The following is a 56,682-nucleotide window of genomic DNA, read 5'->3' as shown; positions in this document are numbered from 1 at the left end:
CTGTGGCCGTCGATTTCAGCGCTGCTTGTAGACGTCCCGGAGACGCGTGGTGGCGGCGGTGTGGCCGATGTAGTTGCGCACATCCGCGTGGATCACCACTTCGTCCACCATCTGTGAGACCGGCATGATCGCCCCGGCCTGTTGGTCGTAGAGGGTCTGGATCTGCCCATAGATTTCGCGCTGGCGCTCGGGGTCACGTTCGCGCTCGGCTTGCTCGATCAGTTGATTGAGCTGCGGGTCGAAGAACGAGGTGCGCCAGCCCTGGAAGTTGCTCAACTTGGCTTCGGTGCGGTTGTCCGGGTTGTACACCAGGGCCCGCAGGCTCGAATGGGGATGCCGTTCCGCCCCGCCACCGCCACGCCCGACGAGGATGTCGAACTGGCGGTCGCGCATAGCGCCATAGATCTGGTTGCCGGTGCCGGTGATGATCGTCGCCTGGATCCCCGCCTGGGCCAGCGTCGCTTGCAGGCTGGTGGCGATGTTGATGAACGGCGGATCGGTCAGCGAACGGATGGTCACCTTGAAGCCTTCGGCATGCCCGGCCGCCGCCAACAGGCGCTTGGCTTCGGCCACGTCCAGGCGATAGCCCGGGTCGTCCAGGCGTGCCGGCAGCCCCAACTGCAAGGGCCGCTGATTGATCACACCGTAGTGCGGCATAACCACATCGTTGATGCCCTGGTAATCGATCAGCAGGCGGATGGCCTGGCGTACGCGGATGTCTTGGAACAACGGCTGCTGCATGCTCATCGCCACGTAGTACAGCGTGCCGCGGGCGATGCTCTGGATGCGCACTTCATCGACCTTGCCCAACGCCTTGATGTCGGTGGCGGCCATACCGCGGGCGACGTCCAGGTCACCGCGCTCGACCATCAGGCGCAGGGCCTGGGACTCGGTCATGTTGCGCATGATCACCCGGCGCAACTTCGCCGCGCCGCGCCAATAGTCGTCATTGCGACTCATCAGGATCACGTCGTTGGCCCGCCAGATGTCGAGCTTGAACGCGCCGGAGCCGGCCGTGTGCGTCGCCAGCCACGCCGCCCCCTGATCGTCGCCGACCTGATGTTGCAAGGCGACCGAGCGATCGATGATGAAGGCACTGGGAGAGGTGGCCAGGGTGTTGAGCACCAGCATCGGGTCAGTGACGCGTGGCAACTCCATGACAAAGGTGTGCGGCCCTTCGGCGCGCATCAGTTGGACGACGTTGTCGGCGGTGAAACCGTAGGCTTTCCAGGTGGAAGCCAGGGCGCGGTTGAGGGTGACAACGCGCTGCAACGACCAGGCGACGTCTTGGGCGGTGAGCGGCGCGCCGGAGTGAAAACGCACGTCGTCGCGCAATTGGAAGGTCAGGCGCATGCGGTCGGGGCTGACGTCCCAGGTTTTCGCCAGGGCCGGAATCAGCGTGTCCGGCTGCGCCGCGTCCTGCTCCAGGAGCATGTCGTAGACGTTGGCGTTGACCTCGGCGACCTCCAGCCCCGTCGCCGCGGCAGGGTCCAGGGACAGCAGGTTGATCATGCTCATGCCCACCACCAATTGGTCGGGGGGCGTTTCGCCTTGGGCCAGGCTGACGGGCACCTGCACTGCGCACAGGGCCACGATGACACACAGCAGCCGGATCAGGCGCTTGGGCCAGAGATTCATGGTTCAGTCCTTTCTTATATTTATAAAGACTTGTCGCCCGGGCAGCCATCGACCTCAGGCGTGGAACAGGATCAATGTCGGGACAGGGTGTTGGCCTCGATGTACGCGAAGTTGATGTCCTCGCCCAACCCCGGCCGATCGGACAGGTGTACAAAACCGTCGGCGTCCATGGGGTCGACGATGCTGTTGAGGTGCGCCGGGACGTCTTCATAGTCGAGGAACGGGTGCAGCAGACCGCGCTCGTACCAGCGGCAATTGCTGATCGCCCCAACCACCGCCAGGTTCGCCGCGCCATTGCCGTGCACTTCGCAATCCATGCCGAACGACTCGGCCAGGTGCGCCACCTTCAGGCACGGCCCGATACCCCCGACCCCGGCCACGCCGGCGCGCAGGATGTCACAGGACTTCTGGGTGACCCAACTGGCGCGGCTATGGAACTTGCCGGCGATGCTCTCCGGGCCCAGCACCGGGATGTCTAGGTTGGCGGCCAGCCAGGCATAGGACTCCGCCGAGTCTTCCATCATCGGCTCTTCGAACCAGGCGAAATTCAGCTTTTGCAGGGCCTTGCCAATGGTCAGCGCATCCATGCGGCTGTACCAGTGATAGCCGTCGAGCATCAGCGCGATGTCCGGCCCCACCGCCTCACGCACGGCGGCGCAGGCCTGGATGTCCATTTGAGGATTCGGCGCGAAGGAAATCGGCGGCATCCAGGTGTGCAACTTGATGGCCTTGTAGCCGCGCTGGACCAGTTTTTCGGCGAACTGGGCGTACTCATCCGGCGTGGACAGGCCGCCCGGCAGATCGTCGCCGCACATTGTGGAACCGTAGGCCGGGACCTTATCGCGATAACCACCAATCAGCTTGTGCACTGGCAACTGGAGCTTGCGCCCGGCCAGGTCCCACAAGGCTTGCTCCACCAGCGCCAACGCCCGGTCGGTGAACTGTCCGGCACTGCCGCGCTGCCAGTGCGCCAGGTCTTGCCAGATGCTTTCACGGTCCATCGGATCGCGGCCCACCAGCACTCTGCGCACGAAGGATTCGATGATGTGCGGACGAATCAACTCAGGCGGGCCAAAGGCATAACCCTCGCTGCCATCGTCGCAGCCGATTCGCAGCAAGGCCATCTTGATCATGACCTCATCGCCCGGATGAGCGTGACCGGCGCTGTCCTGAGCACGGCGCGAAGGGGTGGAAAAGACTTCGACGTGAACGCCTGTGATTCTCATAGAAGGGAGCACCCTGTTGTTATTGTTTATTTGTATGTCGTCATACAACGTAGCGGATTATTCTGACGTTTCACACAGGCTGTCAACCCACAAAACCAATAAAAATTAACGAAACTAGGACGAGATAGAGAAATGAGATTATTTTTCTTGAGAGAAATTTAAAATGTCGTCATACCACACCGCAAAAACAATACGACTCGCCCCCGGGAGGGCCACGATGACGGGAGGACTGGAAACCGAGGCGGGAGAATTAAAAACTGTGGGAGCGAGCTTGCTCGCGATGGCGGTGTGTCAGCCACATCAATGTTGACTGATCCACCGCTATCGCGAGCAAGCTCGCTCCCACAGGAGGGCTGTGACAGGGGCAGGATCAGTGAACACCCGCTCCCACCCAGCAGAAGCCCGATAGCTTGCCCCGCCGGAACACGTCATCCAGCAGCGGATGGTTTTTCTCCTAGACTTGACGTTGTCTGCTGTACGCCGGGTTCCGAACAGGCCCGTACGATGAATGTAAAGGTAAAGGGAATTTCGCAATGCTCAAACCTGTATGGAAAGCGCTCGCCTGCACCCTGGCTTTCGGCGCGTGGGGCACGGTCATGGCGGCTGAGCCGATCGTTATCAAGTTCTCCCACGTGGTGGGCGACCAAACGCCCAAGGGCCAGGGCGCGTTGATGTTCAAGAAGCTGGCGGAAGAGCGACTGCCGGGCAAAGTGAAGGTCGAGGTCTACCCCAACTCCACGCTGTACGGCGATGACAAGGAGATGGAGGCCCTGCTCCTGGGGGAGGTGCAGATCATTGCGCGGTCACTGGCCAAGTTCGATCAGTACACCAAGACTGTGCAGCTGTTCGACTTACCCTTTCTATTCGACGACATCGCCGCAGTAGACCGTTTCCAGCAAAGCCCTGAAGGCCAGAAACTGCTCAAGTCCATGGAAAGCAAGAACGTCACCGGCCTGGCCTATTGGCACAACGGCATGAAGCAGCTATCGGCCAACAAGCCATTGCGTACCCCTGAGGATGCCCGTGGCCTGACGTTCCGGATACAGACCTCTGCGGTGCTGGAGGAGCAGTTCAAGGCGGTGGATGCCAAGGCCAAACCGATGATTTTCTCGGTGGTGTACCAGGGGCTGCGCACCGGTCTGGTCCACGGCACGGAAAACACCTATTCGAACTTCTACAACCAGAAGCTCAATGAGGTGCAGAAATACGTCACCGAATCCAATCACGGCATACTCGACTACATGCTGATCACCACGTCGGATTTCTGGAACGGCCTGCCGCCGGATATCCGCAGCGAACTGGACAAGATCGTGATCGAATCCACCGCCCATGCCAACCTGGAAGCGGAACGATTCAACCAACAGGACAAACAGCACGTCCTGGACGCCAAGACCACCGAGATCATCACCCTCACACAGCAAGAGCGCAGTGTTTGGCGCGAACGAATGAAACCGGTATGGGCGAAGTTCGAGACAGAGATCGGTCCGGACCTGATCAAGGCCGCCGAGGCTTCCAACAGCGCCCAGTGACATCGCCAGGCTTGACACTTTCCTGTGGCGAGGGAGCTTGCTCCCTCGCCACAACAGTGCCCGCCCCCCCTATCCCCAGCTGCACAGCACATTGCGTTATGATCCCCGCCTCTCCCTGAACAGAGCTTTTTCCGCTGATGCTGTCGTCCACCCCCGATATCACCCTTGCCCTGCCCCCTGTCCTGGTCGGCCCGCTGTTGCGGCGCCTGGAGCCTGCGCGCCTGGTGATGTGGTTGGTGGGCACGCGAGCGTTGGCGTTGACGCTGCGCATTGACGGTGTCGGCGACCTGGCACTCGATGCATCACGTTGCACCGTGGTGCCGGTCGGGCAACGGGCGTTTGTGCACTTGATCGATGTGACGCTCGACGCTCCCCTGCCCCAGGACGTGGCGATTGACTACGACCTGCTGGTGGACGGCGCGCCCATCGCCGAGTGGGCGCCGCATCTGTTGTATGACGGCGCACAGTGTCCGAACTTCATGCTGCATTCGCGTATCGAGCAATTGGTCCACGGTTCTTGCCGCAAACCCCACTACCCGACCAACGACGGCCTGCTCTGTGTCGACCGTCTGCTCGCGCAAGACCCGGCGCAACGCCCGGCACTGTTGATGATGAGTGGCGACCAGGTCTATGCCGACGACGTCGCCGGGCCCATGCTGCGGGCGATTCATGGGCTGATCGAACACTTGGGGCTGTTCGAGGAATGCCTGGAGGGCGCTGTCGTGGAAGACAGCGCCAAGCTCTACCAACACCCGGCCAGTTATTACCATCGCGCCGATTTGCTACCGGCATTGGAGAGCAACGAAACCCTGCGCGAGCGCTTTTTCGGCGGGGCGCGCAAGCCGATCTTCACCAGCAGCAGCGCCGACAATCACCTGGTGACCTTCGCCGAGGTGATGGCGATGTACCTGCTGGTGTGGTCGCCGGTGCCCTGGACACTGCTCGCTGTGCAGCCCCCCGAACTGACCGTCGAGCGGCGCCAGCGCTACGACCTGGAACAGCGACGCATCGACGCGTTCAAGACCGGGCTGGACGGCGTGGCGCGGGTATTTGCGCATTTGTCGTGCCTGATGATTTTCGACGACCACGACATCACCGATGACTGGAACCTGTCCGCGCAGTGGGAGGAAACGGCCTACGGCCATCCGTTCTCCAAGCGCATCATCGGCAATGCCTTGATCGCCTACATGCTCTGCCAGGGCTGGGGCAACAACCCGGATGCCTTTGCGGACGTGCTCCCGCAGACCCTGGCCTTGAGCGACACCGCCCGCGACCGCTACCTCGACAGCGAACCCCAGGACCAATTGATCGACACCCTGCTGGGTTTCCAGCAGTGGCATTACGTGCTGCCGAGCACCCCGGCCCTGGTGGTGCTCGACACCCGTACCCGCCGCTGGCGCAGCGAGAACAACCTCAAGCAACCTTCCGGCCTGCTGGATTGGGAAGCTCTGAGCGAGTTGCAGCAAGAGTTGTTGGATCACCCCTCGGCCATCATCGTCTCACCGGCACCGATTTTCGGCGTGAAGCTGATCGAGACCGTGCAGCGGGTGTTCAGTTGGTGCGGTTATCCGTTGCTGGTGGACGCGGAAAACTGGATGGCCCATCGCGGCGCGGCCCAGGTGATCCTGAACATTTTCCGACACTCGCGTACACCGGGTAATTACGTGGTGCTGTCAGGGGATGTGCATTATTCCTTCGTCTACGAGGTGCTGATCCCACACCGCAAGGGCGGCCCGCGTATCTGGCAGATCACCAGCAGCGGCATCAAGAATGAATTCCCGCCCGTGCTGCTGGAATGGTTCGACCGCCTGAACCGTTGGCTCTACTCCCCGCGCTCGCCCCTGAACTGGTTCACCAAGCGCCGCAGCATGCGCATCGTCCCCCACACCCCGGAACACGCCGAAGCGGGCGAACGGTTGTGGAACAGCGCCGGTATCGGCCAGGTGTTCTTCAACGAACAGGGACAACCCACGAAGATCTACCAGCACAACGCCAACGGCCAGCCACCGACACGCATGCGGCCTCCCAAATCCCCACCAGCCTGAGAACATTGTGGGAGCGAGCTTGCTCGCGATGACGGCAGCACAGCCAACACCTAGGCAAGCTGACAATCCGCTATCGCGAGCAAGCTCGCTCCCACAGGGGACTGGGGATGAATGCAAAATCTACAGTCCCACCAAAACAACTGTGGGAGCGAGCTTGCTCGCGATGACGGCGGCACAGCCAGCTCCAGGCAAGCTGACACGGCGCTATCGCGAGCAAGCTCGCTCCCACAGGGAAGTGGCAGTCAGAACGCCAACTGCAGGGTCTGTTGGCCTTCGAGGCTGAGCAGCAATTGTTTGGCCGCCAGGCCGCCAGCGAAGCCGGTGAGGCTGCCGGAGCTGCCGATGACGCGGTGGCACGGCGCGATGATCGAGATGGGGTTGCGACCATTGGCGGCGCCGACCGCCCGGACCGCTGTCGGTTGGCCGATCTGGACGGCGATGTCGCGGTAACTGCGGGTTTCACCGAAGGGAATGGTCAACAGGGCCTGCCACACTCGGACCTGGAAATCAGTGCCGGCAAAGTCCAGCTCCAGTTCGAAACGGCGGCGCTGACCGGCGAAGTACTCCAGCAACTGACGTTCGGTTTCCTTGAGAACCGGATGCTGAGTGTCTTCTTCCAAAGGTCCCAGGCGCACCCGGTTGAGGCGCTCGTTTTCCCACAGGATGGCCGCCAGTCTTGTCTCCCGGGCGACGAGGATCAGTTGTCCGACGGGGGATGGGATGGTTTTGTACAGAGGCAGCATCGAGGGATTCCTTATCAAGGTTCTGTAGGAGCTGGCGAAGCCTGCGATCTTTTGATCTCATTCTCGCTCAACCCAACAACCCCAACGCCTTCGCCCGCGCCACCGCCTGGGTGCGGCGCTCGACCCCGAGTTTGCTGTTGATGTGGCTGGCGTGGGTCTTGACGGTGTGCAGCGAGATGAACAATTGCTCGCTGATCTCCTGGTTCGAACAGCCCTGGGCAATCAGTTGCAACACCGCCCGCTCGCGACTGCTGAGGGTTTCGACAGGTGCCGCCGGGTCGACAGGCTGGGCCACCGTCGAGGGTAGGCGTTCGAGCAGATGTTCACGCAAGGTGCTGGGCGGTGCGTGCAGCAGTTGTTCGCGAAACCATTCACAGTGCTTGCCAAACAACCACTCGAAGGGCTGCAACACCCCGCCGCTGGCGGCTTCGAAAGCTTGGGCCAGGGTACGGCGGGCTTCGGGCTCACGGCCGACGCTCAGCAGCAAGGCGACCTTCTGGTTGAGCGCCATCACGCTGAGCATTTGCCGGCCGGTTTGCTGGCCGTGTTCAAGCAGGGCATCGAGTCGCCCTTCGGCAAGCATCGGTTGACCCCGGATGGATTCCAGCACCGCCTGCTGCAATTCGACATGCAGCGGCAGTTGCGGATGGAATTCCGGCGGCGCGGCGGCCCGCTCGCCGGTGTAGGTCTGGCCCAAGCGGGCCAGCCAGGCTTCGGCCAGGTCGGTGCGGCCCTGGGCCAGCCAGAGTTCGCATTTGACCAGGGTAATCATCGCCAGGTAATAGATCGGCGGAACGTCCCAGATGTGCATCAGCCGCTCGGCTTCAGCCAGTTCAGCAAAGGCCCGGGCGAACTCGCCGCCATAACCTTCGATACGCGCGATCACGCAATGGCCGATCAGCACGCTGATGTCGCGGCAGGCGCGGGCTTCGGTGAGGCCTGCCTGCAACCGCGCCAGGCCGACCTGGGGTTGCATGCGCAAGGTCAGCAGGAAACCCTCGTACATGATCAGTCGCGCCCGCACCGCATAAAGCCGCTGGGGCGATAATTTATGCAAACGCTGCAAACCCTGGTGCACTTCGTCCAGCGCCCGCAGGATTTCGCCCCGCGCCTGCAAGACCCGGGCACGATCGTAATGGGCCAGGGCCTCGAACAATGGGTTGCCGACCCGCTGTGCCAGCTCCAGGGAATCGCGGTTCAGGTTCCGGGCACGCCACAGGTCGCCGTCGGCAATCGCCAGGTTCGACAAGGTGGACAGGCACATCAGCCTTTGGCCGTAGCGTTTTTGCGGCAGGCTCTCCAGGGCTTCGCTGCAATAACGCACGGTGGCCTCGCGATCACCGCGGCCACGGGCGACGATGCCGCTCAGGGCCAGCCATTGGGCAAGCATGGACTTTTGCGCGGTGGCCGAGGGGGCCGGCAGGAAACGACTCAAGTTCGCGGCCAACTCTTCGGCGGCGTCCAATTGACAGGCCAGGCCCAAGGCCCAGCTGTAGAGCACGATCAGCCGCGGCGTGCTGATGAGCAGGCTGTCGGGCAAATCCATTTTCCAGCGCAGCAACATGCCGACGTTCTGCTCGGCCAGCAGCTGCTCCTCCGAAAGGTTCTGCACCAGGTTCGCCGCTACGTCCAGGTGCCCGGCCCGCAGGGCCTGTTCCACGGCTTCGTCGATCAGGCCCTGGGCGTTGAACCAGCGACAGGCCCGCAGGTGCAGGGTCGCGGCCGGGACCATGGCCGGCGCGCTGGGGCGACTGCGCAGCAGGTCGGAAAACAAGTGGTGATAACGATACCAATGGCCATGCTCGTCCAGTGGCACCAGGAATACCTGGTGAGCCGCCAGGTAACGCAGGATTTCGTCACTGTCGTGGGCTTCGCGCACGGCATCGCACAGCGCGCTGCAAAAGCGTTCCTGAGGGGCCGTGTCGTAGAGGAACGCCTGCACCTCGGCGGGCAGGCAATCGATGACCTCTTCGAGCAGGTAATCGCGGATCAGCCCTTCCCCTCCGTGCAAGGCCTGGGGCAGCAGGCCTTCGCTACCGGCTTCGGAGGCGGCCAGCAGCCAGAACCGCAGCCCGGCCACCCAGCCTTCACTGCGCTGGATGAGGTTTTCCAGCGCCTCGCCGCGCAACGAGCTGCTGTGGTGCTGGAGCAGGGTCAAGGCTTCGTCATGGGTCAGGCGCAGGTCTTGCTCGTTGAGTTCGAGTAGTTGCCGCGACAGGCGCAGGCGCGCCAGGTGCCAGTCCGGGCGCTGGCGGCTGGTGACGAGTACCAGCAAACCGTCGGGCAGGTGATTGAGGAAAAATTGCAGGCAGCGATCCAGTACCGGGCTTTGGGCCAGGTGGTAATCGTCGAGGACCAGCAACAAGGGATTACGGAGCGATAAGTGGGCGGACAATTCGTCCAGCAAGCCATCGAGCCATTCTTCGAAGGCGAAGGGTTGATGGCGCTGGCGCATTTTCAGCAGCCCCAGTGCCCGGCCACCCAGTTGCGGGAAAAATGCCTGGAGCCCTTCGAGCAAGCGTTCCAGGAAACGCCCCGGATCGTTGTCCCGGGCACTGAGCCCCAGCCAGAGACTTTGCCAATGGGCCGGCAGGCTCTGGCAGAACTCCACCGCCAGGGAGCTTTTACCGAACCCCGCCGGGGCACTGACCAACAGCAACCGCCCTCCGAGCCCGGCGCTCAAACGCTCGCACAACCGCGGCCGCGCGACATGGCCGTCGGGCAAGGGCGGGCGGTAGAAACGCCCGTCCTGTACCGCGATGGCTGCGCGGGCAGAATCCGGAAGTGAAGACAAATCAGTCATGGCCGGCTCTTGTAGGAATGCGGGTGGCGGCGTTGCAGATGTCCGCAGACTAGCGGTAAACGAGGAGGTATTGAAGGGAGTGCTACAAATGGCTACAAAAAGACTACAAGCCGACCGACTCTAAAAATTCAGGCGGCCACCGCTCTTGTGGCGAGGGAGCTTGCTCCCGCTGGGTTGCGAAGCAACCCGCAAGGCAGCGACTGCGTTGTACCTGACACAATGAGTAGGCTGGTTTGGGGCTGCTGTGCAGCCCAGCGGGAGCAAGCTCCCTCGCCACAGGGTTTTGTGTTGACTGATCGAACAAAAAAACGCCCCGAACCAGTCGGGGCGTTGTTTCGAGGATGCGGCCTCGGGTGGAGCGGTTTAGCGGATGCCGTCCTGACGCAGTGCGTTCGGGGTGAAGTCGGCGGTGGTGGCGGTGAAGCCGAAGTCGTAGGCCGATTTTTCTTCGTTCTTCATGCCCAGCGCCAGGTAGCGGCCGGATTGCAGGTCGTAGAGGGTTTCCAGGGCGTACCACGGCACTTGCTTGTCGTAGTAGTTCTCGGCATGAGCCTCGGCCACGCGCCACAGTTGGCCACGACCGTCGTAGTGGTCGATCACCGCGGCTTGCCAGGTGTCTTCGTCGATGTAGAAGTCACGCTTGGCGTAGATGTGACGCTGGCCTTCCTTCAGGGTCGCAGTCACATGCCAGACGCGACGCAGCTCGTAGCGGGTCAGGTCCTGGTTGATGTGGCCGGCCTTGATGATGTCGGCATATTTGAGTTGCGGCGAATCGATCTTGTAGCTGTTGGCGGCGATGTACATCTCTTTCTTGCCTTCCAGCTTCCAGTCGTAGCGGTCCGGTGCGCCGTTGTACATGTCCAGGTTGTCGGAGGTACGCAGGCCGTCGGCCGCCGTACCCGGGCCGTCATAGGACACTTGCGGGGCACGGCGCACACGGCGCTGGCCAGCGTTGTAGACCCATGCCGAACGCGGCTCCTTCACTTGGTCGAGGGTCTCGTGCACCAGCAGAACGCCACCGGCCAGGCGCGCCGGCGCGGTCACTTGTTGCTTGAAGTAGAACAGGATGTTGCCAGGGTTGGCCGGATCGAAATCCTTCATCTTGTCGCGGAACACGAACTGGTCGCGGAAATACACCAGGCTGTACGAACCGTTGGGCTGCGGGGTGGCCTGGGTGACCAGGCGCGTCACGCTACCGCCACGATAGCGGGTGATGTGGTTCCAGATGACTTCCACGCCGCTCTGGGGAATCGGGAACGGCACGGCCGTCTCGAAGTTCTCCAGGCCGTTGCCACCGGAGACCAGCTTGGTGTTGACCGCGTTTTTCTTGATGGAGGCGAACACCTCGTCCGGCACGGTGGCGCCGCGATGAGTCGGGTAGACCGGCATCTTGAAGGTTTCCGGGTAGCGCTTGAACATCGCGTACTGGCCCGGGGCGAGTTTGTCCTTGTACTGCTCGACGTTCTGCGCAGTGATGGTGAACAACGGCTTTTCAGTCGGGAATGGATCGGCCAGGAAGCCCTTGCTGTCCACGGCACCGGCGTTCTTGGCCATGGGTTTCCAGGCCGAGATCGAGCCATCGGCATTGCCGGCCATCTCGGCGCCCATCGGCGTCAGGCTCTTGCCGAGCTTGTCGGCCTCGGCCGCGGGTACTGCCGCCATGACGCTGGCGGCCAGCAGGGATAACCCCAGAACACCGACCTGCAACAGATTCTTTGTTATTTTCATAGTGTGTCGTCCTGAAATACGGTGCTTAGAAGGTCACGCCGACGCTGAGCGCCAGGAAGTCACGATCGTCCACAGTGCTGAAATCGCCACCAAAGAAGTTGGTGTAGGCCAGGCTGGCGTTGTAGGTGTTCTGGTACTCGGCATCCAGCCCGAGGCTGACGGCTTTGCGGCCTTCCTCGAAGTTGCCGCCAGGGCCCGGCGAGTAACCCTTGACGTCATGGGACCAGGCCACGTTGGGCTTGAGGTTCACGCCGGCGAACACGTCCGGGTATTCCCAGATGGCGCGAGCGCGGTAGCCCCAGGACGTGGAGGTGGTGAAGCCGTCGTTGTTGCAGTTGCTGTTGACGTCGTTGATGGTCTGGCCGCCCCCCGCCGCAGTAGACGTATTGAGCGAGTTGCAGAAGCCGTTGGGCAGCTCACCCGGCCCAAACACCGGATCACGGCCATAACGAGCGTCGGATTTGCTTTCCAGGCCACCGACGTGGGTTACCCCGACTTCACCTACCAGGGTCAGGCGGCTGGCGCCCATGACTTGATCGAGGAAGTGCGTGAAGGTGGTCTGGAACTGAGTGATCTCTTTACGGCGATAACCATGCAGGTCTTGACCCGGCGTGCCCTGGAGCACCGATGCATCACCAAATCCGGGAAGCGGCGTCACACCGGCGAAAAGAATGTCAGTGGTGCTCAGCTGCACCGGTGCATTCGGCCGATAGCTGATCTCACCGCTCCACGCCGTGCCGGTAGGCAGTGTCGTGGAGAAACTCAGGCCATAGAGACGGATATCTTCCGGGTATTCGACGAAGTAGTTGGAGTTACCCGCCACGATCAGAGGACGCAGTGCCGCGATGGGCCCCGCGGTGTAGAACTGCTGCGCAGCACCTTGGGCACTGAAAATCGGTGCACGGCTGTGGTAGTTCATGAAGTAGGCACCGAACTCGGTGTCCAGCGGTTCGAACATGTATTTCAACGATGCGCCCCACTGGCCGCTGTCGCGGGCATCGCGGTCCGGGCCACGACGTACCAGCACGCCTTCTTCGTTGATGTCGACACCCTGGCCTTCCAATATTGGAAGAATGACGCCCGGCAACGGAATGGTCGAACGCTTGTTCAGCACCCGCAGGTTATCGGTGCAACCGTCGGCAATCACGTCCGGCTGGGAGAAGAACGTACCGCAGTTATCCACCACGGTCTGGTCCCATTCAATCTGATAGAACGCCTCGGCCGACAGGTTGTCGGTCAGGCTCTGGGACACGTAGAACATGTTGACCGGGATCAGGCCTTCCTTGATCTCGGCGCCAGGACGACGGAACGCGGACACGTCGACCGGGTTGATGGAGTTGATGCCGCCCTGGATGAACGTGCTTTCACCCCAGCTGACCACTTGCTTGCCCAGGCGCACGGAGCCTGGCTGATCGGCAATGGCATAGTTGTGGTAGACGAACGCATCGAGGATCTGCCCGCCGGAGGACTTGGCGCCTTCCTTGCGGTTGCTGTCGCTGATGTCCTTGTACAGGCGGTTTTCGTCCTTGAGTTCGAAGTCGTACCAGTACTTGCCGCGCACGAACACGCCGGTATCGCCGTACTTCAGTTCCAGGTCATGGATGCCCTTGAAGATCTTCGAGAAGGTTTCCCCTCGCTTGAAGTTCAAGTGACCGTCGTCGGAGGTCTGCGACAAGCCCTTGCCGCCATTGTTGACACCGATCAGGTCTCGGTTGGCCTTGGCCGTGGACCAGCTCGCGCCGACCGACAGGGACGAGTCGAACTGGCCTTCGATTTCACCGATGTTGAAACTGACGCCGAATGCTGGCCCGGCGAGCGAAGAGGCGAGACTGACCGCCAGAGGCAGTTTTGCCCGGCGCCAGAACGTGGTTGCTGAGGTCATCGACGCTACTCCATGTGCATTATTGTTATGGCAATGGACATTTCAAAAACACCTCGGCGGCAGGGAGCGGCAGCGTCCCGACATCCGTCGAAGTCGCATCGCCCTTTCGTGCGTGCGCCCCGTTCTTGAGAATCCGTGAGCGGACTATAGCCAGCAGGTAGTACGGCTTGATCCCTCTAAAGTGTGATTTGCAGCCCGCGACCACTCTGGAACAGTCCTTTCGCCAGGCCGACAGATGCCGGCACGGCAAGGATGGCTGAAATTTGCGGTTTGACAAGGCAAGCGCTTGCTTGGTGGGGCTGCCGTGCCCTTTCGGGCACGGCAAAAAGGCCTAAAGCGTGGACAGGAAGGTGCTGTTGTTGCTCTGCCATTCGGTGATGTCGATGCGGATACGCTTCTTGTCGAGCTTGCCGACGCTGGTCTTGGGAATTTCCGTAACAAGGGCGATCTGGCTCGGGATTGCCCACTTGCTCAAGTGCCCCAGCTCGACGAACGGCTTGAGGTGTTCCTTGAGTTCGCGAGCCCCGATCTCATGCCCTTCTCGAATCACCAGCAAGGCAAACGGCCGTTCGCCCCACTGCGGATCGGGAATGCCGACCACTGCTACTTCGCGTACCGCCGCATGACGGCTGATGAGGTCTTCCAGGTCCAGGGAGGAGATCCACTCGCCACCGGTCTTGATCACGTCCTTGATGCGATCGCGGATGTCGATGAAGCCCATGTTGTCCAGCGTGGCGACGTCGCCGGTGTGCAGCCAGCCGCCGGCCCAGAGCTCGGCGCCCTTCTGTGGCTCGTTGAAATAGCCCTCGGTGAGCCACGGCGCGCGCAGCACCAGTTCGCCCTGGGTCTCGCCGTCGGCCGGCAGGAACCGCCCCTCGGCGTCGACAATCGCCGCCTCCACCAGCGGCCCCGGTACGCCGGCCTTGATCCGATAGGTGGTGCGCTCGTCCTCGCTGCCGGCCATCAATTCGTCGTTGAGGTGGGCACAGGACACCAGCGGGCCGGTTTCCGACATGCCGTAGGCGGCGGTGAGCTGGATGCCCCGCGCCTTGGCCGCTTCGTACAGGCTGCGATTCAGGGCGCTGCCGCCGATGACGATCTTCCAGCCGCCGAAGTCGGTGTCCTGGGCGCCCTTGGCATTGAGGACCATTTGCAGGATGGTTGGCACGCAATGGGAAAAGGTGACCTTTTCCTTGCGCCACAGCTGGACCAGGAACTCGGGGTCGTAGCGACCCGGGTAGACCTGCTTGAGCCCGAGCATGGTCGCCACGTAGGGCAGACCCCAGGCGTGGACATGAAACATCGGCGTGATCGGCATGTACACGTCGTTGGTGCCCAGCAGCCGCACGCTGTCGATGGCCCCCATGATGGTCGCCACGCCCATGGTGTGCAGCACCAGTTGCCGATGGGTGAAGTACACGCCCTTGGGGTTGCCCGTGGTGCCAGTGGTGTAGAACGTGGTGGCGACGGAGTTTTCGTCGAAATCCTGGAAGTCGTAGGTGGGCGCCGCGGTGGCCAGCAATTGCTCGTACTCACCCACCAGGTTCGGCAGGTCGGCGGTTTTTTCCGGCAGGTCGGTCAGCAGCAGGGTCTTGTCCACGGTGGTCAGGTGCCCGGCTATCGCCTGGTACAAGCCGACGAACTCGCTGTTGACCAGCACGAAGCGGTCCTCGGCGTGGTTCATGGTGTAGACGATCTGCTCCGGTGACAGGCGCACGTTGATGGTGTGGATCACCGCGCCGATCATCGGGATCGCGAACATGCATTCCAGGTAGCGATGGCTGTCCCAGTCCATCACCGCCACGGTATCGCCGGCCTTGACCCCCGCCGCGGTCAACACGTTGGCCAGGCGCGCGACCCGTTCGATCAGCGTCGGATAGCTGTAGCGCAACTGGTCACGGTAGATGATCTCGCGGGTTTTCTCGTAACGCGTGCCGGACATCAGCAGCCGCTTGATCAGCAGCGGGTATTGATAGGCGCCTTCGGCGGGAGGAATAACGCGAGTCTGCAACATAAGAGTCCCTTTTCTGACTGCACGGTCTTGGCTGGAAGCAAGCACTCTAGAGCGCTTATACACGGATCAAATCAGCCAAAGGAATGATTTGATCCGCGCGCAAATACTAGCCTTGAGCCATCTCGCACCCAGGTTTCGCAAGCATTGTGCAACCAAACCTTGTCAGATCGGGATCCAACAGCGAGCATAGGTGTCACGCCTGTTACAAAAGCCTGCGGGGAAATGCCCTGGCAGGTCTCCAGCATGCCACCACTTTTTGACAGAAAATAATGAACACCGAACTGACCTCTTCCCAGGCCACCGCGCCTCAAGGTGCGCCGCTTGTGTCGATCGTGGCCCCTTGCTACAACGCCGGGAAGTACTTGGAAGAAGCGATCCACAGCCTCTTTGCCCAGGATTACCGGAACGTTGAGGTCATCGTGGTCGACGACGGCTCCACCGACGACAGCCTGGCCATGCTCCGGCAGTTGCAGCAGACCTACGATTTCCAGCTCTACTCCCAGGAGAACCAGGGCGTGAGCGCGGCACTCAACCACGGGCTGAAGTATGCCAAGGGCACGTATGTCGCCACCCCGGACCTTGACGATGTGATGTTGCCCCATTCGATCGGGGTCCGCGCCCGATACCTGGACGAACACCCGCAGGTGGGCTGTGTCGGCGCGCTGATCATCTACATGGACAGCGATGGCCGGACCATCAAGGAACAGCAACGCGACCACATTCAGGTGCATACCTTCGATGACCTGCTGCGCAACGCCGCGGTCATCGGCGCGCCCACGGCCCTGTATCGCATGAGCGCCCTGCGGGACGCCGGTTTTTATGATCCGCAGCTAAGGGTCCAGGATTTCCAGATCACCCTGCGGATCGCCCGCCAGGGCTATGAAATCCATGAGTTACCGATCTGCGTCACTCGCTATCGCCGCCACCCCAATAACCTGTCGAGGAAATACCGCTTGATGCTCAAGACGGACCTGCAGGCCATCGAGCCCTATCGGGATCACCCCGCCTACGAGTCGGCCCGTACGGTGCTGGTGCACAAAGCGCTGAAGTACGCCGTGGTCGAAGACCGGAAAGAAGCCTGGCAGCTGTTGCGCAGCATCCCCTGGCGCCACTGGAACAAAACCAGTTTCAAGCGTTTCAAGCGGCTGGCCTTGCGATTGCCGATGACAAGGTCCTAACCATGAAGTTCTTGCAGAAACTCAAGGAACGCAAAGTACGAAAGCACCTCAAGGGCCTGGAAAAACTCGAACGAGCGCCGGAAAAAATCCGTCTGCGTTATCCGAAATACCAGGTCGGGGTGGGCACGTATGGCATTCCCGAGGTGATGGAGTTCGGCGACGACACGGTCCTCAAGGTCGGTTCCTATACGTCGATCGCCGAAGGGGTGAAGATCCTGCTGGGCGGTGGACATCGCACCGACTGGGTCAGCACGTTTCCATTCCCACTGATGATCGATGAAGCCCGGCACATTCCCGGCAGCAACCCGACCAAGGGCGACGTGGTGATTGGCAGCGACTGCTGGATCTGCGCTGAAGCGATGATCCTGTCGGGCGTGACCATCGGCCATGGCGCCGTGGTCGCCGCCGGCGCGGTGGTGACACGCGATGTCGAGCCTTACGCCATGGTGGGCGGCAACCCGTGCCGGTTCATTCGCTGGCGCTTCGAGGAGCCGGTGCGTCAGGCCCTGCTGGAGTCGGCCTGGTGGGAATGGCCGATGGAAGAGGTCAAGGCGGTGTCACCCCTGCTGTGCAGTGACAACATCGACGCTTTTCTGGACTACGCCCGCCAACGGCATTGATCGCCCCACCTGCGCATGGAAGCGATCAGAGGAAAGATCAAAGCGGTCAGTGTGCCTCGGTAAACGCCAGCTTCACCCCAATGGCGACGAGCACCGCGCCCATGGTCCGGTCGAACCAATGGCCCATGCGCGCGAAACCGGCGCGCACCCGTTGCTGGCTGAACAACAGCGCCACCAGGCAGAACCAGACCGCCGTCGCCACTGCCAGGTACACGCCGTAACCGGCCTGGATCGCCAACGGCGTATGCGGATTGATCACCACGGTGAACAGCGACAGGAAAAACAATGTCGCCTTGGGGTTCAGGCCGTTGGTGACAAAACCCGAAATGAACGCGCCGCGGGCGGTCCGCTCGCCGACTTCCTTGTGCAGGTTTTCCTCGGCCGGCTTGGCCGGTTGCGCCCGCAGTGCCTTGAAGCCGATGTACAGCAAGTACGCGGCAGCGGCCCACTTCAGCGCGTTGAACAGCACGATCGATTGCGACACGATCAGGCCGATGCCCAGCAACGAATAGCCCACGTGCAGAAAAATCGCCGTGCCGACGCCCAGTGCCGTCCAGGTCCCGGCGCGCCGGCCATGGGTCACGCTTTCGCGCACCACCACGGCAAAATCCGGCCCGGGGCTGGCAACGGCCAGCAGGTGGATCAGGGCGACGGTGAGGAATTCGGTGAGGTACATACGGGCTCCTTGGCTAACTCAATCTCGAAACGAACATCAATTTTTTGGAGAGTGGACATGTGGCGAGGGGATTTATCCCCGCTGGGCCGCGAAGCAGCCCTGATACTTGAACACTCGGTGTGTCAGGCAAAAATCATTTCCAGGGCTTTTGGGACTGCTTCGCAGTCCAGCGGGGATAAATCCCCTCGCCACAGGGTTCCTCATGATCCCAGTATCGCGCCAGACCAAAGCAACAAACCATCTGATAGGCTCGCCACATTACGCCTTCGGTTCTTGACATAAAAGGTACAGCTGATGACGAACACCGCCCGCGCCGTTTTCCTCGACCACCCTTCCCTGGACCTCGGCGACCTGGACCTGAGCCCGTTGCGCAGTTGCTTCGGCGAACTGCAACTGTTCGCCCGGACCACGCCGGACCAGGTGATCGAGCGGCTCAAGGGCGCCACTGTGGCAATCACCAACAAAATCGTGATCGATGCCCAGGCCATGGCGGCCAGCCCTGAACTGAAGCTGATCCTGATCAGTGCCACGGGTACCAACAATGTCGACCTGGCGGCCGCCCGTCACCACGGCATTACGGTGTGCAATTGCCAGGGCTACGGCACGCCCTCGGTGGCCCAGCATACCCTCATGCTGTTGCTGAACCTGGCGACGCGCCTGGCCGATTATCAAAAAGCGGTGGGGGAAGGTCGCTGGCAGCAGGCTTCGCAGTTCTGCCTGCTGGACTATCCGATTGTCGAGCTGCAAGGCAAGACCTTGGGTTTGCTCGGCCATGGCGAGTTGGGCAGCGCCGTCGGGCGGCTGGCCGAAGCTTTTGGCATGCGCGTGCTGCTGGCGCAGATCCCGGGGCGCCCGGCCCGCCCCGACCGCTTGCCGCTGGAGCAATTGTTACCGCAAGTCGATGCCCTGACCCTGCACTGCCCGCTCAACGAGCACACTCGGAACTTCATCGGCGCCCGTGAACTGGCGCTGCTCAAGCCCGGCGCATTCGTGGTCAATACCGCCCGTGGCGGTCTGATCGACGAACAGGCCCTGGCCGAGGCACTGCGCAGCGGTCATTTGGGAGGCGCCGCCACCGACGTGCTCAGCGTGGAGCCGCCGACCCAAGGCAATCCGCTGCTGGCCGGCGATATCCCACGGTTGATCGTCACCCCACACAACGCCTGGGGCAGCCGCGAGGCGCGGCAACGGATCGTCGGCCAAATGAGCGAAAACGCCCAAGGCTTTTTCGGCGGTACAGCGCGGCGTGTCGTCAGTTGATAAACTGCCGCACTTTTTTTTACCCGCTTTATCAAGGAGCAGACCATGGATCCGCGCAGTGAAGTACTGCTTCGTCAGGCCGAGTTATTCCAGGGTTCGGTGTTGTTGGCCGGCCTGCCCGCCGACGATTTGCTCGGCCGTTTGCCAGAGGCCCATGGCTGGTGCTGGCATGCCGGCGATCAGGCGGCGCTGGACGCTCGTTTTCCCGAGCGCAGCCACTTTGGCGTGACCGTGCCCGAGCGTGCGTTCGACACCGCCGTGGTGTTCCTGCCCAAGGCCAAGGACCTGACCGACTACCTCCTCAACGCCGTGGCGGCGCGCCTGGCCGGACGCGAGGTGTACCTGGTGGGGGAAAAACGCAGCGGCATCGAAGGCGCATCCAAGCAGCTCAACCCGTTCGGCAAGCCGCGCAAGCTCGACAGCGCCCGGCATTGCCAGCTCTGGCAGGTCACTGTCGCCAACGCGCCCGCGGCCAAGCCTCTGGAAAGCCTTGCCCAGACCTACGAACTGCCCCTGGCCGAAGGCCCGCTGAAGGTCATCAGCCTGCCGGGGGTATTCAGCCACGGTCGCCTGGACCGCGGCAGCGCGTTGCTGTTGGAACACCTGGATAAACTGCCCAGCGGGCACTTGCTCGACTTCGGCTGCGGTGCCGGGGTGCTGGGGGCCGCGGTCAAGCGGCGCTATCCGCACAACACCGTTACCCTGTTGGACGTGGACGCATTCGCTGCCGCCAGCAGTCGCCTGACCCTGGCCGCCAATGGCCTGGAAGCGGAGGTACTGACCGGTGATGGCATCGACGCTGCACCGATGGGTTTGAGCGCGATCTTGAGCAACCCGCCGTTCCATGTCGGCGTGCACACCGATTATCACGCCACGGAAAACCTGCTGCGAAAAGCAGCCAAACATCTGAAAAACGGAGGCGAACTCCGGTTGGTCGCCAATAGCTTCCTCAAGTACCAGCCGCTGATCGAGGAGCATTTGGGCGTCTGCGCGATCAAGGCCGAAGGCCAGGGCTTTCGCATCTACCGGGCCAAGCGTGGTTGAAATTTTTTAGGAAACAGCACTTGCTCAATCGGATTTGCCTAGGCAGAATCCGCTCCGTCCTAGGGGAGTAGTCTCCCGCGAGCGCCATGCTCGCCCGGCATACGTCAACATACTTGGTCAGCAGACCATGGCGTATGCGGCCCAAGCGTCCACGCAGATGGTCGCTGGGTTTGACAAGACCTATGACACGCACACCTTACCCGGGGCGGGAAGGCTGTACGTGTCATAGCCGTGTCGACCCGCCCCCTTTAGGAAATCCCTGATGCTGGACTCACTCCTCGTACCTACGGCGATCGTTGCGCTGGCCGAAATCGGCGACAAGACGCAATTGCTCGCACTCATCCTGGCGGCTCGCTTTCGCAAACCCTGGCCGATCATCGCCGGCATCGTTGCCGCGACCCTGGCCAACCATGCGGCAGCCGGCGCGGTCGGCGCCTGGGTCAGCGGTTTTTTCTCCAACGCGGTCCTGCACTGGATATTGGCGGCCAGCTTCACCGCCACGGCACTGTGGACCCTGGTCCCGGACAAACTGGACGATGAAGAAGCCAACACGGCTCGCCGGTTCGGACCGTTCCTGACCACACTGATTGCGTTCTTCCTCGCGGAAATCGGCGACAAGACCCAGATCGCCACGGTGATGCTCGCCGCGCAATACCCGGAGTTGTGGCTGGTGATCATCGGCACCACCGTGGGCATGTTGATTGCCAACGTGCCGGTGGTCCTGGCGGGCAATTTCGCCGCCGAGAAGCTGCCCCTGACCCTGATTCGCCGCCTGGCCGCCTCGGCGTTCTTCGTCCTGGCGATCGTGGCGGTGTACAAGGCGATGCAGAGTAGCGGGTGGGTTTGATACTGCGCCATCGTTCATCGCGAGCAAGCTCGCTCCCACAGAGGCTACAGATCATTGTGGGAGCGAGCTTGCTCGCGATGAGGCCGACAGCCTCACCGCATGACGATGCTTATTTCTTGGCTTGCTGATACAGCGGCATCACCTTAGGAATCGCCGCTTGCAACGAAGCGATACGACTGCTCGACGACGGGTGGGTGCTCATGAATTCCGGCGGTGCGCCCTCCGAAGCCTTGGCCATCTTGTTCCACAGGGTGATCGCCGCATTCGGGTCGTAGCCGGCACGGGCGGCCAGTTCCAAGCCGATCAGGTCGGCTTCGTTCTCGTTGCCACGGCTGTTGGGCAAGGTCATGCCGTAGTTGGCGACGGTGTCGGCCAACGCCAGGCTGTCCTGGCCGAGGCCGAACAAGGCACCAGCGCCCTGCTTGGCCATCTCGATGCCATAGGCCTTGGACATCGCTTCGCGCCCGTGCTCGCGCAGGGCGTGGGCGATTTCATGGCCCATGATCGCGGCGATTTCTGCGTCGGTCAGCTTCAATTGGTCGATCAGGCCGGTGTAGAACATGATCTTGCCGCCAGGGCCGCAATTGGCGTTGAGTTCATCGCTCTTGATCAGGTTCACTTCCCAGTTCCACTGGGCCGAATCCGGGCGGAACACCGGCGCCTGGGCAATCAAGCGGTCGGCAATGACCTGGATGCGCTTGGCATCGTTGCTGGTCTTGTCCAGCGCACCCTGGGCTTTGGCCTCGCCCATCGTCTTTTGATAGGACTGGGCGTACATCTGGTTGACCTGGTCGGTCGACAGCATGCTGAACATGTACTGCTTGCGCTCCACACCCACGGCTCCGCCGCTGGTGGTGTTGACCGACTGACAACCGGCGAGCAGCAGCGCCGCGCTCAGAGCACTCACCATCAATGTCTTGTTCATGTAAAAGAAGCTCCCTGGAAACGTGGGCGTATCCTAGGCCTTGATTTGTATCGGCGCCAGATACACAACGAGGGATTAGCGTTTTTTCGGACAGATTCCACCGAGTCCATTTGCGACACTCACGCAGCTATTAGAGTCACCCGACGAACAGCGTCTCATGCCGCGCCACAGAAATGCCGATAAAGATCCCAGACGTCATTTCCGCGTCCGGAGACTTTATGAAATTCAAATCGATCCAGTTTTCCGTGGCCGCCCTGGCCGGCGCCATCGTGCTCAGTGTGGTTGGCGCCCTGGTGCTGTACGCGCTGTTTGCCGGTGCCCGCACCCAGGAGATGGTGCAACAGCGCACCAAGGCGCAGTTCGAGCAACTCATCGAACAACGCCTCAGTGCCCTGGCGCGCACCCAGGCCAGCCTGATCCAGCGGGAACTGGAAGCACCGCTGCTGCTCGCCCGCGGCCTGGCCACCACGAACGCCTTAATGGGCATCAACGGCGCGGACGGCAACCCGCAACTGAAGGTGCCCCGCGAGCAGATGATCAGCCTGCTGCGGGAAACCGTGGTACGCAACCCGAAGATCCTCGGCGCCTACATCGCCTGGGAGCCGAACGCCATCGACCACGACGACGCCAACTATGTGAACAGCCCGGTGGTGGGCATGGAAACCAACGGGCGTTTCCTGCCGTGGTGGTTTCGCAACCAGGACGGTTCCCTGGGCCTGGAAAAACTCGCCGACGTGACCGACCAGAAACTGCTCTCCACCGGCATTCGCGCCAGTGAGTACTACCTGTGCTCCCAGGACAGCAAGAAAGCCTGCGTGATCGACCCGGCGCCCTATCGCGTCGGCAGCACGATGACCATGCTCGCCTCGTTCATCGAACCGATCATGATCGACGGCAAGTTCCAGGGCATCGTCGGCGCCGACCTGTCGGTGAACTTCATTCAGGACATGCTCGTAGCCGCGGACGGCAAGCTGTACGACGGTGCCGGGGAAATGGCCTTGCTCTCGAGCAACAACCGGCTGGTGGCTTTCACCAAGGACCCGAGCAAACTCGGGGAAAAAGCCAGCGACCTGCTGGATGCCAGCGAATTGGACAACCTGGCCAAGCTGGGCGTCGGCGAGGTGCGCTACGACATCGACGAAGAACACGGGCATATCGAGGTGTACATGCCGTTCGGCATCGGCGAGACCAACGCCCGCTGGACGCTGATGCTGCAGTTGCCACTCAATGCGGTCATGGCCGACCTGCAAGCCTTGCAGCAAGACCTCGACCATCAGCGCCAGGCCGATATCTTCGGCATGGCGATGGTGGGCCTGGTGATCGCCGGCATCGGCCTGTTGGTGATCTGGCTGGTGGGCCATGGCATTGCCCGGCCGCTCAAGCAAATGGTGGCGATGCTCGATGACATCGCCCAGGGCGAAGGCGACCTGACCCGTCGCCTGGTGAGCGACCGCGCCGATGAGCTGGGGGCGATCGCCAGGGGCTTCAACACCTTCCTGAGCAAGTTGCAGGGCATGATCACCCAAGTGGTGACCTCGGTGCAGAGCGTCAGCGATTCATCGGAGCACACGGCCGATATTGCGATCCGCACCAATCAGGGCGTGCACAAGCAAATGTCCGAGATCGATCAGGTCGCCACTGCGGTGCACGAAATGACCGCCACCGCCCAGGACGTGGCCCGCAACGCGACCCAAGCGGCCCAGGCCGCCAGTCATGCGGACCAGGCCGCCAGCCAGGGCATGCAGATCGTCCGGGATACCTCCACCTCCATTGGTGCCCTGGCCGTGGAAATCGGCAAGGCGGTGGGTGTGGTGCAGACCCTGGCCAAGGACAGCGAGAACATCAACGCGATCCTCACCGCCATCCGCGGGATCGCCGAGCAGACCAACCTGCTGGCCCTCAACGCGGCCATCGAAGCTGCCCGGGCCGGTGAGCAGGGCCGTGGTTTCGCGGTGGTCGCCGATGAAGTGCGCAACCTGGCGCAGAAAACGCAGCAGGCGACGGAAGAAATCCAGGCGATGATTCAGCAGCTGCAACAAGGCACCCGGGACGTGGTGCGGGTGATGGAAGACAGCCAGCACCGTACCGATGAAAGCGTGCAGCATGCGGCGAAAGCGGCCCAGGCCCTGGAAACGATCACCCAGGCGGTATCGGTGATCAACGACATGAACACCCAGATCGCCAGCGCCGCCGAGGAACAAAGCGCTGTGGCCGATGACATCAACCGCAACGTGATCAACATCGGGCAAGTGGCGAACGAAGTGGCCAGCGGCGCCGACGAATCCAGCGCGGCCAGCGCCGGGCTGACCAAACTGGCGGAGCAGCAGCGGCGGTTGATCAATCAGTTCAGGGTCTGATCAAGACCCCCATCGCGAGCAAGCTCGCTCCCACAGGGGAATGCGATCAAATGTGGGAGCGAGCTTGCTCGCGATGGCGTCGGTTCAGCCAACATTGAAGTGACTGACACGTCGCCTTCGCGGGCAGGCTCGCCCCCACAGGGTAAATGCAGGGTTTCAGAGTTCGCCGAGGGCTTCGATCAGGGCCTGGTTCTGCTCCGGTGTGCCGATGCTGATCCGCAGGAACTGGGCGATCCGCTCCTGCTTGAAGTGCCGCACGATCACCCCTTTCTCCCGCAGCTTCGCCGCCAACCCTGCCGCATCGTGCCGGGGGTGACGGGCGAAGATGAAGTTGGCCGCCGAGGGCAGCACTTCAAAACCCTTGGCTTCCAATTGGGCCACGACCCATTCACGGTGCTCGATGACTAACCGGCAAGTCCGGTCGAAATACTCGCGATCATCGAACGCCGCCGCGCCGCCGACGTTCGCCAGGCGATCCAGTGGGTAGGAGTTGAAGCTGTTCTTGATCCGCTCCAGCGCTTCGATCAAATCCGGATGGCCCACCGCCAGGCCCACCCGCAGCCCCGCCAGCGAGCGGGACTTGGACAATGTCTGGGTCACCAGCAGGTTCGGATAACGATCCACCAGGCTGATGGCCGTCTCGCCGCCGAAGTCGATGTAGGCCTCGTCGACCACCACCACCGAGTCCGGGCTGGCCTTGAGGATCCGCTCGACCGCGTCCAGCGCCAGCAGGCAGCCAGTCGGCGCGTTCGGGTTGGGGAAAATGATCCCGCCGTTCGGCTTGGCATAGTCCGCCGGGTCGATGCGGAATTGTTCATCCAGCGGCACTGCCTCGAACTGGATGCCATACAACCCGCAATACACCGGATAGAAGCTGTAGCTGATGTCTGGGAACAACAACGGCTGGTCGTGCTGCAACAGGCCGTGAAAGATGTGTGCCAGCACTTCATCCGAGCCGTTACCCAGGAACACCTGGTTGCTCTGCACGCCGTAGTAGCGGGCCACGGCGCCTTTGAGCAGGTCACTGTTGGGGTCCGGATACAGACGCAGGTTGTCGTTCAGTTCGGTCTGCATCGCCGCCAAGGCCTTGGGCGATGGGCCGTAGGGGTTCTCGTTGGTGTTGAGCTTGACCAGGCGGGTCAACTTCGGCTGTTCGCCCGGCACGTAGGGCACCAGGTTCTTGACGAACGGGCTCCAGAATTTACTCATTTCAGTTCCCCTGCCCTTCTACGGAGTTCTCATCAAGAATGCGGTACTCGGCGCTGCGGGCGTGGGCGCTCAGCGATTCGCCACGGGCCAGCACCGAGGCGGTCTTGCCCAGCTCGGAAGCACCCTGCTCGGAGCAGAAGATGATCGAGGAACGCTTCTGGAAGTCATACACCCCCAGCGGCGACGAAAAACGGGCGGTGCCGGAAGTCGGCAACACGTGGTTGGGCCCCGCGCAATAATCGCCCAGCGCCTCGCTGGTGTGGCGGCCCATGAAGATCGCGCCAGCGTGGCGGATCTGTGGCAGCCAGGCTTGCGGATCGGCAACCGACAACTCCAGGTGTTCCGGCGCGATGCGGTTGGCGACTTCGATGGCCTGTGCCATGTCATCGACCTTGATCAGCGCCCCACGGCCGTTGATCGAGGTGTTGATGATCTCGGCGCGGTCCATGGTCGGCAGCAGCTTGTCGATGCTGGCGGCAACCTTGTCGAGGAACTCGGCGTCCGGGCTGACCAGGATCGCCTGGGCGTCTTCGTCGTGCTCGGCCTGGGAAAACAGGTCCATGGCGATCCAGTCCGGATCGGTCTGGCCGTCGCACACCACGAGGATTTCCGAAGGGCCGGCGATCATGTCGATGCCGACCTGGCCAAACACGTGGCGCTTGGCGGTGGCGACATAGATATTGCCCGGTCCGACCACCTTGTCCACCCGTGGCACGCTCTCGGTGCCATAGGCCAGCGCAGCCACGGCCTGGGCGCCGCCGATGGTGAACACCCGGTCCACCCCAGCGATGCAGGCGGCAGCCAACACCAGTTCGTTGATTTCACCCCGCGGGGTCGGGACGACCATGACCACTTCGGTCACGCCGGCGACCTTGGCCGGAATGGCGTTCATCAGCACCGAGGACGGATAGGACGCCTTGCCGCCCGGCACGTACAGGCCGGCGCGGTCCAGCGGCGTGACTTTCTGGCCCAGTACCGTGCCGTCGGCTTCGGTGTAGCTCCAGGAGTCCTGTTTCTGCCTTTCGTGATAATCACGCACTCGCGACGCGGCTTTTTCCAGGGCTTCGCGCTGGGGCACGGTGATCCGGGTCAGGGCCAGTTCCAGGCGCTCGCGCGGCAGGATCAGGTCGGCCATGGACGCCACTTGCAGGCCGTCGAATTTCTGGGTGAATTCCACCAGGGCGGCATCGCCACGCTCGCGCACAGCCTTGATGATGTCCAGCACCCGCTGATTGACCGAGTCGTCAGACACGCTTTCCCAGCTCAGCAGATGATCCAGATGATGTGCGAAATCCGGATCGGCAGCGTTGAGTCGGCGAATCGAAGTGGGAGCGGTCATAGCGAGGGCCTCATTAATGGCAAATGCTCAGGCGCCCTAAGCTACCAGTCCATTCGCGTGGGCACCTGAGAAAATTGGCTATGACACGGATAGACGGGCGCGACTCGAGGTCGCGCAGGTGAATCAGCCGCGGTGTCGCGATTCCACTGCCTTGCGCAGGGTATCGATCAGAGCCTGGATACGAGCATGCTGCATTTTCATGGATGCCTTGTTGACGATCAACCGGGAGGTGACGTCAGCGATGAAATCCTGGGGTTCCAGACCGTTGGCCCGCAGGGTATTGCCGGTGTCGACCACGTCGATGATCTTGTCCGCCAGGCCGATCAGCGGCGCCAGCTCCATCGAACCGTACAGCTTGATGATGTCGACCTGACGACCCTGCTCGGCGTAATAACGCTTGGCAATGTTGACGAACTTGGTCGCCACGCGCAAACGCCCCTTGGGCTCCGGCGCACCGACTTTACCCGCGGTCATCAGCTTGCAACGGGCGATCTGCAGGTCCAGGGGCTCGTACAGGCCCTGGCCGCCGTATTCCATCAGCACGTCCTTGCCGGCAACGCCCAGGTCGGCGGCACCATGTTCCACATAGGTCGGCACATCGGTGGCACGCACGATCAGCAAGCGCACGTCGGCCTGGGTCGTGGGGATGATCAGCTTGCGACTCTTGTCCGGATTCTCGGTCGGCACGATGCCCGCTTCAGCCAGAAGCGGCAGGGTGTCGTCAAGGATGCGGCCCTTGGACAGTGCGATGGTCAACATGGGAAACGTCAGTCCTTATCAAGGTACTCATGCCCGGTCGCAAGCGGCGCCGGACACACATCGAGGGTGAAACCACCCTCGACCTGAAACGAAATCAACGGGCACATCCGTGTGCCCATGCAACCGGAACTAGCCCGGCACGCGGCGGATCTTGGCGCCGAGCATTTGCAGTTTTTCCTCGATGCACTCGTAGCCACGGTCGATGTGGTAGATGCGGTCGATCAGGGTATCGCCTTCGGCAACCAGGGCCGAGATGACCAGGCTGGCCGAGGCCCGCAGGTCGGTGGCCATGACTGGCGCGCCCTTGAGCTTCTCGGTGCCAGTGACGATGGCGGTGTTGCCTTCGACCTGGATCTTGGCGCCCATGCGGTGCAGTTCGTAGACGTGCATGAAGCGGTTTTCGAAGATCGTCTCGATCACCGCGCCCGTACCTTCGGCAATGGCATTGAGGGAGATGAACTGCGCCTGCATGTCGGTCGGAAACGCCGGGTATGGAGCGGTCCGCACGTTGACAGCCTTGGGCCGCTTGCCGTGCATGTTCACTTCGATCCAGTCTTCGCCGCAGGTGACTTCGGCACCGGCTTCCTTGAGTTTCTCCAGGACGGCTTCGAGGATGGTCGGATCGGTGTCCTTGACCTTGACGCGGCCACCGGTGACGGCAGCGGCCACCAGGTAGGTGCCGGTTTCGATCCGATCCGGCATCACCTTGTAGGTGGCCGAATGCAGGCGCTCGACGCCATCGATGGTGATGGTGTCGGTGCCGGCACCGCTGATCTTGGCGCCCATGGCGATCAGGAAGTTCGCCAGGTCGACCACTTCAGGCTCGCGGGCCGCGTTTTGCAGCACGCTGCGGCCCTTGGCCAGTGCGGCGGCCATCATGATGTTCTCGGTACCGGTCACGCTGACGGTATCGAAGAAGAAGTGCGCGCCGCGCAAGCCGCCTTCCGGCGCCTTGGCCTTGATGTAGCCGCCTTCGACATCGATCACCGCGCCCATGGCTTCCAGGCCGCGGATGTGCAGGTCCACCGGACGCGAGCCAATGGCGCAACCGCCAGGCAAGGCGACTTCGGCTTCACCGAAACGGGCGACCATCGGGCCCAGTACCAGGATCGACGCACGCATGGTCTTCACCAGCTCGTACGGGGCGATCAGGGTCTTGATGGTACGCGGGTCGATCTCGACGCTGAGCTTCTCGTCGATCACCGGCTCGATGCCCATGCGGCCGAACAGCTCGATCATCGTGGTGATGTCGTGCAGGTGCGGCAGATTGGCCACGGTCACAGGACCATCGCACAGCAGGGTTGCGGCCAGGATGGGCAGGGCGGAGTTCTTTGCCCCGGAAATACGGATTTCGCCATCAAGACGAACGCCGCCGGTAATAATCAGTTTATCCATAAGAATCTCGAGGCCCTTGGGCTCAGGTGCGCTCGGCCCAGGCCGCGCTGCTGAAAAATTTCATCGTGACCGCGTGGATGCTGCCATCGGCAATCCATGGGTTCAAATGGGCATAGATGCTCTGCTGACGCTTCACTGGGCTCAATGCCGCCAGTTCATCGCTGATCACGTTCAGCTGGAAGTTGCAGCCTTCGCCTTCAACTTCCACCTGCGTACCAGGCAGCTTTCCTTCAAGGAAGCTCTTCACTTCTACAGCCTGCATGCTCAACCTCAATCGGCGCCCTGTGCGCGCGGGTCGCACATCATACAAAAAAGCCCCGCGCCTGCGAACCCCGCGAAGCAGGACTCTGACGGGGGGACCTTTCCAACAATGTGGTCAGGAGTGCGCCAACAGCTCGGTCAGCTCGCTGACCTGGGCTATTTCGCGCATGTCTTCGGGCATCCCACGGATGCTCCACGTTTTGCCGGCCGCCTGGGCGTCCCGCATGAAACACAGCAGCAGCGACAAGCCGACACTGCTGGACTTCTGCACCGCCGAGCAGTCAATGACCACCTCGGCGGCACCGACGGACTTGATCAGCGCCTGGCCCTGCTTGCGCAAGGCCGGGCCGGTGCGGTAGTCCAGCACGCCACTGAGCAGCAGCTCGCCCGCACCGCCCAGACGAACGGCCGACTCACTCACCGACTCGATCATTGTTCCTGCTTCTCTTTGGCTTCTTCGGTCACTTCCTTGGCCTTGGCGACTTCACCGGCCCAACCGTCGATGGTCTTGTCCAGGTCGTTGCCGTTGCGCTGCATCGCGTCGGCGAACTGATCGCGGAACAGCTTGCCGATGTTGATGCCATTGATGATCACGTTGCGCACCTTCCACTCGCCGTTGATCTTCTCCAGCGTGTAGGAGACAGGGTAGACCGCGCCGTTGTTGCCCTTGACCTGCATGTCGACGCTGGTGCGGGTACCGCTTTCGTCCTTGGCCGGGGAAACGGTGATGCCCTGGTTGTTGTATTCGAGCAAGGCGTTGCCATAGAACTGCATCAGGCTGCGCTTGAAGTTCTCCTGGAAGCGGGTCATCTGCGCCGGGGTAGCCTTGCGCGAGTACTTGACGGTCATGATGCTCTTGGAGATGCCATCGGCGTCCACCACAGGGCCGACGATGCCGTTCAGCGCGTCATAGAACGCGCTGGGGTCTTGCTTGTACTTCTCTTTATTGGCGGCAAGGTCCGCCAACAGCCGGGTGGTCGTGTCCTGGATGATGTCATGGGCCGAAGGCGCGGCCACGGCGTTGGCCATCAACGGCAGCGCCGCGAGCAGCACCAACAGGCTACGTCGCAAGATAGAGATCATTCAAAGCTCCTCATTTGGCGTCTTTGCTAACGGTATTGAGCAGGAATTTACCGATCAGGTCCTCGAGCACCAGGGACGACTGCGTGTCATGGATGACGCCGCCGTCCTTGAGCACGGTGTCTTCCCCTCCCACGCTGATGCCAATGTATTTCTCGCCCAGCAGCCCGGCCGTGAGGATAGATGCAGTGGAATCAGTCGGCAGGTTGTCCACGCGCTTTTCCAGCTGCAGCGTCACCCGACCGGTGAAATCCTCGCGGTTCAGATCGATTGCCGTGACCTTGCCGATGGTCACACCGGCCATGGTCACCTTGGCTCTGACCGTCAAACCGGCGATATTGTCGAAGTTGGCATAAAGTTTATAAGTATCGGTGCTTGCCGTCGGCGCCAGTCCACTGACCCGCAAGGCCAGCAGCAGCAAAGCCAGGATGCCAGCCAGCAAGAAAAGGCCGACACCGATTTCCAGGGTGCGGTTTTGCATCAGAAATCTCCAAACATCAAGGCGGTCAGAATAAAGTCAAGGCCCAGGACCGCCAGCGAGGCGTACACCACGGTCTTGGTTGTGGCACGGCTGATCCCCTCTGAAGTGGGCTCACAGTCATAGCCTTGGAACACGGCGATCCAGGTCACGACGAACGCGAACACGGCACTTTTGATCACGCCATTGAGGACATCGTCGAGGAAGTCGACGCTGTTCTGCATGTTGGCCCAGTAGGATCCCTCATAGACCCCCAGCCAATCGACGGCCACCCAGGAGCCGCCCCAGATCCCCACGACGCTGAAGATCATCGCCAGCACCGGCAGGGAAATGAAGCCGGCCCACAGGCGCGGGGCAATGATGTACTTGAGCGGGTCGACACCGATCATTTCCAGGCTGGACAGCTGCTCGGTGGACTTCATGTTACCGATTTCAGCCGTCAGCGCCGAACCGGCCCGCCCGGCGAACAGCAGCGCAGTCACCACGGGGCCGAGCTCACGCAGCAGCGTCAGGGCGACCATCTGCCCGACGGCCTGCTCCGAACCGTAGCTGGACAAAATGCTGAAGCCCTGCAGCGCCAATACCATGCCGATGAAGATCCCGGAGACCACGATGATCACCAGGGACATCACGCCCACCGAGTGCAACTGCTTGACCAGCAGGCCAAAGCCGCCGCCCGTCGCGCTGCGGCCGAGCAAGGCGTGCATCAGGAACAGCGAAGAACGGCCCAGCACCGCCACCACATCGATGCCGGAGCGACCGAACAGACGAATTCTTTCCAACAGTGATTTCTTGCGCATCAGCGCTTCCCCAGCAGATCGGTACGGTAATCCGTGGCCGGAAAATGGAACGCCACGGGCCCGTCCGGATCACCCTTCATGAATTGGCGAATACGCGGGCTGTCCGAATCCGCCAGTTCCTGCGGCGTGCCCTGCCCCAGCACCTGGCCATCGCCGACCACATAGATGTAGTCGGCAATGCTGGCGGTTTCGGCCAGGTCATGGGAAACCACGATACTGGTGATGCCCAGCGCATCGTTGAGCAGGCGGATCAGGCGCACGAGCACGCCCATGGCGATCGGGTCCTGGCCGACGAAGGGTTCGTCGTACATGAGGATCTTCGGATCGAGGGCAATCGCCCGCGCCAGCGCGACCCGCCGCTTCATGCCGCCGGACAGCTCGTCCGGCATCAGGTCGATGGCGCCACGCAGCCCGACGGCCTGCAACTTGAGCAGGACGATGTCGCGGATCATCTCTTCCGGCAGGTCGGTATGGACCCGCAGCGGAAACGCCACGTTCTCGAACACATCGAGGTCGGTGAACAGCGCGCCGCTCTGGAACAGCACGCCCATGTGCTTGCGCGCATCGAACAGGTCGCCGCGAGACAATTGGGGAAGATTCTGGCCATTGACCCAGACTTCGCCGGCGCTGGGACGCAACTGCGCGCCCATCAGCCGCAGCAGCGTGGTCTTGCCACACCCGGAGGGTCCCATGATGCCGGTGACCTTGCCCCGAGGTATGCGAATATCGATGTCATTGAAAATGCTGCGCGTCCCTCGCTTGAAGGACAGTCCCTTCAGCTCGACCGCGTAGGCGTTGTCGGCACTCATCTAAACTCCTTGCGATGCAGCCTCACATTCGAATGCCCTGAGCAGCCGACAAGCGCCGGTACCGCCGGGCACGCGAACCGGCGGCGAACTATATCACTGCAACAGCCAAGCGCCCAAGGCCAACGCCCCGCCCGTTAAGCCTGGCTTAAGGTAAAAGCCACATTTTATGTCAAACGTTGCGGCCCCTTGAACAAAGCATGACGAACTTACGTGAGGGAATTGTTCATTACCGCTATAATCGCCGCCTTTTCATCGGGCTATACGATTTCAGACATGAGCCAATCCAGCGACCTGATTCAATCGGCACAACGTACCATCCGCCTCGAGCTCGAAGCCGTGCAAGGCTTGCTGCCCCATATCGACGCTGATTTCGTACGCGCCTGCGAGATGATTCTGGCCAGCAAGGGCCGCGTGGTCGTGGTCGGCATGGGCAAGTCCGGGCACATCGGCAACAAGATCGCCGCCACCCTCGCCAGCACCGGCACCACGGCCTTTTTCGTCCATCCGGCCGAAGCCAGCCATGGGGACATGGGCATGATCACCCGGGACGACATCATCCTGGCCCTGTCCAACTCCGGCTCCACCAACGAGATCATCACCCTGCTGCCGCTGATCAAGCGCCTGGGCATCCAGTTGATCAGCGTGACCGGCAACCCCGATTCGCCGCTGGCCAAGGCCGCCGAAGTGAACCTCAATGTCAATGTCGAACACGAAGCCTGCCCGTTGAACCTGGCACCGACCTCCTCCACCACCGCAGCCCTGGTCATGGGCGATGCCCTGGCCGTGGCGCTGCTGGAAGCCCGGGGCTTCACCGCGGAAGATTTCGCCTTTTCCCATCCCGGTGGCGCCCTCGGCCGTCGTCTGCTGCTGAAAGTCGAAAACGTGATGCACGCCGGCCAGGAACTGCCGCAGGTCATGCGCGGCACGCTGCTCAAGGACGCGCTCATGGAAATGACCCGCAAGGGGCTGGGCATGACGGTGGTCCTGGAGGCCGACGGCAAGCTTGCCGGGATCTTTACCGACGGCGACCTGCGCCGCACCCTGGACCGCACCATCGACATCCACAGCGCGACCATCGAGCAGGTCATGACCCCCCACGGCAAGACCGCCCGCGCCGAGATGCTCGCCGCCGAGGCCCTGAAAATCATGGAAGACCATAAGATCAGCGCCCTGGTGGTCGTCGATGACGAAGACCGTCCGGTGGGCGCCCTGAACATGCACGATTTGCTGCGTGCGGGAGTCATGTAAATGAACACAGACCTGTTGCAACGTGGCAAAGCCATCAAGCTGGCCGTGTTCGATGTGGACGGCGTGCTGACCGACGGTCGCCTGTACTTCCTCGAAGACGGCAGTGAATTCAAGACCTTCAACACCCTCGACGGCCAAGGCATCAAGATGTTGATGGCCGCCGGCGTACAGACCGCTATCATCAGCGGCCGCAAGACCCCGGTGGTCGAACGGCGCGCGAAGAACCTCGGCATCCCGCACCTTTACCAGGGGCGCGAAGACAAACTGGTGGTGCTGGACGAGCTTCTGGGTCAACTCAACCTAAGCTATGAACAGGTGGCCTACCTCGGTGACGACCTGCCAGACCTGCCGGTGATTCGCCGAGTCGGCCTGGGCATGGCGGTCGCCAACGCGGCCAGCTTCGTGCGTGAGCATGCCCACGGCATCACCACGGCGCGAGGCGGCGAAGGTGCGGCACGCGAATTCTGTGAACTGATCCTGCGCGCCCAGGGCCGCCTCGAAGCGGCCAACGCCGCGTACCTGTGAGCCATTTATGCTGAGCAAAAAGATTCGCACCATTGTGGTGTTTGCCTGTATCGCGGCGATTTTCGCCGCGGTGGGCTATTGGAACATCAGCCCCGAACGGTTTCTCGACCGGCCTGCGGCCCAGGTCGAGGAACGGATCGACTGGTACGCGACCAACACCCATACCCTGCAGTACCTGCCCGACGGCAAAGTGCAGTATGAGATGACGGCCGACAAGGTTGACCACGTAAAGGCCACTGACATTACGCTGGTCACCAAGCCGGACCTGAACATGTTCCGCGGCACCGAATTCCCGTGGCACGTGCAGAGCGAGCACGCCGAAGTCAATTCCGGCGGCACTGAAGTGGAACTGATCGACTCGGTACGCGTCGCGCGAACCGACGAGAAAAACCGCACGACCATCATCACCAGCACACGCATGACCGTGTTCCCACAGCAAGAATATGCGCAGACCGAGCAACCCGTTAGAATCGACGGCGCCGGGGGTGTATCGACCGGCACGGGAATGAAAGCGTATTTGAAGGAAAGCAGGATACACCTGCTATCGAACGTAAGAGGACAGTATGAAGCTCGCTAAAACCCTCCCTATTTTGCTCAGTCTGGGCGCAGCACTGGGAAGCGCGAGCGCCTGGGCTCTTCCCGACGATCGCAACCAACCGATCCGCATCCAGGCCGATGACGCCCAACTCGACGACAAGAATGGCGTCGCCACCTATAAAGGCGACGTGATCATCACCCAGGGCTCGATGAAGGTCACCGGCAACACCGTGACCATCACCCGCACCCAGTCCGGCGACATCGACGTGGTGACCTCGGTGGGCAACCTGGCTTACTTCGAGCAGATGCAGACTGCGGGCGACACCAAGCCAGTACAGGGCTACGGGGTGACCATCCAATACCACGCCTCCCAGGATCGCGTGGTCCTGATCGACCGTGCCAAGGTCGTCGACAAGGACAACAACGTCACCCAGGGCGAGAAAATCGTCTACGACACCAACAAGAAACTCGCCAGCGCCGGCCGCGCCACCGGCAGCAAGGTGACCGAGCAGCGCCCGCGGATCGATATGGTGATCCAGCCTAAAAAGAAAACCGAGCAGAAGGCCCAGTAATGGCAACTCTGAAAGCCCAGCACTTGGCCAAGAGCTACAAGGGCCGGCAAGTCGTGCGTGATGTCAGCCTGTCCATCGACAGCGGCCAGATCGTCGGCCTGCTCGGCCCCAATGGCGCGGGCAAGACCACCTGCTTCTATATGATCGTCGGCCTGGTCCAGGCCGATCAGGGTCGCGTGCTGATCGACGACCTGGATGTCAGCCACCAGCCGATGCACGGCCGGGCGAAGGCCGGCATCGGCTATTTGCCGCAAGAAGCGTCGATCTTCCGCAAACTGTCGGTTGCCGACAACATCATGGCGATCCTCGAGACCCGCAAGGAGCTCGACAAGGCCGGTCGTCGCCAGGAACTGGAAAGCCTGCTGCAGGAATTCCACATCAGCCACATTCGCGACAACCTGGGCATGAGCCTGTCGGGTGGCGAACGGCGCCGTGTGGAAATCGCCCGCGCCCTGGCCACCGCACCGAAGTTCATCCTGCTCGACGAACCGTTCGCCGGTGTGGACCCGATCTCGGTGGGCGACATCAAGCAGATCATCCATCACCTCAAGGCCAAGGGCATCGGCGTGCTGATCACCGACCACAACGTGCGCGAGACCTTGGATATCTGCGAAACCGCCTACATTGTCAATGACGGCCAACTGATCGCCGAAGGTGACTCAGCCGCGATCCTGGCCAACGACCTGGTCAAGGAAGTGTACCTGGGCCATGAGTTCCGTCTGTAAGCACACGTGTCTGGCGAATTGCCCGGGCGTCGTTTAATTTTATTATGGCGACGCTCTAGGCAAACACTTCAGTTTCAGGCATATAATTTGCTTAAGTTTGGCGCTCTGGCGCCCTGTAGTGGATGGCGCATGTGCGCCGGCGAATAAGGTGTTAAGCCCCTGCCATGAAACCATCGCTAGTCTTGAGAATGGGCCAGCAGCTGACGATGACACCGCAGCTGCAACAGGCCATCCGCCTGCTCCAATTGTCGACCCTGGACCTGCAACAGGAAATCCAGGAGGCCCTGGAGTCCAATCCGATGCTCGAACGCCAGGAAGAAGGCGACGACTTCGATAACACCGACCCGCTGGCCGACAACGTCGAGCAGAAGACCAACACCGAGATCCCGGAACCGTCCTACCAGGAAGCCGCCCCGACGGTGGATAACCTCGAGGATGGCGAATGGAACGAGCGCATACCCAACGAGCTGCCCGTGGACACGGCCTGGGAAGATGTCTACCAGACCAGCGCCAGCAACCTGCCCAGCAGCGACGACGACGAGTGGGACTTCACCACCCGCACCTCGGCCGGCGAAAGCCTGCAAAGCCACCTGCTGTGGCAACTGAACCTGGCGCCGATGTCCGACACCGATCGCCTGATCGCAGTAACCCTGATCGACTGCATCAACAACCAGGGCTACCTGGACGAGACCCTCGAAGAAATCCTCGAGGCCTTCGACCCCGAGCTCGACATCGAGCTGGACGAGATCGAAGCCGTCCTCCATCGCATCCAGCAATTCGAACCGGCCGGCATCGGCGCCCGCAACCTGGGCGAGTGCCTGCTGCTGCAACTGCGCCAGTTGCCTGCCAAGACGCCATGGCTGGCCGAAGCCAAGCGTTTGGTCACCGATTACATCGACCTGCTGGGCGGTCGCGACTACAGCCAGTTGATGCGGCGCATGAAGCTCAAGGAAGATGAGCTGCGCCAGGTCATCGAGCTGGTCCAGAGCCTCAACCCGCGCCCCGGCTCGCAGATCGAATCCACTGAGCCTGAGTACGTGGTGCCCGACGTGATCGTGCGCAAGCACAACGATCGCTGGCTGGTGGAGCTCAACCAGGAGTCGGTGCCCAAGCTGCGGGTCAACGCCCAGTACGCCGGCTTCGTCAAGCGCGCCGACACCAGCGCCGACAACACCTTCATGCGCAACCAGTTGCAGGAAGCCCGCTGGTTCATCAAGAGCCTGCAAAGCCGCAACGAAACCCTGATGAAGGTGGCCACCCAGATCGTCGAGCATCAGCGCGGCTTCCTGGAGTACGGCGACGAAGCGATGAAACCGTTGGTCCTGCATGACATTGCCGAGGCAGTGGGCATGCACGAGTCGACGATTTCCCGGGTGACCACCCAGAAATTCATGCATACCCCCCGGGGCATCTATGAATTGAAATACTTTTTCTCCAGCCATGTCAGCACCTCCGAAGGCGGCGAATGCTCGTCCACGGCCATCCGCGCGATCATCAAAAAACTGGTGGCCGCGGAAAATCAGAAAAAGCCGTTGAGTGACAGCAAGATCGCTGGTTTACTGGAGGCACAAGGCATTCAGGTGGCCCGCCGTACCGTCGCCAAATACCGCGAATCCCTCGGGATCGCGCCTTCGAGCGAACGCAAGCGGTTGATGTAACAGGCCACGCCACAGCGTTCCAGTGGCAGGCATTTCTGCCTGCCGCTTTATGCACTGGCAACGAAGGAGAAGCTGTATGCAAGTCAACATCAGTGGACACCAACTGGAAGTGACCGAACCCCTGCGCACCTACATCGGCGAAAAACTCGACCGGTTGGAGAGGCATTTCGACAAGATCACCAACGTGCAAGTCACGATGAACGTCGAGAAGCTGCTGCAGAAAATCGAAGCCACGCTGCATATCCCCGGCGGAGAAGTGGTCGCCAACGCAGAGCACACAGACATGTATGCCGCGATTGACCTGCTGACCGACAAGCTGGATCGCCAACTCAAAAAGCATAAGGAAAAGACCCAGAGCCTCCTCCAGGGCGCGACCGGTCGTTAACCCCCCCAATCCATGATCCGACTAGAAACCATCCTGACCCCCGGCCGTTCCGAAGTGAACGCGCCGGGCGGCAGTAAAAAGAAAGCCCTCGAACACATTGCCAACCTGATCCACCGCGAGGTGCCAGATCTGGGAATGCAGGACGTCTTCGAGGCGCTGGTTGCCCGTGAAAAACTCGGTTCCACCGGTTTTGGCAACGGCATCGCCATTCCCCATTGCCGCCTCAAGGGTTGTACCGCGCCAATCAGCGCACTGTTGCACCTTGAAGCCCCCATAGATTTCGACGCCATCGACGGCGCCCCGGTCGACCTGCTGTTCGTATTGCTGGTTCCGGAAGCGGCGACCGATGCGCACCTCGAGCTGCTGCGCCAGATCGCCAGCATGCTGGACCGCAAGGAAGTGCGCGAAAAACTGCGCAGCGCGCCAAGTAACGAAGCTCTGTACCAGGTGGTCCTGGACGAGCAGAACGGTCATTAAACATGCGCATGATCATCGTCAGTGGCCGCTCCGGCTCCGGTAAAAGCACGGCCCTCAACGTGCTTGAGGACAGCGGCTACTATTGCATCGACAACCTGCCCGCCGGCCTGCTGCCGGAATTGGCCGAGCGCGCCCTGATCCACACCGAGCTGGCGCAGCCGCTGGTGGCGGTGTCCATCGATGCGCGCAACCTGCCGAGCCACCTGTCGCGCTTCCCTGAGTTGCTCGAGGAAGTACGCAGCCGGCATATTCAATGCGATGTGTTGTACCTGGACGCCGATGAGGAGACGCTGCTCAAGCGTTTTTCCGAAACCCGCCGGCGTCACCCGCTGAGCAACGCCAACCGCTCCCTGGCCGAAGCCATAGAGGATGAAAGCCAGCTGTTGGGGCCGATCGCCGACCTGGCGGATCTGAAGGTCAACACCACGCACCTGAACCTGTATCAGTTGCGCGACACCATCAAGCTGCGCCTGCTGAACCAACCGGAGCCGGGCACGGCGTTCCTGGTGGAGTCGTTCGGCTTCAAGCGTGGCATGCCGGTAGACGCCGACCTGGTGTTCGATGTGCGTTGCCTGCCCAACCCTTATTGGAAACCGGAACTGCGCGAGCAGTCCGGGCTTGATCAACCGGTGATCGACTACCTGGCCGCACAGCCGGACGTCGAGGAAATGTACCAGGACATCTCCAGCTACCTGCTCAAATGGCTACCCCGCTTTGCCGCGAGCAACCGCGCCTATGTCACGATCGCCATCGGCTGTACCGGCGGTCACCACCGCTCCGTCTACCTGACCGAACGCCTGGGTCAGCTCCTGCAACAATCCCTGAAGAATGTCCAGGTTCGCCACCGCGACCTCAGCTAAAGGATTCACACCGCGATGCCTGCTCAGGAAATTGAAATCATCAACAAGCTGGGTTTGCATGCCCGAGCGTCGGCGAAATTTGTAGGTGTGGCGGGGAAGTTTCCGGATACCACGATCAGGGTCGGACGTACGCCCGAGAGTACGGTCGACGGTAAAAGCATCATGGCGATGATGATGCTCGCCGCCGGCAAGGGCACCAAGATCCACCTGAGCACCGAAGGGGAGCAGGCGCAGGAAGCGATGGATGCGCTGGTGGCGCTCATCAACAACTACTTCGACGAAGGCGAATAACCCCCTGTGGCGAGGGGATTTATCCCCGCTGGGCTGCGAAGCAGCCCCAAAAAGAGCTTAGTCGACCTGATGCTCGGCGGTGACAGATAATCAGGGCTGCTTCGCAGCCCAGCGGGGATTTATCCCCTCGCCACAGATGGCTCCTTCCCACAGATTGATCCCTGTCCCACAGATTCCCCCTGTCACGCCAACGCCGTATCCAGCACCATCATCAGACAAAACCCCACCAACAACCCCAGGCTCGCCAGTTTCTCGTGACCATTGCGGCGGGATTCGGGAATGACCTCGTGGGTCACCACCAGCAGCATCGCCCCAGCCGCCAACGCCAGGCCCAGGGGCAAGAGCATCTCGGCCAGGCTCACCAACCAGGCGCACAGCAGCGCGAACACGGGTTCGACCAGCCCTGACGCCGCGCCAATCAGAAATGCCTTGACCCGCGACATGCCCGCCGTGGCCAGCACCAACGCGATCACCAGCCCTTCGGGGACATCCTGCAAGGCGATGCCCATCGCCAGGCTGTCGGCATCCGGCATGCCGCCGCCCGCCGACACGCCCACCGCCATGCCTTCTGGAATGTTGTGGGCGATGATGGCGAACACGAACAACCAGATCCGCGGCGCAATGATCGGACGTCCTGGCGCCGCCACCAGCCTTTCGGGGCTGGCCGAGACCTTGCGGTCCACCAGGTACAGCCCGAATGCCCCCGACAGAATGCCAAAGCAGATAAGGCCGCTGGCCGCCCAAGGCGTGAATCCCAACTGCTCGGCCGCGGCAATGCCCGGCACGATCAGCGAAAACGCCGTGGCAGCGAGCATCACCCCGGCACCGAAGCCCAGCAGCGAATCGCTCACGGCCTGGGGCATGCGCCGGATGACCAGCACCGGCACCGCCCCCAGCGCCGTGCCCAAGGCACAAAGTCCGCCGCCCTGAAGGGCTCGCAACAGCCTGGGCTCCAGGTCCAGCCACGCCAGACCCTGGGCCGCCAACAACGTCATCCCGGCCAACAGCAGCAATGACCCCAAGGCATAGCGGAACATCCGTCCGCTTCCAATCGCCAGTGTTTGAGTATCCATAGTCAGCCTTGGAGGGTGTTCATGAAGGACTCGACGCCAGCGCCGCTTGATAGCGCCGGGCGACTTCAGGCCAATTGATCACGTTGTAGAAGGCGCTGATGTATTCCGGACGACGGTTCTGGTAGCGCAGGTAATAGGCGTGCTCCCAGACGTCCAGGCCAAGAATCGGCGTGTTGCCATTCATCAGCGGACTGTCCTGGTTGCCGCTGCTCTCCACCACCAAGGTCTTTTGCGGGGTCACGCTCAACCAGGCCCAGCCGCTGCCGAAACGGGTCAATGCCGCTTTGGTGAAAGCTTCCTTGAAACGTTCGATACCGCCCAGTTGCGCATCGATCGCCGCCGCCAGGGCACCCTCGGGCAGGCCGCCGCCCTGGGGCGTCATCACCTCCCAGAACAACGAATGATTGGCGTGGCCACCACCCTGGTTGATCACCGCAGCCTTCAGGCTTGACGGCAACTGCTCCACGCTGGACACCAGTTTTTCGACGGGCCATCCGGCGTATTCGGTGCCGTCCACCGCCGCGTTGAGGTTATTGATGTAGGTCTGGTGGTGCTTGGTGTAGTGGATCTCCATGGTTTGCGCATCGATGTGCGGTTCCAGGGCGTCGTAGGCGTAAGGCAATGCAGGCAAGGTAAAAGCCATGTTCAATGAACTCCATGATGAAGAGGGGCATTGCGCTGCCGGGGCGTAGCGGCATTGCAATGCAGCAGGCGCTGGGTGCGTGGGTACTCACCGTGCTCGCTGATGAAATTCAGCAGTTCGACGTAGGTCTTGTGGCTCTGGCGCTGGGCGGCGGCACGCAGGGCCGGTGCCAGGCGTTCGTCCTGCATCGCCTGCAACAACCGTTGGTGGATCGCACACAAGTATTCGGCGCTCTCCTCCGGCTGGTTCAGGCGCAAGTGCAGGTCCGCCAGGTTGTGATGGGAGACGACGCAAGCAGCGACCGCCTCGTCGGCATCCGCCCAGCGCTCGAACAACACTTGGGCCAGCGCCAGGGCTTGCAAGTAGGCTTCGCGGGCATCCACCAGCTCGCCCAGCATGAAACAGCGATTGGCCCGTTCGATCGTACGTTTCCAGTGTTCCATGGTGAGTCCTCCACACAGGTGTCGGGTTACACGCCGCCGGCGGTGAGCTTCTCCGGGTCCAGCAGGACTTCGAGTTCGCTGCGAGACAGGTCGGTGTGTTCCAGGGCGACATCAATGACCGGTCGGCCTTGCTGATAAGCCTTCTTGGCGATTTCAGCGGCCTTCTGGTAACCGATGATCGGATTCAGCGCGGTCACCAGGATCGGGTTGCGCGACAACGCTTCCTTGAGCCTGGCTTCGTTGACCTTGAACGTGGCGATGGCTTTGTCCGCGAGCAAGCGGCTGGCGGTGGACATCAGGGCGATGCTGCTCAGCAGGTTCTGGGCGATGATCGGCAACATCACGTTCAATTCGAAATTGCCCGATTGACCGGCAATGGTGATCGCCGTGTCGTTACCGATCACCTGGGCCGCGACCATCGCGGTGGCTTCAGGAATGACCGGGTTGACCTTGCCGGGCATGATCGAGGAGCCCGGCTGCAGGCCTTCGAGTTCGATCTCGCCCAGGCCGGCCAGCGGCCCGGAATTCATCCAGCGCAGGTCGTTGGCGATTTTCATCAGCGACACGGCCGTGGTCTTGAGCTGTCCGGAAACCGCCACCGCGGTGTCCTGGGAGCCGATCAGCGCGAACAGGTTCTTGCCCGGGGTGAATTGCACGTGGGTCAATTGCGTCAGTTGTTGGCTGAACAACTCGGCGAAGCGCGGATGGGCATTGACCCCAGTACCGACCGCCGTACCGCCCTGGGCCAGGGATTGCAAGCTCGGCAGCAGGTCCTGCAAGTGGCCGATATTGGCCCTGAGCTGTTGCGCCCAACCGTCGAGCACCTGGCTCAGGCGCACCGGCATGGCGTCCATCAGGTGGGTGCGGCCCGTCTTGATGAATGGGTGGACTTCTTCGGCCTTGCGCTCGATCACCTGCACCAGATGCAACAACGCCGGCAGCAGTTGCTCATGCAAGGCCAGCGCGGCACTGACATGAATGCTGGTGGGGATGATGTCGTTGCTGCTCTGGCCGCAGTTGACATGGTCGTTCGGGTTGACCGCTTCTCCCAGCAGGCCGCTGGCGAGGGTGGCGATCACTTCGTTGGCGTTCATGTTGGAGCTGGTGCCGGAGCCCGTCTGGAAGATATCCACCGGAAAATGATCCATGAAACGGCCTTCGAGCAGCCCCAGGGCGGCATCGACGATGGCCTTGCCCTGGGCCGCACTGATCTGTTCCAGCTCCACGTTGGCCCGGGCGGCCGCAGCCTTGGCCAGGATCAGGGCGCGAATGAATGGCGCTGGCATACGCTGGCCGCTGACCGGGAAGTTATCCACGGCACGCTGGGTCTGGGCGCCATAGAGCGCATCCACCGGGACGTGCAGCTCACCCATGCTGTCGCGTTCGATACGGGTATTACTCATCGGGAGATCCTTGCACCAGTTCAATAAGGGGAATCGAGGGCGCCAAGGCGCAGGTCGCCAGCGCCCAGGCATGGCTCTGCCAGCGCTTGAGGCGGCAGCGGCACAGTGATTGGCGTTCGAGGTCACGCAGAGGGCGCCAGGCCTGGTCGAGGCAGAGGCTGCGCCAATGCCAGGGCAGCGCGACATCCGAGGCGGTGTCGAGCAGCAGGCGGAAGGCGGTTTCGGAGATCATCCACGACGAGGTGGCGGTGCAACAGGCCAGGTAGCGGCCCTCGGCCAGGTAGTGCTCGATCAGCCGCGGCTCGTCCGGATTCATCGCGCAACGAATCTGGCGGCTCATCCAGCGCCAGCTTTCAAGGTAGGGTTGTTCGTGCAGGGCAGAACTCATGACCGGGGCTCACACTCGGCGAATGAGATTCATTATTAGATGATAATAAGAAGCAACACAACTGTAAGTCGGTACAAAATTCATCGTGGCGAGGGAGCTTGCCCCCGCTGGTCTGCGAAGCAGACCCTGTCTATCAGGGCCTTCATGCTTTCGCTGCTGTTGAGATTTTTGCGGCTGCTGCGCAGCCGAGCGGGAGCAAGCTCCCTCGCCACAGAGGTCTGCGAACATAAAAAAAGGCGCGTCATCCGCTTGAATGACACGCCTTTTTTCCGCGGTTGAGGGTCAGCTACCCGCCACCGTCATCCGCTCGATCAGCACCGAGCCGGTGCGAATGTTGCTGCGCAGTTCCAGGTCATTCCCCACGGCCACGATCTGCTTGAACATATCGCGCATGTTCCCGGCGATAGTGACTTCCTGGACCGGGAACTGGATCTCGCCGTTCTCGACCCAGAACCCAGCCGCCCCACGGGAATAGTCACCGGTGACCATATTCAGGCCGTGGCCCATCAGCTCCGTCACCAGCAGGCCCCGCCCCATGCGCCGCAGCAAGGCGGCTTGGTCTTCTTCGCCATGGGTCACGAACAGGTTATGCACGCCACCGGCATTGGCGGTACTCGGCATGCCGAGTTTGCGCCCCGAATAGGTGCCGAGGATATAGGACACCAGCTCGCCCTTTTCCACGAATGGCTTGGCGTAGGTGGCCAGGCCATCGCCATCGAACGCCGAGCTGCCCATGGCCTGCATCAGGTGCGGACGCTCGTCGATGGTCATCCATTCCGGGAACAGTTTCTGGCCCAGCGCGCCTTCGAGGAACGACGACTTGCGGTACAGGTTGCCGCCGGACACCGCAGACAGGAAGCTGCCGAACAGGCCACCAGCCAGCTCGGCAGAAAACAGCACCGGCACCTCGCAGGTCGGCACCGCCCGTGCACCCAGGCGGCTGGCCGCCCGTTGCGCGGCTTTCTGTCCGATGCTCACCGGGTCCGCCAGCAAGGTGCCCTGGCGGTTGACGTCGTACCAGTAATCACGCTGCATCTGGCCGTTGGCTTCGGCGATCATGACGCAACTGAGGCTGTGGCGGGTCGATGCATAACCGCCGATGAAACCGTGGCTGTTGCCGTAGACGCGACAGCCCTGGTGGGTATTGAGCGTCGTACCGTCGGCATTCTTGATTCGCGAGTCGGCATCGAACGCCGCCGCTTCGCAACGCAGTGCCTGTTCGATGGCCTGTTCAGGGGTGATGTCCCAGGCGTGAAACAGGTCGAAGTCTCGCAACTCCTTGCACATCAGCGCGGCATCGGCCAGGCCCGAGGCTTCGTCTTCGGAGGTGTGCTGGGCAATCGCCAGTGCCGCGGCGACGGTTTCACGAATAGCGTCCGGGCCGCTGGCCGACGTGCTGGCCGAGCCTTTGCGCTGGCCCACGTACAAGGTGATGCCAAAGCCCTGGTCGCGATTGAACTCGACGGTTTCCACCTCGCGCTGGCGTACCGACGTCGACAGGCCCTGCTCCAGGGACACCGCCACCTCGCACGCACTGGCGCCTTGTCGCTTGGCCTCGGCGAGGATCTGCTCGACTTGTTCCTGCAGTGCCGGCAATGCCTGCGGGCCGACGCTTTGAACTGCACTCATGGTGTTCTCCACTCAAATTCTGTTTTCGGTGATGGCCATCGAGCGACCGGGCCGGACAAGCGGCCCCCGACTGGTTATCATGGCGGCGTTTCTTTGCGGACTGCCACCATGGTTGATTCTTACGACGACTCCCTCTACGAGGGTGAAAAAAGCAAATCCCAGGTCAAACGCGAGCTGCATGCTCTGGTTGACCTCGGCGAGCGCCTGACAACACTCAAGCCTGACTTGCTGGCCAAACTGCCTTTGACCGACGCCTTGCGTCGGGCCCTGGCCGATGCGCCCAAGCACACCGCGCATATCGCGCGTAAACGGCACCTGCAATTCATCGGCAAACTGATGCGCGATCAGGACACTGACGCCATCCTGGTGCTGCTCGATCAACTCGATGCCTCCACCCGGCAGTACAACGAACGCTTCCACAACCTGGAGCGCTGGCGCGATCGCTTGATCGCAGGCGACGACGGCGTGCTGGAAAAATTCGTCATCGACTACCCGGAGGCCGATCGCCAGCAATTGCGCTCCCTGATCCGTCAGGCCCAGCACGAACTGGCGCAGAACAAGCCACCGGCCTCGAGCCGTAAAATCTTCAAGTACATCCGTGAGCTGGACGAGACTCAACGCGGCTTGCGCTGATCACCCACTGGCTCACCAATCCCTCGCTGGGTAGCAATTACTGTGGCGAGGGAGCTTGCTCCCGCTGGGCTACGCAGTAGCCCCAATGCGGTCGCTGCGCAACCGAGCGGAAGCAAGCTCCCTCGCCATAATGATTCATGCAAGCCCCTACAGATGTTCATGCGCCCGTGCCACCCACGGTAATCGCATCGATCTTCAGGGTCGGCTGACCCACGCCAACCGGCACCGATTGTCCGTCCTTGCCGCACGTGCCCACCCCGCTGTCCAGCGCCAGGTCGTTGCCGACCATCGACACCTTGCTCATCGCCTCCGGCCCGTTGCCGATCAGCGTCGCGCCCTTGACCGGTGCGGTGATCTTGCCGTCCTCGATCAGGTAGGCCTCGCTGGTGGAGAACACGAACTTGCCGCTGGTGATGTCCACCTGACCGCCGCCGAGGTTGGCGCAATAGATGCCTTTTTTCACCGAGGCGATGATTTCCGCCGGGTCGCTTTGGCCACCCAGCATGTAGGTGTTGGTCATGCGTGGCATCGGCAGGTGCGCATAGGACTCACGACGGCCGTTGCCGGTGCGGGCCACGCCCATCAACCGGGCGTTGAGCTTGTCCTGCATGTAGCCCTTGAGCACCCCGTTTTCGATCAACGTGGTGCATTCGGTTGGCGTGCCTTCATCGTCGACGCTGAGGGAGCCACGACGTCCGGCCAGGGTGCCGTCATCGACAATGGTGCAGAGTTTCGAAGCGACCATTTCCCCCATGCGCCCGCTGTAGGCCGAACTGCCCTTGCGGTTGAAGTCGCCTTCCAGGCCATGGCCTACCGCTTCGTGCAGCAGCACACCGGACCAGCCGGAGCCGAGCACCACCGGCAACGTGCCGGCCGGGGCCGGGATGGCTTCCAGGTTGACCAGGGCCTGGCGCAACGCTTCGCGGGCGTAGCCCATGGCCCGGTCTTCACTGAGGAAATAACGGTAATCGGTGCGCCCGCCGCCGCCATGGCCGCCGCGCTCACGGCGACCGTTCTGTTCGACGATCACACTGACGTTGAAGCGCACCAGCGGCCGTACGTCCGCCGCCAGGCCGCCGTCGGTGGAAGCCACCAGGATCCGCTCCCAGACCCCGGCCATGCTGACCGACACCTGCTGGATGCGCGGGTCGAGGGCGCGGGTGGCGACGTCAATGCGCTTGAGCAATTCGACTTTCTCGGCGCGGCTCATGACTTCCAGCGGGTTGTCCGGGGCATAGAGTCGCGCCACGTCCTGGCTGCTGAACGCCTGGACCGTGCCATTCTGCCCGGCGCGGGAGATCGAACGGGCCGCACGGGCCGCAGCGCCAAGGGCTTCGAGGGTGATCGCGTTGCTGTAGGCAAAACCGGTCTTTTCCCCGGACTGGGCACGCACGCCCACACCCTGGTCGAGGTTGAAACTGCCTTCCTTGACGATGCCGTCTTCCAGCGACCAGGACTCGGAAATCTGGCCTTGGAAATACAGGTCGGCGGCATCGATGCCCGGGCCGGCCAGGTCGCCCAGCACGCCTTGCAGGCTTTCAAGCGTCACGCCGCCAGGGGCTAAAAGGTGTTCACTGACTGAGGATAACAACCCGCTCATATGTTTTACGCCTTGAATTCGTCGTCTTGGACAGGCCGCTGTCGAGCGCCCTGCGAGAAAAAGCGCCGATGGCTGGCCACCGGCATGCGCGCCCGGATGGACGCTTGTTCGCTGCTGTCGCGCTCGGCCACCAGCACGGCCTCGCCTTGATCCTGTTGTGCCAGCACGCGGCCCCACGGGTCGACAATCGCGGCATGGCCAAAGGTTTCCCGAGGCCCCGGATGCACGCCACCCTGGGCGGCCGCCAGCACGTAGCACTGGGTCTCGATGGCCCGGGCGCGGATCAGCACGTCCCAATGGGCCGCGCCGGTCACCGCGGTAAACGCCGACGGTGCCGTGATCAGTTCGGCCCCGGCCGCCCTCAGCTCGCTGTAGAGCTCCGGGAACCGCAAGTCATAACAAACCGTCAGGCCCACCCGGCCGACGGGGGTATCGGCAACCACCACGTTGGCACCATAAGCGTAGTCATCCGACTCGCGATAGCGCCCGCGATTGTCCGCCACATCCACATCGAACAGATGCAGCTTGTCGTAGCGCGCCACAATCTGGCCCTGGTCGTCGACCAGCAACGAACAGGCATGGGACCTGGCCTCGGGCTGGTCCACCGGCGGCAACGGCAGCGTGCCGGCCACAATCCATAACTTGAGGTCACGGGCGACCTGTTTCAACCACGGCAGGATCGGTCCCTGACCAAAGGCTTCGGCACGGCCGATATCGGCAATGTCCCGTCGCCCCATCGCCGCGAAATTCTCCGGCAGCACCGCCAGCCTCGCGCCGCCGGCGGCAGCCTGCTCCAGCAGCACCCGGGCACGGGCCAGGTTGGCGAGCACATCACTTTGGCTGACCATTTGAATCACGGCGACTGGCATGGTGCCTCCCTCATTTTTTGCATCATTCCCTGTGGGAGCGAGCTTGCTCGCGATAGCGCAAGATCAGCAAAGGAAATATGACTGGTACACCGCTATCGCGAGCAAGCTCGCTCCCACGGGGGTTATCCATCGTCTGTCAGAACGGTTTGTCGAAAGTGATCTTCGGCTCTTTCCACGGCCCCTTGACGTCGTATCTTACGCTGGCAAAACGCGCCACGCGGTCGCCGATCAGTTTGTCGATCAGAAACAGCGCCCCGCCCACCGCCGGTGCACCGACGATCAGTGCGGCGATCGGCAGGTTGTTGGTCACCGGCAACGTCACCAGCAGCTTGGCGTCGACGCGGTCGGCCACCATGTCCAGCGTACCGTTGAGTTCCAGGTTGCTCGACGGCCCGGTCAGGGTAATGGGCTCGCGGGTCACGTACACCCCGTCGCTCGCCACCAGCAGCCCCTTGACCCGGTCGTAGCTCAAGCCCTTGCCGAACAGGTCGGAGAAGTCCAGGCGCAAGCGTCGGCCGATGGAGTTGAAGTTCAGCAGGCCAAATACCCGCAACGCCTGGGCGCTGCCTTCGACTTCGACGAACTGGCCCTTGGTCAACGACGCGTCGAGGCTGCCGGAAAAGCGTTTGGTGGCGACCCACGCCGGCGAACCGGGCCAGCGACCATCGACATCCAGGCGGAATGCCTGGCTGGTCACGCTCGGCGCAAACCCCCAGCCCTTGAGCACATCGCCCAGGTTCTTGCCGCCGATCCGTCCCTTGTACCAGCTGCTGGTGGCGCCCGGCGTACCTTCCCAGCCGCCGCTGCCGTTCAACACCATGCCCTTGAGGCCCATATCCAGGTTGTTCAGCGCGATGCCTTTGGCGGTCGGTCGCACTTGCAACGACCACGCGCCGATGAGGTCAGGGCCCTGGAACAATTGGTCGATGGCGATATCCATCGCCGGGATCTTGCCGGGGTCGACCGACACCAACGGGTCCGGCGCGTTTTCATCTGCCTGGACCGTCGGGTCCGTAGCCGGCAGGCGAACGTAGTCAAGCTTGATGCCAATCGGTGCGGCCTTGGCGTCCGGCAGGTTGACATTGCCCTTGGCCTGCTGGCTGCCAAGCCGCAAGGCCCAGGCGTCCGGCTTGCGATCCAGTTGCACCGACGCCTGGTCCAGGGTGGTGCCCATGGCCGTGAGCTTGCCGACGGTCAGATCGACGCTGCTGAGCAGTTGCTTGGCACTGCCGCCCGGATCCTGGCCGGCATACTTGTTCACCAGGTCCTGCCAGGGACTTACGTCCAGCTCCGACAACGTGCCCCGCAGTCGCAGCCCCTTGGCCCCAGGCAGCACCGCATCGCCGGCGCCCAGCAGCAATTCGCCACGACCGTCGGCGACCTTCCCGCTCGGCGCGGCGTAGGTAAAGCTGGCCAGGTCACCATAATCGATCCAATACCGCCGTTCCGGCCCCTGCAGGGTCATGCGAAACACCGTGTCACGTCCGACGTCGGCGGCCATGCCGAAGGGGGCCGGCAGGTCGACGGCCACGCCCTTGAGGCTGGAGCTGACCGACAACTGGCTGTCGGCGCCGTCGAGGATCACTTGCAATTGGTAGGGCACGACACCCGATACCGGCAACGGTTGGGTGACGTTCAGCCAACTGGTGAGCTTCTTGACCTCCACCTGCCCGGATGCAGCGACCCGCGTGTTGAGCGCACCGGCACGGCCCTCGGCGAAAATCTGCGCGGTCACGGGCCGGTCGAATGCCCGGGCGCTGATGCCCTTGCCACTCAGGCCCTTGTCGCTGTCGAAGCGGAAATCGCCTTTGAGCTGGGTCAGTTCCAGCGCCGGCTCGCTGAGTTTGAGACGAGCCTGGTCGGTGGCGAAGTCCACCAGGATCTTCGGTTGCTCGCCTTTGACCAGCGGGATATCCAGCTTCACGCTGCCTTTCAGGTCGCCCTCGCCTTCCCAGCCGGCGAACGTCTCGGCGGTCCCGATCGGTGCGGTCTGGAGGATTTTCAAACCGTCGCCCAGCCCACCGGTGAACCCGCCGTCCAGCAGCAGATGAGAGCTCTGGCCGGTCGGTACATGGGGAATGTTCACCGAAACATCCTTGACCTGGGTATCGAGCAACTGCCCCTGGCTGGCATAGATGCGCACGCCGCTGTCTTCGACGAAGACATCGCCGCTGACCTTGCTGACCGAAGGCCAGCCCGGCTGGAACGCCAGTTCGGCGTCATGCACCTTGAAAAACAGGCTGATGCTGCGCGCCGCGTCCCCGGCACCGTGATTGAGCGAGCCTTGATACTGGAAAAAGCCTTCGTCCACCGCGCCCTTGACGATGGCCGTGCGCAGCCACTCATCCAGCGCCGGACTGAGGACCGCCGGCAGGTACTTGGCGGTGTAGCGCCCATCACCGTCCACCAGGCCGACCCGCAGGTCCATATAGTCTTCCTGGCTGTGGTCCAAATGCAGGCGAATCAGGAAGTCGCCGGCAATCCGGCCCTCCTCGCCCAGCACCTTCAGGTACGGCGCGATCAGGGTGAAGCTTTGCTTGTCGAGCTTCCAGGTCAGCCGGGCATTGGCCTGCAGGTACTGCCAGGGCTTGGCGAAGATCGGGTCCAGGTGCAGGGAAAAATCCTTGCTGTCCATGCGCAGCTCGCCGCCGCCCAGGTCGCCGCTCAGGCTCCCGGAGACGTTGCGCGCCGCCGGAGCGCCGCGATAGGCATCAAAGCCGACGGTGTCCAGGTTGGTGGCGAAGCTGACTTTCTGGTCACCGGAGTTCTGCGGCCGGTAGTCCAGCAGCACGTTGCGCAGGCCACCGGTCACCTTGAGCCGGTCAATCGTCGTGGCCAGGCCTTCAGGCAACGGTGCCAGGGCATTGAGCAAAGGCGTAAGTGGGGTCAGGTCGAGGCGGTCGGCCTGCAGGTGCCAACGCTCCTCGGCCTGCTCGGTGGCGGCGGTTTGTTGCAGTTGCAGGCGCGATTCCCAGCGAGTCTCGCCCAGGTTCATCGCCAGGGAATCGAAGGTCGCGGTGAACCCTTGGCTACCGCGCTGGAAATAAGCGTTGAGGGCCAAGTTGTGAATCTGTACCGGCTTGCGTTCGCCGTAGGCACCCTGGAGTTGCGGCGCGTTCAGGCGCATGGCTGCGCTTTGCACCGTGCCCTCGCCCCAACTGAGCCAGAACTCACCGCCGGCCTGGATCCGGGAGAAATTCCATTGCTGGGTCAGGCGTTTCGGCAGCCATTTGGACCAGTCGCTTTGCGGCAGGCTCAAGTAGGCGTCGGCCTGGCCGTTCCTCCAGTCGCTGGCACGCAGGCGAGTGCGCAGGTTGATCGCCACCGGCTGCCCGTCAGGCAGGGTCAGGCGTGCATCCAGGCGCTGGCGAGTGGCGCCGGTACGCAGGCTCAAGCCAACGTAGGTCAGGGTCAGCGGTGGTTGCTCGACGGGTTGCAAGGTCACCTGGCTATCGAGCACCGAGAGCTTGGAGACCACTTGCATGCGTTCGAGCAGTTGCTGCGGATCGAGGGGCTGTTCGTCCTTCACCGGCAGGCCTTCCAAAGCCCACTTGCCGTCGGCGCCTTCCTTGAGGCTGATCTTCAGGCCACTGACTTGCAGGTGGGCGATGCGCACCTGACGCGCCAGCAGGCTGCCCCACAGGTCAGGCACGGCCCGCACCTGGTCCAGATGCAAGGCGTTGGGGCCCTCGCCGACCACCACGTCGCGCGCCGCCAGGATCGGCGCCAACGCGTCCCAACTGCCGTCGAGGCTGCCGATGTGCACCGGCATGCCCAAGGCGGCACCCGCGCGGGTCTCGACCTCGGCGCGGTATTCGGCCACCAGCGGGACCAGCTCGCGACCGAGGCTGACGTACAACGCCAGCAACACCAGCAACAGGGCGCAAAGCCCCAGCCCCCAACGGGTCAGCGTCGCGATCAAGCGTGTCAGACGCTCCATGTCAGTGAGCTCCCCTGGCAAAGGCAATCAAATCCGCGGGACCGCCGCTTCCCAAGCTCTTCAGAGCAACACCACGTCGTATTGTTCCTGGGAATACATGGTTTCGACCTGGAAACGAATCGTGCGTCCGATAAACGCTTCCAATTCCGCGACATTGCCTGACTCCTCGTCGAGCAGGCGATCCACCACTTTCTGGTTCGCCAACACTCTATAGCCGGTCGCCTGGTAGGCGCGCGCCTCCCGGAGGATTTCCCGGAAGATTTCGTAACACACGGTTTCCGGGGTCTTGAGCTTGCCGCGCCCCTGGCAACTACTGCACGGCTCGCACAGCACCTGCTCGAGGCTTTCGCGGGTGCGCTTGCGGGTCATCTGCACCAGGCCCAGTTCGGTGATCCCGATGATGTTGGTCTTGGCGTGATCGCGTTCGAGTTGTTTTTCCAGGGTCCGCAGCACCTGGCGCTGGTGCTCTTCATCTTCCATGTCGATGAAGTCGATGATGATGATCCCGCCCAGGTTGCGCAGGCGCAGCTGGCGGGCAATCGCCGTGGCAGCTTCCAGGTTGGTCTTGAAGATGGTTTCTTCCAGGTTGCGATGGCCGACGAACGCCCCGGTGTTGACGTCGATGGTGCTCATGGCTTCGGCCGGATCGACCACCAGGTAACCGCCGGACTTGAGCGGCACCTTGCGCTCCAGGGCTTTCTGGATTTCGTCCTCGACCCCGTACAGGTCGAAAATCGGCCGCTCGCCAGGGTAATGTTCCAGGCGATCGGCGATTTCCGGCATCAGTTCGGCGACGAACTGCGTGGTTTTCTGGAAGGTCTCCCGGGAGTCGATGCGGATTTTCTCGATCTTGGGGCTGACCAGGTCGCGCAAGGTCCGCAATGCCAGACCCAGGTCTTCGTAGATCACGCTGGGGGTGGCGATGGTCTTGATCTGCGCGGCGATCTGGTCCCAAAGCCTTCGCAGGTAGCGGATGTCCATGAGAATCTCATCGGCCCCGGCCCCTTCGGCGGCGGTGCGCAGAATGAACCCGCCGGCTTCCTTGATGCCTTCTTTTTCCACGCAGTCGCTGACCACCTGCTTGAGGCGCTCGCGCTCGGCTTCGTCTTCGATCTTCAGGGAAATGCCGACGTGGGCGGTGCGCGGCATGTACACCAGGTAGCGCGACGGAATCGACAGTTGCGTGGTCAGGCGGGCGCCCTTGGAGCCGATGGGGTCTTTGGTGACCTGCACCACCAGGCTCTGGCCTTCATGCACCAGCGCGCTGATGCTCTCCACGGCTGGCCCTTCGCGCATGGAAATTTCCGACGCATGGATGAACGCCGCGCGGTCCAGGCCGATGTCGACGAAGGCCGCCTGCATGCCCGGCAGCACTCGCACCACCTTGCCCTTGTAGATATTGCCAACGATGCCACGCTTTTGCGTGCGCTCGACGTGGACCTCTTGCAGCACACCGTTTTCAACCACCGCCACGCGCGATTCCATCGGCGTGATGTTGATCAGGATCTCTTCACTCATGGCAGGGTCTCGTTCAGGCATGTTCACGATAATGGCCGCATCAAGTCAGACGGCGCTCAGCGCGCGCTCAAGGTTTGCCAACAGGGTATGCCGAAATGGCCCAGCAGTTCTGCGGTTTCGCACAGGGGCAGGCCGACCACGGCTGAATAACTGCCTTCGAGGCCGGCGACGAACACCGCGCCCAGCCCTTGAATACCATAGCTGCCGGCCTTGTCCCGGGGTTCGCCGCTGGCCCAATAGGCCGTCGCTTCCTGTTCGGTGATGGGGCGAAAACGCACTTGGCTGCGCACCACCCGGGATTCGCAGCGCGAGCCGTCCAGCACGGCAATGGCGGTCAGCACTTCATGGTCGCGACCGGACAGGCTCAGCAGCATGGACAAGGCGTCAGCCTGATCCACTGGCTTGCCGAGAATCCGCCCCTCCAGCACCACAGCGGTGTCCGCACCGAGCACGCAGCCATCCACACCGGTGTCCAGGGCCCGTCGCCCCGCCTCGGCCTTGCCGCGCGCCAGGCGCTCGACATAAGCCGAGGGGGTTTCGTGATCCAGGGGTGTTTCATCGATGTCCGCACCGATGGCGGTAAAGGGTACGCCGATCTGCGTGAGCAGCTCACGCCGACGCGGCGAGCCTGAGGCGAGGTAAAGCGGTTTCATCAAGACATCTCCCTATCAAGGCCAATGCCTGACCGAATCAGTTGATTTTGAAACGCAGGCGCAGGCCACGCAAACCGAAGCTGACCCATGGCCAGAGCAAGGCGCTGACCAGGGCTGGCAAGACCAGCGCCAGGGTTGGCTGGCGATTGCCGGTCAGCGCGCTGAGCCACAGCTGCACCAGTTGCGCCAGGCCGAAGATCACCAGAATCACCAGGCACTGCTGCCACATGGGGAACATCCGCAGGCGTTGTTGCAGCGACAGCACCAGGAAGGTGATCAACGTCAGGATCAACGCGTTCTGCCCCAGCAGCGTGCCGTAAAGCACGTCCTCGGCCAGGCCCAGGCACCAGGCGGTGACCATGCCGACCTTGTGGGGCAAGGCCAGCGCCCAGAAGGCCAGCAACAGGGCCAGCCACAGGGGGCGCAGGATTTCCATGAACTGCGGCAGCGGCGAAACGCTGAGCAACAGGCCGATGGCGAAGGTCAGCCAGACCATCCAGCCGTTACCGGATTGGGTACTGCTCATTCTTCTCGTGCTCCCCTGGTGGCTGGCGCGGAGGCCGGCGTGGAGGCTGGCGGTTTGGCGGCAGGCCGGGCCGGCTGAGCAGGCTGCGCGGCGGGCGCGTGGGTGGCCGACCGGGTCGGTTTCGCAGCAGGCGCGGCCGGTGCGGCCGTTGGCGTTGTTGCCGGAGCCGCCGGAGTCGCCGGAGTTGCCGGAGCCGGTGTAGCCACTTGCGGTTTGGGCACGATTGCAGGAACTGCCGCCGGGGCAGCCGACTCGCCGCCCTGTCGGTCCTGGGCTTCCTGGGCAGCCGCGGCTTCGTTGGCGCGCTCCTCGGGTGTCCGGGTGTCGCTGAATACCAGCAGCAGGTAGCGGCTGCGATTCAGCGCCGCCGTCGGCACCGCGCGCACAATGGCGAACGGCTGGCCGGAATCATGGATGACTTCCTTGACCGTCGCCACCGGATACCCGGCCGGGAAACGCTGGCCGAGGCCGGAGCTGACCAGCAGGTCGCCTTCCTTGATATCGGCGGTATCGGCCACGTGCCGCAGCTCCAGGCGCTCCGGGTTGCCGGTGCCACTGGCGATCGCCCGCAGGCCGTTGCGGTTGACCTGCACCGGAATGCTGTGGGTGGTATCGGTCAGCAACAGCACGCGAGACGTATAGGGCATCAACTCCACCACCTGACCCATCAGGCCCCGGGCATCGAGCACCGGTTGGCCGAGGACCACACCGTCGCGCTCGCCCTTGTTGATCAGGATGCGGTGGGTGAAGGGGTTGGGGTCCATGCCGATCAACTCGGCCACTTCGACCTTCTCGTTGACCAGCGCGGAGGAGTTGAGCAACTCGCGCAGCCGCACGTTCTGCTCGGTGAGGGCCGCCAGCTTCTGCATGCGCCCCTGCAACAGCAGGTTTTCGGTCTTGAGTTTTTCGTTTTCGGCGACCAGTTCGGTCCGGCTGCCAAATTGGCTGGCGACACCTTGCCACAAGCGCTGCGGCAGATCGGTGATCCAATAGGACTCCATCAACACCAGCGACATCTGGCTGCGTACAGGCTTGAGCAGCGTGAAGCGGGCATCGACCACCATCAGCGCGACCGATAGCACGGTCAGCACCAGCAGGCGCACGCCCAATGAGGGGCCTTTGGCGAAAAGCGGTTTAATAGGCCGCTCCTCCCAGGCAAATGTTTTCTTTATTCATACGGCATCAAACCGGCCTGGATACGAATGACAGAAGATAAACGCCAACGGGCAGCACTGCAAAGTGCTGCCCGAGAGCGAACAACATAGACCACTGCGCCAGACTTATTCGCTGGAGAGCAGGTCCATGGTGTGCTTGTCCATCATTTCCAATGCACGGCCACCGCCGCGGGCAACGCAGGTCAACGGGTCTTCGGCAACGATCACCGGCAGGCCGGTTTCCTGGGCCAACAACTTGTCGAGGTCACGCAACAGCGCGCCACCAC

Annotated in this window: 52 protein-coding genes, 1 pseudogene and 1 riboswitch (1 of these 54 only partly in view); of the genes and pseudogenes, 20 read left to right on the top strand and 33 right to left on the bottom strand. The window is 62.3% G+C overall.

Features of this window, described 5'->3' with window-relative positions; genetic code table 11:
• Positions 1-15 precede the first annotated feature (15 nt).
• Positions 16-1,638, bottom strand: coding sequence for an ABC transporter substrate-binding protein (locus AB7M32_RS09070; protein ID WP_454249700.1), 1,623 nt, complete (start codon positions 1,636-1,638; stop codon positions 16-18).
• Positions 1,639-1,709: 71 nt separating this feature from the next.
• Positions 1,710-2,864: a mandelate racemase family protein gene (locus tag AB7M32_RS09065; protein ID WP_454249699.1), complete on the bottom strand. Its 1,155-nt coding sequence runs from the start codon at positions 2,862-2,864 to the stop codon at positions 1,710-1,712.
• Between the two features lie 533 nt (positions 2,865-3,397).
• Between AB7M32_RS09065 and AB7M32_RS09060 the strand changes: the two genes are divergently transcribed.
• Both AB7M32_RS09060 and AB7M32_RS09055 read left to right on the top strand, forming a co-directional pair.
• Entirely contained in the window at positions 3,398-4,393 is a 996-nt protein-coding gene (locus AB7M32_RS09060) for a TRAP transporter substrate-binding protein (RefSeq protein WP_454249698.1), read from the top strand.
• A gap of 137 nt (positions 4,394-4,530) precedes the next feature.
• Positions 4,531-6,438, top strand: coding sequence for an alkaline phosphatase D family protein (locus tag AB7M32_RS09055; RefSeq protein ID WP_454249697.1), 1,908 nt, complete (start codon positions 4,531-4,533; stop codon positions 6,436-6,438).
• A 242-nt stretch (positions 6,439-6,680) separates the two neighbouring features.
• On the opposite strand, the gene AB7M32_RS09050 is transcribed toward AB7M32_RS09055, so the two are convergent.
• From AB7M32_RS09050 to AB7M32_RS09030, 5 genes are all read right to left on the bottom strand, one after another.
• On the bottom strand, positions 6,681-7,181 hold the full coding sequence (locus tag AB7M32_RS09050) for a methylated-DNA--[protein]-cysteine S-methyltransferase (protein WP_072410913.1): 501 nt from the start codon (positions 7,179-7,181) through the stop codon (positions 6,681-6,683).
• Between the two features lie 67 nt (positions 7,182-7,248).
• Positions 7,249-9,984, bottom strand: coding sequence for a LuxR C-terminal-related transcriptional regulator (locus tag AB7M32_RS09045; RefSeq protein ID WP_454249696.1), 2,736 nt, complete (start codon positions 9,982-9,984; stop codon positions 7,249-7,251).
• Positions 9,985-10,347: 363 nt separating this feature from the next.
• The gene (locus AB7M32_RS09040) at positions 10,348-11,712 is read right to left on the bottom strand and encodes a DUF1329 domain-containing protein (RefSeq protein ID WP_072410909.1); all 1,365 of its coding nucleotides are present in this window, start codon (positions 11,710-11,712) and stop codon (positions 10,348-10,350) included.
• Between the two features lie 25 nt (positions 11,713-11,737).
• Entirely contained in the window at positions 11,738-13,594 is a 1,857-nt protein-coding gene (locus AB7M32_RS09035; protein ID WP_454249695.1) for a DUF1302 domain-containing protein, read from the bottom strand.
• 331 nt (positions 13,595-13,925) lie between these two features.
• Positions 13,926-15,608: a fatty acid--CoA ligase gene (locus AB7M32_RS09030; protein ID WP_454249694.1), complete on the bottom strand. Its 1,683-nt coding sequence runs from the start codon at positions 15,606-15,608 to the stop codon at positions 13,926-13,928.
• 269 nt (positions 15,609-15,877) lie between these two features.
• Here AB7M32_RS09030 and AB7M32_RS09025 point away from each other — a divergent pair, with 269 nt between their 5' ends.
• Both AB7M32_RS09025 and AB7M32_RS09020 read left to right on the top strand, forming a co-directional pair.
• Complete coding sequence (locus tag AB7M32_RS09025; RefSeq protein WP_454249693.1) at positions 15,878-16,786, top strand: glycosyltransferase family 2 protein; 909 nt, start codon at positions 15,878-15,880, stop codon at positions 16,784-16,786.
• Between the two features lie 2 nt (positions 16,787-16,788).
• Positions 16,789-17,406 carry a CatB-related O-acetyltransferase gene (locus AB7M32_RS09020; RefSeq protein WP_454249692.1) on the top strand — a complete coding sequence of 206 codons (618 nt, stop codon included), beginning with the start codon at positions 16,789-16,791 and terminating at the stop codon, positions 17,404-17,406.
• A 46-nt stretch (positions 17,407-17,452) separates the two neighbouring features.
• Here AB7M32_RS09020 and AB7M32_RS09015 read toward each other — a convergent pair whose 3' ends face one another.
• Positions 17,453-18,082: a LysE family translocator gene (locus AB7M32_RS09015; RefSeq protein ID WP_060739142.1), complete on the bottom strand. Its 630-nt coding sequence runs from the start codon at positions 18,080-18,082 to the stop codon at positions 17,453-17,455.
• 294 nt (positions 18,083-18,376) lie between these two features.
• On the opposite strand from AB7M32_RS09015, the gene AB7M32_RS09010 reads away from it, so the two are divergent.
• The 3 genes from AB7M32_RS09010 to AB7M32_RS09000 all read left to right on the top strand — a co-directional run bounded on the left by AB7M32_RS09010 (position 18,377) and on the right by AB7M32_RS09000 (position 21,233).
• Positions 18,377-19,342 carry a 2-hydroxyacid dehydrogenase gene (locus tag AB7M32_RS09010; RefSeq protein WP_454249691.1) on the top strand — a complete coding sequence of 322 codons (966 nt, stop codon included), beginning with the start codon at positions 18,377-18,379 and terminating at the stop codon, positions 19,340-19,342.
• Positions 19,343-19,387: 45 nt separating this feature from the next.
• A complete protein-coding gene (locus tag AB7M32_RS09005) occupies positions 19,388-20,386 on the top strand; it encodes a methyltransferase (RefSeq protein WP_454249690.1) in 999 nt (332 codons plus the stop codon).
• A 49-nt stretch (positions 20,387-20,435) separates the two neighbouring features.
• A riboswitch (yybP-ykoY riboswitch) is annotated at positions 20,436-20,558 on the top strand.
• A 90-nt stretch (positions 20,559-20,648) separates the two neighbouring features.
• A complete protein-coding gene (locus AB7M32_RS09000; protein ID WP_072410896.1) occupies positions 20,649-21,233 on the top strand; it encodes a TMEM165/GDT1 family protein in 585 nt (194 codons plus the stop codon).
• A 109-nt stretch (positions 21,234-21,342) separates the two neighbouring features.
• Here the strand turns inward: AB7M32_RS09000 and AB7M32_RS08995 are convergent, their stop codons facing one another.
• Positions 21,343-22,158, bottom strand: a complete 816-nt coding sequence (locus AB7M32_RS08995) for a M48 family metallopeptidase (RefSeq protein ID WP_072410894.1) — start codon at positions 22,156-22,158, stop codon at positions 21,343-21,345.
• A 173-nt stretch (positions 22,159-22,331) separates the two neighbouring features.
• Here AB7M32_RS08995 and AB7M32_RS08990 point away from each other — a divergent pair.
• Positions 22,332-23,657, top strand: a pseudogene (locus AB7M32_RS08990) (HAMP domain-containing protein); the annotation flags it as partial.
• A gap of 15 nt (positions 23,658-23,672) precedes the next feature.
• A complete protein-coding gene (locus AB7M32_RS08985) occupies positions 23,673-24,515 on the top strand; it encodes a methyl-accepting chemotaxis protein (protein ID WP_370873798.1) in 843 nt (280 codons plus the stop codon).
• 156 nt (positions 24,516-24,671) lie between these two features.
• Here the strand turns inward: AB7M32_RS08985 and hisC are convergent, their stop codons facing one another.
• The 10 genes from hisC to AB7M32_RS08935 all read right to left on the bottom strand — a co-directional run bounded on the left by hisC (position 24,672) and on the right by AB7M32_RS08935 (position 32,645).
• Positions 24,672-25,724, bottom strand: coding sequence for a histidinol-phosphate transaminase (hisC, locus tag AB7M32_RS08980; protein ID WP_454249689.1), 1,053 nt, complete (start codon positions 25,722-25,724; stop codon positions 24,672-24,674).
• Position 25,725: 1 nt separating this feature from the next.
• A complete protein-coding gene (hisD, locus tag AB7M32_RS08975) occupies positions 25,726-27,063 on the bottom strand; it encodes a histidinol dehydrogenase (protein ID WP_072410888.1) in 1,338 nt (445 codons plus the stop codon).
• A gap of 123 nt (positions 27,064-27,186) precedes the next feature.
• Positions 27,187-27,822 carry an ATP phosphoribosyltransferase gene (gene hisG / locus AB7M32_RS08970; protein ID WP_053178222.1) on the bottom strand — a complete coding sequence of 212 codons (636 nt, stop codon included), beginning with the start codon at positions 27,820-27,822 and terminating at the stop codon, positions 27,187-27,189.
• 129 nt (positions 27,823-27,951) lie between these two features.
• The gene (murA, locus tag AB7M32_RS08965; RefSeq protein ID WP_018614024.1) at positions 27,952-29,217 is read right to left on the bottom strand and encodes a UDP-N-acetylglucosamine 1-carboxyvinyltransferase; all 1,266 of its coding nucleotides are present in this window, start codon (positions 29,215-29,217) and stop codon (positions 27,952-27,954) included.
• A gap of 22 nt (positions 29,218-29,239) precedes the next feature.
• Positions 29,240-29,479: a BolA family protein gene (locus AB7M32_RS08960; RefSeq protein WP_007953556.1), complete on the bottom strand. Its 240-nt coding sequence runs from the start codon at positions 29,477-29,479 to the stop codon at positions 29,240-29,242.
• 114 nt (positions 29,480-29,593) lie between these two features.
• Positions 29,594-29,899 (bottom strand): STAS domain-containing protein, encoded by a 306-nt coding sequence (locus AB7M32_RS08955; protein WP_092171733.1) that lies wholly within the window; start codon positions 29,897-29,899, stop codon positions 29,594-29,596.
• Positions 29,900-29,907: 8 nt separating this feature from the next.
• Entirely contained in the window at positions 29,908-30,561 is a 654-nt protein-coding gene (locus tag AB7M32_RS08950) for an MlaC/ttg2D family ABC transporter substrate-binding protein (RefSeq protein WP_092333293.1), read from the bottom strand.
• Between the two features lie 10 nt (positions 30,562-30,571).
• On the bottom strand, positions 30,572-31,039 hold the full coding sequence (mlaD, locus tag AB7M32_RS08945; protein WP_003178020.1) for an outer membrane lipid asymmetry maintenance protein MlaD: 468 nt from the start codon (positions 31,037-31,039) through the stop codon (positions 30,572-30,574).
• Positions 31,039-31,836: a lipid asymmetry maintenance ABC transporter permease subunit MlaE gene (mlaE, locus tag AB7M32_RS08940; protein WP_158455774.1), complete on the bottom strand. Its 798-nt coding sequence runs from the start codon at positions 31,834-31,836 to the stop codon at positions 31,039-31,041. The genes mlaD and mlaE overlap by 1 nt, the downstream gene beginning before the upstream one ends.
• Positions 31,836-32,645, bottom strand: coding sequence for an ATP-binding cassette domain-containing protein (locus AB7M32_RS08935; protein ID WP_454249688.1), 810 nt, complete (start codon positions 32,643-32,645; stop codon positions 31,836-31,838). Before AB7M32_RS08935 ends, mlaE begins: the two co-directional genes overlap by 1 nt.
• Positions 32,646-32,918: 273 nt before the next feature.
• On the opposite strand from AB7M32_RS08935, the gene AB7M32_RS08930 reads away from it, so the two are divergent.
• The 10 genes from AB7M32_RS08930 (at position 32,919) to AB7M32_RS08885 (ending at position 39,923) form a co-directional block, all read left to right on the top strand.
• A complete protein-coding gene (locus AB7M32_RS08930; RefSeq protein WP_072410882.1) occupies positions 32,919-33,893 on the top strand; it encodes a KpsF/GutQ family sugar-phosphate isomerase in 975 nt (324 codons plus the stop codon).
• Positions 33,894-34,418: a KdsC family phosphatase gene (locus tag AB7M32_RS08925; RefSeq protein WP_060739154.1), complete on the top strand. Its 525-nt coding sequence runs from the start codon at positions 33,894-33,896 to the stop codon at positions 34,416-34,418.
• A 7-nt stretch (positions 34,419-34,425) separates the two neighbouring features.
• Positions 34,426-34,995, top strand: coding sequence for an LPS export ABC transporter periplasmic protein LptC (gene lptC / locus AB7M32_RS08920; RefSeq protein ID WP_072410880.1), 570 nt, complete (start codon positions 34,426-34,428; stop codon positions 34,993-34,995).
• The gene (lptA, locus tag AB7M32_RS08915) at positions 34,982-35,527 is read left to right on the top strand and encodes a lipopolysaccharide transport periplasmic protein LptA (protein WP_072410878.1); all 546 of its coding nucleotides are present in this window, start codon (positions 34,982-34,984) and stop codon (positions 35,525-35,527) included. Before lptC ends, lptA begins: the two co-directional genes overlap by 14 nt.
• Positions 35,527-36,252 carry an LPS export ABC transporter ATP-binding protein gene (gene lptB / locus AB7M32_RS08910; RefSeq protein ID WP_072410876.1) on the top strand — a complete coding sequence of 242 codons (726 nt, stop codon included), beginning with the start codon at positions 35,527-35,529 and terminating at the stop codon, positions 36,250-36,252. Before lptA ends, lptB begins: the two co-directional genes overlap by 1 nt.
• Positions 36,253-36,416: 164 nt before the next feature.
• Positions 36,417-37,910 (top strand): RNA polymerase factor sigma-54, encoded by a 1,494-nt coding sequence (locus tag AB7M32_RS08905; RefSeq protein ID WP_072410874.1) that lies wholly within the window; start codon positions 36,417-36,419, stop codon positions 37,908-37,910.
• 76 nt (positions 37,911-37,986) lie between these two features.
• Positions 37,987-38,295 carry a ribosome hibernation-promoting factor, HPF/YfiA family gene (gene hpf / locus AB7M32_RS08900; RefSeq protein ID WP_003178005.1) on the top strand — a complete coding sequence of 103 codons (309 nt, stop codon included), beginning with the start codon at positions 37,987-37,989 and terminating at the stop codon, positions 38,293-38,295.
• Positions 38,296-38,307: 12 nt separating this feature from the next.
• Positions 38,308-38,772: a PTS IIA-like nitrogen regulatory protein PtsN gene (ptsN, locus tag AB7M32_RS08895; RefSeq protein WP_454249687.1), complete on the top strand. Its 465-nt coding sequence runs from the start codon at positions 38,308-38,310 to the stop codon at positions 38,770-38,772.
• Positions 38,773-38,774: 2 nt separating this feature from the next.
• Positions 38,775-39,632 (top strand): RNase adapter RapZ, encoded by an 858-nt coding sequence (rapZ, locus tag AB7M32_RS08890; RefSeq protein WP_018613998.1) that lies wholly within the window; start codon positions 38,775-38,777, stop codon positions 39,630-39,632.
• Positions 39,633-39,647: 15 nt separating this feature from the next.
• Positions 39,648-39,923: an HPr family phosphocarrier protein gene (locus AB7M32_RS08885; protein ID WP_454249686.1), complete on the top strand. Its 276-nt coding sequence runs from the start codon at positions 39,648-39,650 to the stop codon at positions 39,921-39,923.
• Positions 39,924-40,105: 182 nt separating this feature from the next.
• Here the strand turns inward: AB7M32_RS08885 and AB7M32_RS08880 are convergent, their stop codons facing one another.
• The 6 genes from AB7M32_RS08880 to pmbA all read right to left on the bottom strand — a co-directional run bounded on the left by AB7M32_RS08880 (position 40,106) and on the right by pmbA (position 45,502).
• A complete protein-coding gene (locus AB7M32_RS08880; RefSeq protein WP_454249685.1) occupies positions 40,106-40,996 on the bottom strand; it encodes a ZIP family metal transporter in 891 nt (296 codons plus the stop codon).
• 19 nt (positions 40,997-41,015) lie between these two features.
• Positions 41,016-41,639, bottom strand: a complete 624-nt coding sequence (locus AB7M32_RS08875) for a superoxide dismutase (RefSeq protein ID WP_454249684.1) — start codon at positions 41,637-41,639, stop codon at positions 41,016-41,018.
• Positions 41,640-41,641: 2 nt separating this feature from the next.
• Positions 41,642-42,082 (bottom strand): hypothetical protein, encoded by a 441-nt coding sequence (locus tag AB7M32_RS08870; RefSeq protein WP_454249683.1) that lies wholly within the window; start codon positions 42,080-42,082, stop codon positions 41,642-41,644.
• 26 nt (positions 42,083-42,108) lie between these two features.
• Positions 42,109-43,485 (bottom strand): class II fumarate hydratase, encoded by a 1,377-nt coding sequence (locus AB7M32_RS08865; RefSeq protein ID WP_072410863.1) that lies wholly within the window; start codon positions 43,483-43,485, stop codon positions 42,109-42,111.
• Positions 43,478-43,873 (bottom strand): FagA protein, encoded by a 396-nt coding sequence (locus AB7M32_RS08860; protein ID WP_454249682.1) that lies wholly within the window; start codon positions 43,871-43,873, stop codon positions 43,478-43,480. The genes AB7M32_RS08865 and AB7M32_RS08860 overlap by 8 nt, the downstream gene beginning before the upstream one ends.
• A gap of 282 nt (positions 43,874-44,155) precedes the next feature.
• Positions 44,156-45,502, bottom strand: a complete 1,347-nt coding sequence (pmbA, locus tag AB7M32_RS08855) for a metalloprotease PmbA (RefSeq protein WP_454249681.1) — start codon at positions 45,500-45,502, stop codon at positions 44,156-44,158.
• 108 nt (positions 45,503-45,610) lie between these two features.
• Here pmbA and yjgA point away from each other — a divergent pair, with 108 nt between their 5' ends.
• A complete protein-coding gene (yjgA, locus tag AB7M32_RS08850; protein WP_072410857.1) occupies positions 45,611-46,135 on the top strand; it encodes a ribosome biogenesis factor YjgA in 525 nt (174 codons plus the stop codon).
• 157 nt (positions 46,136-46,292) lie between these two features.
• On the opposite strand, the gene tldD is transcribed toward yjgA, so the two are convergent.
• The 8 genes from tldD to mreB form a co-directional block, all read right to left on the bottom strand.
• Positions 46,293-47,735 carry a metalloprotease TldD gene (tldD, locus tag AB7M32_RS08845; protein ID WP_030139847.1) on the bottom strand — a complete coding sequence of 481 codons (1,443 nt, stop codon included), beginning with the start codon at positions 47,733-47,735 and terminating at the stop codon, positions 46,293-46,295.
• Between the two features lie 5 nt (positions 47,736-47,740).
• Positions 47,741-48,604: a carbon-nitrogen hydrolase family protein gene (locus tag AB7M32_RS08840; RefSeq protein ID WP_060739167.1), complete on the bottom strand. Its 864-nt coding sequence runs from the start codon at positions 48,602-48,604 to the stop codon at positions 47,741-47,743.
• A gap of 136 nt (positions 48,605-48,740) precedes the next feature.
• Entirely contained in the window at positions 48,741-52,544 is a 3,804-nt protein-coding gene (locus tag AB7M32_RS08835) for a YhdP family protein (RefSeq protein WP_454249680.1), read from the bottom strand.
• Between the two features lie 60 nt (positions 52,545-52,604).
• The gene (gene rng / locus AB7M32_RS08830) at positions 52,605-54,062 is read right to left on the bottom strand and encodes a ribonuclease G (RefSeq protein ID WP_018613976.1); all 1,458 of its coding nucleotides are present in this window, start codon (positions 54,060-54,062) and stop codon (positions 52,605-52,607) included.
• Between the two features lie 56 nt (positions 54,063-54,118).
• Positions 54,119-54,715 (bottom strand): Maf family protein, encoded by a 597-nt coding sequence (locus tag AB7M32_RS08825; protein ID WP_454249679.1) that lies wholly within the window; start codon positions 54,713-54,715, stop codon positions 54,119-54,121.
• 37 nt (positions 54,716-54,752) lie between these two features.
• The gene (mreD, locus tag AB7M32_RS08820; protein WP_003197820.1) at positions 54,753-55,241 is read right to left on the bottom strand and encodes a rod shape-determining protein MreD; all 489 of its coding nucleotides are present in this window, start codon (positions 55,239-55,241) and stop codon (positions 54,753-54,755) included.
• On the bottom strand, positions 55,238-56,380 hold the full coding sequence (mreC, locus tag AB7M32_RS08815; RefSeq protein WP_454252116.1) for a rod shape-determining protein MreC: 1,143 nt from the start codon (positions 56,378-56,380) through the stop codon (positions 55,238-55,240). Before mreC ends, mreD begins: the two co-directional genes overlap by 4 nt.
• Before the next feature lie 141 nt (positions 56,381-56,521).
• Positions 56,522-56,682: the final stretch of a rod shape-determining protein MreB gene (gene mreB / locus AB7M32_RS08810; RefSeq protein ID WP_002555108.1), read on the bottom strand. 877 nt of this gene lie beyond the right edge of the window; only the last 161 of its 1,038 coding nucleotides appear in the window; the start codon falls outside the window, past its right edge — the gene reads right to left on this strand; the stop codon is at positions 56,522-56,524.

The organism is Pseudomonas sp. R151218B TE3479, from assembly GCF_053629195.1.
This window is presented reverse-complemented; position numbering and strand designations above follow the sequence as displayed.

What these genes read in the sequence shown, in the direction of transcription:
- AB7M32_RS08935 (WP_454249688.1), bottom strand. Translation starts at nt 32,645, where the DNA reads ATGAGTGCCGACAACGCCTACGCGGTCGAGCTGAAGGGACTGTCCTTC.
- AB7M32_RS09060 (WP_454249698.1), top strand. Translation starts at nt 3,398, where the DNA reads ATGCTCAAACCTGTATGGAAAGCGCTCGCCTGCACCCTGGCTTTCGGC.
- AB7M32_RS08905 (WP_072410874.1), top strand. Translation starts at nt 36,417, where the DNA reads ATGAAACCATCGCTAGTCTTGAGAATGGGCCAGCAGCTGACGATGACA.
- AB7M32_RS08865 (WP_072410863.1), bottom strand. Translation starts at nt 43,485, where the DNA reads ATGAGTAATACCCGTATCGAACGCGACAGCATGGGTGAGCTGCACGTC.
- AB7M32_RS09025 (WP_454249693.1), top strand. Translation starts at nt 15,878, where the DNA reads ATGAACACCGAACTGACCTCTTCCCAGGCCACCGCGCCTCAAGGTGCG.
- AB7M32_RS09030 (WP_454249694.1), bottom strand. Translation starts at nt 15,608, where the DNA reads ATGTTGCAGACTCGCGTTATTCCTCCCGCCGAAGGCGCCTATCAATAC.
- ptsN (WP_454249687.1), top strand. Translation starts at nt 38,308, where the DNA reads ATGATCCGACTAGAAACCATCCTGACCCCCGGCCGTTCCGAAGTGAAC.
- AB7M32_RS09000 (WP_072410896.1), top strand. Translation starts at nt 20,649, where the DNA reads ATGCTGGACTCACTCCTCGTACCTACGGCGATCGTTGCGCTGGCCGAA.
- tldD (WP_030139847.1), bottom strand. Translation starts at nt 47,735, where the DNA reads ATGAGCGGGTTGTTATCCTCAGTCAGTGAACACCTTTTAGCCCCTGGC.
- AB7M32_RS09045 (WP_454249696.1), bottom strand. Translation starts at nt 9,984, where the DNA reads ATGACTGATTTGTCTTCACTTCCGGATTCTGCCCGCGCAGCCATCGCG.
- hisG (WP_053178222.1), bottom strand. Translation starts at nt 27,822, where the DNA reads ATGTTGACCATCGCACTGTCCAAGGGCCGCATCCTTGACGACACCCTG.
- AB7M32_RS09050 (WP_072410913.1), bottom strand. Translation starts at nt 7,181, where the DNA reads ATGCTGCCTCTGTACAAAACCATCCCATCCCCCGTCGGACAACTGATC.
- AB7M32_RS08870 (WP_454249683.1), bottom strand. Translation starts at nt 42,082, where the DNA reads ATGGAACACTGGAAACGTACGATCGAACGGGCCAATCGCTGTTTCATG.
- AB7M32_RS09020 (WP_454249692.1), top strand. Translation starts at nt 16,789, where the DNA reads ATGAAGTTCTTGCAGAAACTCAAGGAACGCAAAGTACGAAAGCACCTC.
- AB7M32_RS08885 (WP_454249686.1), top strand. Translation starts at nt 39,648, where the DNA reads ATGCCTGCTCAGGAAATTGAAATCATCAACAAGCTGGGTTTGCATGCC.
- AB7M32_RS08960 (WP_007953556.1), bottom strand. Translation starts at nt 29,479, where the DNA reads ATGCAGGCTGTAGAAGTGAAGAGCTTCCTTGAAGGAAAGCTGCCTGGT.
- mreD (WP_003197820.1), bottom strand. Translation starts at nt 55,241, where the DNA reads ATGAGCAGTACCCAATCCGGTAACGGCTGGATGGTCTGGCTGACCTTC.
- hisD (WP_072410888.1), bottom strand. Translation starts at nt 27,063, where the DNA reads ATGACCGCTCCCACTTCGATTCGCCGACTCAACGCTGCCGATCCGGAT.
- AB7M32_RS09040 (WP_072410909.1), bottom strand. Translation starts at nt 11,712, where the DNA reads ATGAAAATAACAAAGAATCTGTTGCAGGTCGGTGTTCTGGGGTTATCC.
- hpf (WP_003178005.1), top strand. Translation starts at nt 37,987, where the DNA reads ATGCAAGTCAACATCAGTGGACACCAACTGGAAGTGACCGAACCCCTG.
- mlaE (WP_158455774.1), bottom strand. Translation starts at nt 31,836, where the DNA reads ATGCGCAAGAAATCACTGTTGGAAAGAATTCGTCTGTTCGGTCGCTCC.
- AB7M32_RS08825 (WP_454249679.1), bottom strand. Translation starts at nt 54,715, where the DNA reads ATGAAACCGCTTTACCTCGCCTCAGGCTCGCCGCGTCGGCGTGAGCTG.
- AB7M32_RS08930 (WP_072410882.1), top strand. Translation starts at nt 32,919, where the DNA reads ATGAGCCAATCCAGCGACCTGATTCAATCGGCACAACGTACCATCCGC.
- AB7M32_RS08840 (WP_060739167.1), bottom strand. Translation starts at nt 48,604, where the DNA reads ATGCCAGTCGCCGTGATTCAAATGGTCAGCCAAAGTGATGTGCTCGCC.
- AB7M32_RS08985 (WP_370873798.1), top strand. Translation starts at nt 23,673, where the DNA reads ATGATCACCCAAGTGGTGACCTCGGTGCAGAGCGTCAGCGATTCATCG.
- AB7M32_RS09065 (WP_454249699.1), bottom strand. Translation starts at nt 2,864, where the DNA reads ATGAGAATCACAGGCGTTCACGTCGAAGTCTTTTCCACCCCTTCGCGC.
- AB7M32_RS08880 (WP_454249685.1), bottom strand. Translation starts at nt 40,996, where the DNA reads ATGGATACTCAAACACTGGCGATTGGAAGCGGACGGATGTTCCGCTAT.
- hisC (WP_454249689.1), bottom strand. Translation starts at nt 25,724, where the DNA reads ATGAGTAAATTCTGGAGCCCGTTCGTCAAGAACCTGGTGCCCTACGTG.
- AB7M32_RS09070 (WP_454249700.1), bottom strand. Translation starts at nt 1,638, where the DNA reads ATGAATCTCTGGCCCAAGCGCCTGATCCGGCTGCTGTGTGTCATCGTG.
- AB7M32_RS09055 (WP_454249697.1), top strand. Translation starts at nt 4,531, where the DNA reads ATGCTGTCGTCCACCCCCGATATCACCCTTGCCCTGCCCCCTGTCCTG.
- murA (WP_018614024.1), bottom strand. Translation starts at nt 29,217, where the DNA reads ATGGATAAACTGATTATTACCGGCGGCGTTCGTCTTGATGGCGAAATC.
- yjgA (WP_072410857.1), top strand. Translation starts at nt 45,611, where the DNA reads ATGGTTGATTCTTACGACGACTCCCTCTACGAGGGTGAAAAAAGCAAA.
- lptA (WP_072410878.1), top strand. Translation starts at nt 34,982, where the DNA reads ATGAAGCTCGCTAAAACCCTCCCTATTTTGCTCAGTCTGGGCGCAGCA.
- AB7M32_RS09005 (WP_454249690.1), top strand. Translation starts at nt 19,388, where the DNA reads ATGGATCCGCGCAGTGAAGTACTGCTTCGTCAGGCCGAGTTATTCCAG.
- lptC (WP_072410880.1), top strand. Translation starts at nt 34,426, where the DNA reads ATGCTGAGCAAAAAGATTCGCACCATTGTGGTGTTTGCCTGTATCGCG.
- AB7M32_RS08950 (WP_092333293.1), bottom strand. Translation starts at nt 30,561, where the DNA reads ATGATCTCTATCTTGCGACGTAGCCTGTTGGTGCTGCTCGCGGCGCTG.
- mlaD (WP_003178020.1), bottom strand. Translation starts at nt 31,039, where the DNA reads ATGCAAAACCGCACCCTGGAAATCGGTGTCGGCCTTTTCTTGCTGGCT.
- AB7M32_RS09035 (WP_454249695.1), bottom strand. Translation starts at nt 13,594, where the DNA reads ATGACCTCAGCAACCACGTTCTGGCGCCGGGCAAAACTGCCTCTGGCG.
- AB7M32_RS08925 (WP_060739154.1), top strand. Translation starts at nt 33,894, where the DNA reads ATGAACACAGACCTGTTGCAACGTGGCAAAGCCATCAAGCTGGCCGTG.
- AB7M32_RS09010 (WP_454249691.1), top strand. Translation starts at nt 18,377, where the DNA reads ATGACGAACACCGCCCGCGCCGTTTTCCTCGACCACCCTTCCCTGGAC.
- AB7M32_RS08860 (WP_454249682.1), bottom strand. Translation starts at nt 43,873, where the DNA reads ATGAGTTCTGCCCTGCACGAACAACCCTACCTTGAAAGCTGGCGCTGG.
- AB7M32_RS08875 (WP_454249684.1), bottom strand. Translation starts at nt 41,639, where the DNA reads ATGGCTTTTACCTTGCCTGCATTGCCTTACGCCTACGACGCCCTGGAA.
- lptB (WP_072410876.1), top strand. Translation starts at nt 35,527, where the DNA reads ATGGCAACTCTGAAAGCCCAGCACTTGGCCAAGAGCTACAAGGGCCGG.
- pmbA (WP_454249681.1), bottom strand. Translation starts at nt 45,502, where the DNA reads ATGAGTGCAGTTCAAAGCGTCGGCCCGCAGGCATTGCCGGCACTGCAG.
- rapZ (WP_018613998.1), top strand. Translation starts at nt 38,775, where the DNA reads ATGCGCATGATCATCGTCAGTGGCCGCTCCGGCTCCGGTAAAAGCACG.
- rng (WP_018613976.1), bottom strand. Translation starts at nt 54,062, where the DNA reads ATGAGTGAAGAGATCCTGATCAACATCACGCCGATGGAATCGCGCGTG.
- AB7M32_RS08835 (WP_454249680.1), bottom strand. Translation starts at nt 52,544, where the DNA reads ATGGAGCGTCTGACACGCTTGATCGCGACGCTGACCCGTTGGGGGCTG.
- AB7M32_RS09015 (WP_060739142.1), bottom strand. Translation starts at nt 18,082, where the DNA reads ATGTACCTCACCGAATTCCTCACCGTCGCCCTGATCCACCTGCTGGCC.
- AB7M32_RS08995 (WP_072410894.1), bottom strand. Translation starts at nt 22,158, where the DNA reads ATGAACAAGACATTGATGGTGAGTGCTCTGAGCGCGGCGCTGCTGCTC.